General features: G+C 73.3%; 54 protein-coding genes (2 of these 54 only partly in view). 16 read left to right on the top strand and 38 right to left on the bottom strand.

Features of this window, described 5'->3' with window-relative positions; translation table 11 throughout:
- The 4 genes in view from BM223_RS21780 to BM223_RS21765 are tightly spaced (at most 19 nt apart) and all read right to left on the bottom strand, a layout consistent with a single transcriptional unit that may run on beyond the window.
- On the bottom strand, nucleotides 1–516 hold the start of the coding sequence (locus BM223_RS21780) for a DUF7982 domain-containing protein (protein WP_038676701.1). Its footprint begins 981 nt before the window's first position; 516 of the gene's 1497 nt are visible here — the first part of the coding sequence; its start codon is at nucleotides 514–516; the stop codon falls past the left edge of the window.
- Nucleotides 513–1076 carry a hypothetical protein gene (locus BM223_RS21775; protein WP_141267153.1) on the bottom strand — a complete coding sequence of 188 codons (564 nt, stop codon included), beginning with the start codon at nucleotides 1074–1076 and terminating at the stop codon, nucleotides 513–515. Before BM223_RS21775 ends, BM223_RS21780 begins: the two co-directional genes overlap by 4 nt.
- 19 nt (nucleotides 1077–1095) lie before the next feature.
- On the bottom strand, nucleotides 1096–1344 hold the full coding sequence (locus BM223_RS21770; protein WP_038676697.1) for a glutaredoxin family protein: 249 nt from the start codon (nucleotides 1342–1344) through the stop codon (nucleotides 1096–1098).
- Nucleotides 1341–2945, bottom strand: a complete 1605-nt coding sequence (locus BM223_RS21765; RefSeq protein WP_038676695.1) for a class I adenylate-forming enzyme family protein — start codon at nucleotides 2943–2945, stop codon at nucleotides 1341–1343. The genes BM223_RS21770 and BM223_RS21765 overlap by 4 nt, the downstream gene beginning before the upstream one ends.
- Nucleotides 2946–3009: 64 nt before the next feature.
- On the opposite strand from BM223_RS21765, the gene BM223_RS21760 reads away from it, so the two are divergent.
- From BM223_RS21760 to BM223_RS21750, 3 genes are all read left to right on the top strand, one after another.
- Complete coding sequence (locus tag BM223_RS21760) at nucleotides 3010–3894, top strand: HAD family hydrolase (RefSeq protein WP_052138200.1); 885 nt, start codon at nucleotides 3010–3012, stop codon at nucleotides 3892–3894.
- Nucleotides 3895–3999: 105 nt separating this feature from the next.
- Entirely contained in the window at nucleotides 4000–4791 is a 792-nt protein-coding gene (locus BM223_RS21755) for a sigma-70 family RNA polymerase sigma factor (RefSeq protein ID WP_038676694.1), read from the top strand.
- 121 nt (nucleotides 4792–4912) lie between these two features.
- Nucleotides 4913–6067, top strand: coding sequence for a DUF5667 domain-containing protein (locus tag BM223_RS21750; RefSeq protein WP_052138199.1), 1155 nt, complete (start codon nucleotides 4913–4915; stop codon nucleotides 6065–6067).
- Nucleotides 6068–6085: 18 nt separating this feature from the next.
- Here BM223_RS21750 and BM223_RS21745 read toward each other — a convergent pair whose 3' ends face one another.
- From BM223_RS21745 to BM223_RS21730, 4 genes are all read right to left on the bottom strand, one after another.
- A complete protein-coding gene (locus BM223_RS21745; RefSeq protein WP_038676692.1) occupies nucleotides 6086–7264 on the bottom strand; it encodes a lysophospholipid acyltransferase family protein in 1179 nt (392 codons plus the stop codon).
- Complete coding sequence (locus BM223_RS21740; protein ID WP_038676690.1) at nucleotides 7257–8318, bottom strand: NAD-dependent epimerase/dehydratase family protein; 1062 nt, start codon at nucleotides 8316–8318, stop codon at nucleotides 7257–7259. Before BM223_RS21740 ends, BM223_RS21745 begins: the two co-directional genes overlap by 8 nt.
- Nucleotides 8319–8390: 72 nt before the next feature.
- Nucleotides 8391–8492 (bottom strand): 30S ribosomal protein bS22, encoded by a 102-nt coding sequence (locus BM223_RS21735; RefSeq protein WP_008356322.1) that lies wholly within the window; start codon nucleotides 8490–8492, stop codon nucleotides 8391–8393.
- 176 nt (nucleotides 8493–8668) lie between these two features.
- Entirely contained in the window at nucleotides 8669–8884 is a 216-nt protein-coding gene (locus BM223_RS21730; RefSeq protein ID WP_038676689.1) for a helix-turn-helix domain-containing protein, read from the bottom strand.
- Nucleotides 8885–9180: 296 nt separating this feature from the next.
- Here BM223_RS21730 and BM223_RS21725 point away from each other — a divergent pair, with 296 nt between their 5' ends.
- The 5 genes from BM223_RS21725 (at nucleotide 9181) to BM223_RS21705 (ending at nucleotide 13483) form a co-directional block, all read left to right on the top strand.
- Nucleotides 9181–10602 (top strand): MFS transporter, encoded by a 1422-nt coding sequence (locus tag BM223_RS21725; protein ID WP_038676686.1) that lies wholly within the window; start codon nucleotides 9181–9183, stop codon nucleotides 10600–10602.
- Nucleotides 10599–11018 (top strand): hypothetical protein, encoded by a 420-nt coding sequence (locus BM223_RS21720; protein WP_038676683.1) that lies wholly within the window; start codon nucleotides 10599–10601, stop codon nucleotides 11016–11018. Before BM223_RS21725 ends, BM223_RS21720 begins: the two co-directional genes overlap by 4 nt.
- Complete coding sequence (locus tag BM223_RS21715; RefSeq protein ID WP_038676681.1) at nucleotides 11015–11626, top strand: TetR/AcrR family transcriptional regulator; 612 nt, start codon at nucleotides 11015–11017, stop codon at nucleotides 11624–11626. Before BM223_RS21720 ends, BM223_RS21715 begins: the two co-directional genes overlap by 4 nt.
- Nucleotides 11627–11787: 161 nt before the next feature.
- Entirely contained in the window at nucleotides 11788–12744 is a 957-nt protein-coding gene (gene trpS / locus BM223_RS21710; protein ID WP_038676679.1) for a tryptophan--tRNA ligase, read from the top strand.
- A 49-nt stretch (nucleotides 12745–12793) separates the two neighbouring features.
- Nucleotides 12794–13483 (top strand): HAD family hydrolase, encoded by a 690-nt coding sequence (locus tag BM223_RS21705; protein ID WP_038676677.1) that lies wholly within the window; start codon nucleotides 12794–12796, stop codon nucleotides 13481–13483.
- 11 nt (nucleotides 13484–13494) lie between these two features.
- Here the strand turns inward: BM223_RS21705 and proC are convergent, their stop codons facing one another.
- From proC to BM223_RS21675, 6 genes are read right to left on the bottom strand one after another with little or no spacing between them, the layout of a single operon-like run.
- A complete protein-coding gene (proC, locus tag BM223_RS21700; protein ID WP_255319118.1) occupies nucleotides 13495–14313 on the bottom strand; it encodes a pyrroline-5-carboxylate reductase in 819 nt (272 codons plus the stop codon).
- A complete protein-coding gene (locus BM223_RS21695; protein ID WP_038676675.1) occupies nucleotides 14310–15137 on the bottom strand; it encodes a proline dehydrogenase family protein in 828 nt (275 codons plus the stop codon). The genes proC and BM223_RS21695 overlap by 4 nt, the downstream gene beginning before the upstream one ends.
- A 34-nt stretch (nucleotides 15138–15171) precedes the next feature.
- Nucleotides 15172–15906 (bottom strand): ABC transporter permease, encoded by a 735-nt coding sequence (locus BM223_RS21690; RefSeq protein WP_038676673.1) that lies wholly within the window; start codon nucleotides 15904–15906, stop codon nucleotides 15172–15174.
- A complete protein-coding gene (locus BM223_RS21685; RefSeq protein ID WP_038676672.1) occupies nucleotides 15903–16607 on the bottom strand; it encodes an ABC transporter ATP-binding protein in 705 nt (234 codons plus the stop codon). The genes BM223_RS21690 and BM223_RS21685 overlap by 4 nt, the downstream gene beginning before the upstream one ends.
- On the bottom strand, nucleotides 16604–17452 hold the full coding sequence (locus BM223_RS21680; protein WP_052138198.1) for a sugar phosphate isomerase/epimerase family protein: 849 nt from the start codon (nucleotides 17450–17452) through the stop codon (nucleotides 16604–16606). Before BM223_RS21680 ends, BM223_RS21685 begins: the two co-directional genes overlap by 4 nt.
- Nucleotides 17449–18387, bottom strand: a complete 939-nt coding sequence (locus BM223_RS21675) for a Ppx/GppA family phosphatase (protein ID WP_038676669.1) — start codon at nucleotides 18385–18387, stop codon at nucleotides 17449–17451. Before BM223_RS21675 ends, BM223_RS21680 begins: the two co-directional genes overlap by 4 nt.
- 220 nt (nucleotides 18388–18607) lie before the next feature.
- Between BM223_RS21675 and BM223_RS21670 the strand changes: the two genes are divergently transcribed.
- The 3 genes from BM223_RS21670 to BM223_RS21660 all read left to right on the top strand — a co-directional run bounded on the left by BM223_RS21670 (nucleotide 18608) and on the right by BM223_RS21660 (nucleotide 20836).
- Nucleotides 18608–19369, top strand: a complete 762-nt coding sequence (locus BM223_RS21670; protein ID WP_038676668.1) for a DUF3109 family protein — start codon at nucleotides 18608–18610, stop codon at nucleotides 19367–19369.
- A 127-nt stretch (nucleotides 19370–19496) separates the two neighbouring features.
- Nucleotides 19497–20135 carry a VOC family protein gene (locus BM223_RS21665; RefSeq protein ID WP_075018709.1) on the top strand — a complete coding sequence of 213 codons (639 nt, stop codon included), beginning with the start codon at nucleotides 19497–19499 and terminating at the stop codon, nucleotides 20133–20135.
- A gap of 104 nt (nucleotides 20136–20239) precedes the next feature.
- Nucleotides 20240–20836, top strand: a complete 597-nt coding sequence (locus BM223_RS21660) for a class I SAM-dependent methyltransferase (RefSeq protein ID WP_235319109.1) — start codon at nucleotides 20240–20242, stop codon at nucleotides 20834–20836.
- Between the two features lie 5 nt (nucleotides 20837–20841).
- Here BM223_RS21660 and BM223_RS21655 read toward each other — a convergent pair whose 3' ends face one another.
- Nucleotides 20842–21918 (bottom strand): phospholipase D-like domain-containing protein, encoded by a 1077-nt coding sequence (locus BM223_RS21655; RefSeq protein WP_075018708.1) that lies wholly within the window; start codon nucleotides 21916–21918, stop codon nucleotides 20842–20844.
- A gap of 249 nt (nucleotides 21919–22167) precedes the next feature.
- Nucleotides 22168–23208 (bottom strand): LacI family DNA-binding transcriptional regulator, encoded by a 1041-nt coding sequence (locus BM223_RS21650; protein ID WP_235319107.1) that lies wholly within the window; start codon nucleotides 23206–23208, stop codon nucleotides 22168–22170.
- An 82-nt stretch (nucleotides 23209–23290) separates the two neighbouring features.
- On the opposite strand from BM223_RS21650, the gene radA reads away from it, so the two are divergent.
- A complete protein-coding gene (radA, locus tag BM223_RS21645) occupies nucleotides 23291–24730 on the top strand; it encodes a DNA repair protein RadA (RefSeq protein WP_038676664.1) in 1440 nt (479 codons plus the stop codon).
- Between the two features lie 126 nt (nucleotides 24731–24856).
- Nucleotides 24857–25930 (top strand): DNA integrity scanning diadenylate cyclase DisA, encoded by a 1074-nt coding sequence (disA, locus tag BM223_RS21640; protein ID WP_038676663.1) that lies wholly within the window; start codon nucleotides 24857–24859, stop codon nucleotides 25928–25930.
- 15 nt (nucleotides 25931–25945) lie between these two features.
- On the opposite strand, the gene BM223_RS21635 is transcribed toward disA, so the two are convergent.
- Nucleotides 25946–26809 (bottom strand): hypothetical protein, encoded by an 864-nt coding sequence (locus BM223_RS21635; protein WP_141267154.1) that lies wholly within the window; start codon nucleotides 26807–26809, stop codon nucleotides 25946–25948.
- An 89-nt stretch (nucleotides 26810–26898) separates the two neighbouring features.
- Between BM223_RS21635 and BM223_RS21630 the strand changes: the two genes are divergently transcribed.
- Entirely contained in the window at nucleotides 26899–27768 is an 870-nt protein-coding gene (locus tag BM223_RS21630) for an HhH-GPD family protein (RefSeq protein ID WP_038683382.1), read from the top strand.
- A gap of 140 nt (nucleotides 27769–27908) precedes the next feature.
- Here BM223_RS21630 and BM223_RS21625 read toward each other — a convergent pair whose 3' ends face one another.
- The 8 genes from BM223_RS21625 to BM223_RS21590 form a co-directional block, all read right to left on the bottom strand.
- Entirely contained in the window at nucleotides 27909–30488 is a 2580-nt protein-coding gene (locus BM223_RS21625; RefSeq protein WP_038676660.1) for an ATP-dependent Clp protease ATP-binding subunit, read from the bottom strand.
- A gap of 163 nt (nucleotides 30489–30651) precedes the next feature.
- Nucleotides 30652–30996 (bottom strand): histone-like nucleoid-structuring protein Lsr2, encoded by a 345-nt coding sequence (locus BM223_RS21620; RefSeq protein WP_038676659.1) that lies wholly within the window; start codon nucleotides 30994–30996, stop codon nucleotides 30652–30654.
- A 200-nt stretch (nucleotides 30997–31196) separates the two neighbouring features.
- Nucleotides 31197–31982: a type III pantothenate kinase gene (locus BM223_RS21615; RefSeq protein ID WP_038676656.1), complete on the bottom strand. Its 786-nt coding sequence runs from the start codon at nucleotides 31980–31982 to the stop codon at nucleotides 31197–31199.
- A 2-nt stretch (nucleotides 31983–31984) separates the two neighbouring features.
- Nucleotides 31985–32899: a carboxylating nicotinate-nucleotide diphosphorylase gene (gene nadC, locus BM223_RS21610; RefSeq protein ID WP_075018707.1), complete on the bottom strand. Its 915-nt coding sequence runs from the start codon at nucleotides 32897–32899 to the stop codon at nucleotides 31985–31987.
- Nucleotides 32896–34566, bottom strand: a complete 1671-nt coding sequence (locus BM223_RS21605; protein ID WP_038676654.1) for an L-aspartate oxidase — start codon at nucleotides 34564–34566, stop codon at nucleotides 32896–32898. The genes nadC and BM223_RS21605 overlap by 4 nt, the downstream gene beginning before the upstream one ends.
- Before the next feature lie 25 nt (nucleotides 34567–34591).
- Nucleotides 34592–35011 carry an aspartate 1-decarboxylase gene (panD, locus tag BM223_RS21600; protein ID WP_038676652.1) on the bottom strand — a complete coding sequence of 140 codons (420 nt, stop codon included), beginning with the start codon at nucleotides 35009–35011 and terminating at the stop codon, nucleotides 34592–34594.
- Nucleotides 35012–35029: 18 nt separating this feature from the next.
- The gene (gene panC, locus BM223_RS21595) at nucleotides 35030–35908 is read right to left on the bottom strand and encodes a pantoate--beta-alanine ligase (RefSeq protein ID WP_307723152.1); all 879 of its coding nucleotides are present in this window, start codon (nucleotides 35906–35908) and stop codon (nucleotides 35030–35032) included.
- Entirely contained in the window at nucleotides 35905–36816 is a 912-nt protein-coding gene (locus BM223_RS21590) for a Rossmann-like and DUF2520 domain-containing protein (RefSeq protein WP_038676650.1), read from the bottom strand. The genes panC and BM223_RS21590 overlap by 4 nt, the downstream gene beginning before the upstream one ends.
- Nucleotides 36817–37039: 223 nt before the next feature.
- Between BM223_RS21590 and BM223_RS21585 the strand changes: the two genes are divergently transcribed.
- Nucleotides 37040–37660, top strand: a complete 621-nt coding sequence (locus tag BM223_RS21585) for a sulfotransferase family 2 domain-containing protein (RefSeq protein WP_038676647.1) — start codon at nucleotides 37040–37042, stop codon at nucleotides 37658–37660.
- On the opposite strand, the gene BM223_RS28095 is transcribed toward BM223_RS21585, so the two are convergent.
- The 6 genes from BM223_RS28095 to BM223_RS21555 are packed head-to-tail and all read right to left on the bottom strand — an operon-like array spanning nucleotide 37654 to nucleotide 47201.
- Nucleotides 37654–39288 carry a glycosyltransferase family 61 protein gene (locus BM223_RS28095; RefSeq protein WP_141267155.1) on the bottom strand — a complete coding sequence of 545 codons (1635 nt, stop codon included), beginning with the start codon at nucleotides 39286–39288 and terminating at the stop codon, nucleotides 37654–37656. The genes BM223_RS21585 and BM223_RS28095 overlap by 7 nt on opposite strands.
- A 35-nt stretch (nucleotides 39289–39323) precedes the next feature.
- Nucleotides 39324–40532, bottom strand: coding sequence for a hypothetical protein (locus BM223_RS28640; protein ID WP_141267156.1), 1209 nt, complete (start codon nucleotides 40530–40532; stop codon nucleotides 39324–39326).
- Complete coding sequence (locus BM223_RS21570) at nucleotides 40529–41296, bottom strand: hypothetical protein (protein ID WP_038676643.1); 768 nt, start codon at nucleotides 41294–41296, stop codon at nucleotides 40529–40531. Before BM223_RS21570 ends, BM223_RS28640 begins: the two co-directional genes overlap by 4 nt.
- Nucleotides 41293–42474 carry a hypothetical protein gene (locus BM223_RS21565; RefSeq protein ID WP_038676641.1) on the bottom strand — a complete coding sequence of 394 codons (1182 nt, stop codon included), beginning with the start codon at nucleotides 42472–42474 and terminating at the stop codon, nucleotides 41293–41295. Before BM223_RS21565 ends, BM223_RS21570 begins: the two co-directional genes overlap by 4 nt.
- Before the next feature lie 5 nt (nucleotides 42475–42479).
- A complete protein-coding gene (locus tag BM223_RS21560) occupies nucleotides 42480–46052 on the bottom strand; it encodes a bifunctional glycosyltransferase/CDP-glycerol:glycerophosphate glycerophosphotransferase (protein WP_038676640.1) in 3573 nt (1190 codons plus the stop codon).
- A 48-nt stretch (nucleotides 46053–46100) separates the two neighbouring features.
- The gene (locus tag BM223_RS21555) at nucleotides 46101–47201 is read right to left on the bottom strand and encodes a glycosyltransferase family 2 protein (RefSeq protein ID WP_038676638.1); all 1101 of its coding nucleotides are present in this window, start codon (nucleotides 47199–47201) and stop codon (nucleotides 46101–46103) included.
- 217 nt (nucleotides 47202–47418) lie between these two features.
- Between BM223_RS21555 and BM223_RS21550 the strand changes: the two genes are divergently transcribed.
- Nucleotides 47419–50820, top strand: coding sequence for a CDP-glycerol glycerophosphotransferase family protein (locus BM223_RS21550; protein ID WP_038676636.1), 3402 nt, complete (start codon nucleotides 47419–47421; stop codon nucleotides 50818–50820).
- Here BM223_RS21550 and BM223_RS21545 read toward each other — a convergent pair.
- The 7 genes from BM223_RS21545 to folP all read right to left on the bottom strand — a co-directional run.
- On the bottom strand, nucleotides 50804–52213 hold the full coding sequence (locus BM223_RS21545; RefSeq protein WP_038676635.1) for a bifunctional cytidylyltransferase/SDR family oxidoreductase: 1410 nt from the start codon (nucleotides 52211–52213) through the stop codon (nucleotides 50804–50806). The genes BM223_RS21550 and BM223_RS21545 overlap by 17 nt on opposite strands.
- A 55-nt stretch (nucleotides 52214–52268) precedes the next feature.
- Nucleotides 52269–53444: a hypothetical protein gene (locus BM223_RS21540; RefSeq protein ID WP_141267157.1), complete on the bottom strand. Its 1176-nt coding sequence runs from the start codon at nucleotides 53442–53444 to the stop codon at nucleotides 52269–52271.
- A gap of 53 nt (nucleotides 53445–53497) precedes the next feature.
- Nucleotides 53498–54103, bottom strand: coding sequence for a hypothetical protein (locus BM223_RS21535; protein WP_038676631.1), 606 nt, complete (start codon nucleotides 54101–54103; stop codon nucleotides 53498–53500).
- 212 nt (nucleotides 54104–54315) lie between these two features.
- Nucleotides 54316–54816 (bottom strand): DUF3180 domain-containing protein, encoded by a 501-nt coding sequence (locus BM223_RS21530; protein WP_038676629.1) that lies wholly within the window; start codon nucleotides 54814–54816, stop codon nucleotides 54316–54318.
- A 34-nt stretch (nucleotides 54817–54850) separates the two neighbouring features.
- Nucleotides 54851–55420 (bottom strand): 2-amino-4-hydroxy-6-hydroxymethyldihydropteridine diphosphokinase, encoded by a 570-nt coding sequence (folK, locus tag BM223_RS21525; RefSeq protein WP_038676627.1) that lies wholly within the window; start codon nucleotides 55418–55420, stop codon nucleotides 54851–54853.
- The gene (folB, locus tag BM223_RS21520; protein ID WP_052138195.1) at nucleotides 55417–55824 is read right to left on the bottom strand and encodes a dihydroneopterin aldolase; all 408 of its coding nucleotides are present in this window, start codon (nucleotides 55822–55824) and stop codon (nucleotides 55417–55419) included. The genes folK and folB overlap by 4 nt, the downstream gene beginning before the upstream one ends.
- Nucleotides 55821–56254, bottom strand: the 3' end of a protein-coding gene (folP, locus tag BM223_RS21515) for a dihydropteroate synthase (protein WP_038676625.1). 442 nt of this gene lie beyond the right edge of the window; the window shows 434 of its 876 coding nt (coding positions 443–876); its start codon lies beyond the right edge, outside the window; it ends in the stop codon at nucleotides 55821–55823. Before folP ends, folB begins: the two co-directional genes overlap by 4 nt.

Here is a 56254-nt window from a genome sequence, read left to right as displayed (position 1 = left end):
GAGGTGCGCGACGAGCAGCACGAGGAGCAGCCCGGCGCACAGGTCGCCCCACGAGGCGTAGGTGAACACGATCCAGCTGGGGATCAGGCCCGGGAAGACGGCGATCACGCAGGCCCAGCCGGGACCGATCCGCCGGGCGACCACGCGCAGCACCGTGATGAAGAGGGCGAGCGTGACCAGGCCGAGGTAGCCGCGCACGAGCCACATCGGTGCGTCGGGGAAGAGCAGGTAGACCGGAGCCACCAGGATCGGCATGCCCGGCATGAACCACCCGGAGGCGACCACGTTGCGCTCGAGCTCGGCACTGTCGGGCGAGGTGAACCCGAAGAGGTCGCGCACGGCGTTGGACAGCGCCATGCCGCCGTTGAGGTAGGCCTGCTCGTCGCCGTGGGGTGCGGCATCCATGACGAGCGGGAAGATGACGATCTTGGCGACCACGTGGGCGACGACCAGCCACCCGAGGAGGACGTCGTAGCGAGGTAGCCAGGTGGGTCGGGCGGCGAGCAGGCGGGTCACCGGGTTGCCTCCCCCTTCTCGGGCCAGCGCTTCGTCGACTTGGGATCGCTGCAGACCGGGTCGTCCTGGGCCGCCGCGACGACCGGCAGGTCGAGCACGAACTCGCCGCGCACGAGCGTGTCGGCGCTCGTGTCGGGCAGCTCGGTGACCAGTGCCCGGACGCTCTGGTCGCCCTTGGTCAGCACCACGGCGACCCCGTCGCCGTCGTCCTCGCGCGGGCCCTCGGTGAAGCCGACCGCGGTGAACGCACCGACGATCCGGGCGAGCGCCTCGTCGCGGTCGACCAGGTCGTACTGGCCGCGCAGCTCGCGCCGCTCGCCGTCGGGCGTGGCGTGGTCGCCGTCGCGGCGGATCTGGTGGGGCAGGTCGAGCTGCGCCCCGTCGGGCAGCGGGAAGCAGCCGGTCGCGAGCGCGTCGGGCGGCAGCAGCGGCCGGTAGTTGTTCGTGGGCTCCGCGCGCCCGAACTCGTGGCTCAGCAGCAGGAGCACGAGGACGACGACGGTCGCGACGCCGCCCACGACCCAGCGGGCACGAGCAGGCAGGAGAGGAGACACACCCATGGTGCGCCCGAGGATACGTTCACCCCTGCAGCGCGCGGCGGAGCCGGTCCGGGCTCACCCTCCAGAAGTCGTGCTGGCGGCCGTCGACGAAGGTCACCGGGATCTCGTGGGCGAACCGGTCGGCGAGCGCGGGGTCGTCGTCGATGGAGACCTCGGTGTAGCTCTCCCCCAGCTCGGCGCAGACCGCCTCGATCACCGCACGGGCGTCGTCGCACAGGTGGCAGCCCGGCCGCCCGTAGAGGGTGACCCGGGGCACGGGGGCGCTCACTCGAGGATCCCCAGCGCCTTGCGCCGCTCCTGGCCGCGCAGCTGACCCTTGCGGATCTTGCCGGTGACCGTGCGCGGCAGCGTCTCGACGACCTCGACCCGCACCGGCCGCTTGTACGGCGCCAGGTGCTCCTCGGCCCGCGCCCGGACCGCCGCGGCGACGGACTCCGGGTCGGCAGCCGGATCGTCCGGGACGACGTAGGCGACGACCGCCTCGCCGGTGTGCTCGTCGGGCGTGCCGAGCACGGCCGCCTGGCGGACCTCGGCGACCTCGCCGAGCACCGCCTCGACCTCGCTCGGGTAGACGTTGAAGCCGGAGACGATGATGAGCTCCTTGACCCGGTCGACGAGGAAGAGGTCGCCGTCGGCGTCGAGGAAGCCGACGTCGCCGGTCGACCACCAGCCGTCGGCCCCCGGGCCGTCGGCCCCCTCGGGCCAGTAGCCGCTGAACAGGTTGCGTCCCCGGATCTGGATCTCGCCGGGATCGTCGGCGGCGGAGCCGTCGACGGGCACGCCCTCGTCGTCGACCAGGCGCAGCTCGATCCCGTCGAGCGCGGCGCCCACCGAGCCGGGCTTGACCGTGGCCGAGCGCAGCGTGCTGGTGACCACCGGCGAGGCCTCGGTGAGCCCGTAGCCCTGGTGCACCGGCACCCGGACGGCGGCGCTGAACTCCTCGACCGTCTCGGCCGGCAGCGGCGCCGAGCCGGACAGGATCATCCGCACCGGGCCGAGCCGCTCGGCGAGGGCGTCGACGTGGCGCCACGCGGCGAACACCGGCGGGGCGACGGGGACGACGCTGCACGCCTCGTCCTCGATCAGGTCGAGCGTGCCCTCGGGGTCGAAGCGGTCGGTCAGCACGAGCTTGGCCCGGTGCCGGATCACGCCACCGAGAACGGCGCCGAGGCCGTAGACGTGGAAGAGCGGCAGCACGCCCAGCACCACGTCGTCGGAGTGGATCATCGGCGGCTCGACGGTGGCGACCTGGTCGACGTTGGCGAGCAGGGCGCGGTGGGTCAGCATCGCGGCGCGCGGCAGGCCCGACGTGCCGCTCGTGTAGAGCAGGACGGCGAGCTTCTCGGGGTCGAGCAGCGGCGGGACCGGGCGGGGCTCCTCGGCCCGCAGGTCGTCGTACGCGAGCTCGTCGGGGGCGGGCTCCCCCAGCACGACGAGGCGCGGCAGCGGGCGGGACTCGTCGTGCGCGGCGGCAGCCACCTCGCTGCGGCCCACGGCGGACCGGACCGGGACCGCCGTCCGCTCGTCGACCACGACCATCCGGGAGCCGGAGTCGACCAGCATCCCGGCCAGCTCGACGACCGTCGAGCCCGGGTTGACGGGCACCGCGACGGCCTGCGCCCGCAGCACCCCGAGGTACGTCGTCACGAACTCGATCCGGTTGCCCAGCACGATCATCACCCGGTGCCCGGCGAGGACGCCGGCGGCCCCCAGGCCGGTCGCGACCCGGCTCACCTCGTCGTCCAGCTCGGCCCAGGTCAGCCCCCGCCCGCCCGCCTCGACGACGGCCAGCCGGTCGGGATGGTCGGCTGCGGCCGCCGCGACGAGGGCGGCCACGTCGGGCGTGGCGGGAGCGTCCTGCTGCGACATAGGGGGATCCTACGCGCGGCGCGCAGGCCCCTCGGCGGCACGCGATGCCCACTAGGCTGCCGCCATGGTCCCGCCCGCCGACCGCCCCCGACGGCTGAACCTCCAGCAGCGCTCGACGCTCGCCGGAGAGGCCGCGGCTGCCGCCGCCGAGGTCGAGAACGCGCTCAGCCACCCCGCCGACACCCGGGCCGCGGCCTTCTTCGACGTCGACAACACGGTGATGCAGGGCGCGAGCATCTTCCACCTCGCCCGGGGGCTCTACCGGCGCAAGTTCTTCACCACCCGCGACATCCTCGGGGCGGCGTACAAGCAGGCCTACTTCCGCATCGTCGGCGTCGAGGACCCCGAGCACGTCGCCGAGGCGCGCAACTCCGCGCTCGCGTTCATCGCCGGGCACACCGTGCAGGAGATCGAGGAGGTCGGCGAGGAGATCTTCGACGAGGCGATGGCCCACCGGATCTGGCCCGGTACCCGCGCGCTCGCCCAGATGCACCTCGACGAGGGCCAGCGGGTCTGGCTGGTCACCGCCGCGCCGATCGAGATCGCCGGCCTCATCGCCCGCCGGCTCGGCCTGACCGGCGCCCTGGGCACCGTCGCCGAGCACGTCGACGGCGTCTACACCGGCCAGCTCGTCGGCGACATGCTGCACGGGCCGGCCAAGGCGGTCGCGGTCCAGGCGCTGGCCGAGCGCGAGGGCCTCGACCTGTCGCTCTGCTCGGCCTACAGCGACTCCTACAACGACCTGCCGATGCTCAGCCTGGTCGGCGACCCCTGCGCGATCAACCCCGACGCCAGGCTGCGCGCCCACGCCCGGGCCCAGGGCTGGCGGATCCGCGACTACCGGACCGGGCGCAAGGCGGCGCGGGCCGGCCTCATCGTCGGCTCGGCCGCCACCGGGGCCGCCGTGGCCGGCGCGCTCGTCCGGCGCCAGGTGCGCCGCCACCTCTGAGAAACCCGACCGGATCCGGGTGAAACGGTTTCGTCCATTCGGGTACCACTGCGCAAGGGTCTGCCTTAGTATCCCCATTTGGGGGACAACGGGAGGGGACCGGGCATGACCTGGCAGCACAACGACGTCGCGCGCGGGCTCGAAGCCCTGCGTGCGGCTGTGCTCGCTGCACTCACTCCTCCGCCTGCCCTCGCGCTCGCCGGCGGCGCCGCGCCGTCCCGGTCGGCCGGGCGGGGCGACCACTGGCTGCTGAGCGAGGCGCACGCCGAGAGCGACACCTTCGACCGGCCCACCGCCGGCGAGTACGGCGACGCCACGCTCGCCACGTCGTCCGAGGACTCCCCCGAGGCCCGCGAGCGGCTGATCGCGCTCGTCGAGCTGGCCCGGGGCGGCGACGCCGAGGCGTTCGGCCTGCTCTACGACCACTACCAGCCGTCGGTCTACCGGTTCCTCTACTACCGGACCCGCTCCGTGGTGGTCGCCGAGGACCTGTGCTCCGAGACGTTCTTCCGCGCGCTGCGCAACATGTCGTCCTTCCGCTGGCAGGGCAAGGACTTCGGCGCCTGGCTGATGACCATCGCCCGCAACCTCGCGACGGACCACTTCAAGGCGGGGCGCACCCGCCTGGAGATGACCACCGAGGACATGGGCCAGCACGACGACGCCACCGAGGGCCCCGAGAACGCGGTCCTCGCCACGCTCACCAACGAGATCCTGCTCGAGTCGCTCACCAAGCTGCCCAACGAGCAGCGGGACTGCCTCATCATGAGGTTCCTCCAGGGCATGAGCATCGCCGAGACGGCGGCCGCCCTCGGCCGCAGCGACGGCGCCATCAAGCAGCTCCAGCTGCGCGGCGTGCGCAACCTCGCCAAGCTGATGCCGGAGGGGCTGCGATGACGCCCCGCGCCGCCACGCTCGCCATGGTCACAACGGACTATGGCGCTGCGTCCGTTCGGACCGTAACCAGCGGGACCCTCGATTCGTTGGATGTTCGTAACGACCCGACTCGAGGACGGACATGGTGATGCGCGGGAATGCCGGAGCACGGGGCGCCGAGGAGTTCGACGCCCTCGTCTCCTCTGGCCGGGCAGGCGACCACGAGGCCTACGCCGACCTGCTCGAGCTCGTCGCCGCGCTGCGCGCGGTGCCGCCCGTCGAGGCCCGCCCCGAGTTCGTCTCCTCGCTGCGCACCCAGCTGGTCGCGGCCGCCGAGCGTGAGCCGGCCCGCGCCGACGAGGCGCTCGCCGTCCGGCTCACCCCGCGCCAGCGCCGCGGCGCCCGTGAGCGCCGTCTCGCCGCGCTCGTCGGCGGCTTCGCCGTCGTCGCGGCCACCGGCTCGATGGCCATGGCCGCCCAGGACGCACTGCCCGGCGACGTGCTCTACCCGGTCAAGCGCGCGATCGAGAACGCCCAGACCAACCTCCAGGGCAACGGCGCCTCCAAGGCCGAGACCCTCATCGCGCACGCCGAGGCCCGGCTCACCGAGGTCCAGGAGCTCACCGCCCGTGGCGCCGACGACGACGCCATCAGCAGCACGCTGCAAGACTTCACCGACCAGGCCAAGCAGGCCTCCGAGCTGGCGCTCGACGACTACGCCGCCACCGGCAAGCCCGCCCGCATCGCCGACCTGCGCAGCTTCGCCCGCAGCAGCATGGCCGGCCTGGCCCAGCTCGGCCCCGACGTGCCGGCCGCCAGCCGCCCGATCCTGATCACCGCCACCCAGACGATCCGGCAGATCGACGCCGCCGCCTGGGAGGCCTGTCCGACCTGTGCCGACGGCGCGGTGACCGAGGTCCCCGACTTCGCCACGCTCCCGCTGAGCGCGGTGCTGAGCGGCAACGCCCCGGGCACCGCCTCGGTCTCCAAGGTGGGCACCCCGGGCGGCCCGGCCAAGCCGGAGAAGAAGCCCGCGGGTCAGCAGCCCACGACCCCGCCGCCGAGCACCACGACACCGCCGGCGAACGTGCCGGTCGACGTCCCCACCGACGTGCCCACCACCAAGGGCCTCATCGACGGGCTCCTCGAGCCGATCACCAACGGCGGCAAGAAGCCGCCGGCCAGCGGCGGCAACGGTGGCGGTGGCGGCAGCACGCCGACCGCGCCGTCCAGCACGCTCCCGCTGCTCGACGGCGTGACGAGCCTGCTCGGCGGGCTGCTCGGCACCACCAAGTAGCACCTGCCGGCCCGCCCGTCAGCGGAAGACGGACTCCCGCTCGCGCAGCAGGCTGTAGAGCGTGTGCTGGATGGTCTCGCGGACCTGGTCGGTCACGTTGAAGACCAGCATCGGGTCCTCGGCCGCGCCGGCGTCGTACTCGTCGGTGCGGATGGGCTCGCCGAACTCGAGCAGCCACTTCGAGGGCAGCGGGACCAGGCCGAGCGGGCCGAGCCACGGGAAGAGCGGCGTGATCGGGATGTAGGGCACGCCGAGCAGGCGGGCCAGCGAGGGGATGTTGCCGACGAGCGGGTAGATCTCCTCGGCACCCACCACCGACAGCGGGATGATCGGGACGCCGGTGCGCAGGGCCGCCGAGACGAACCCGCCGCGGCCGAAGCGCTGGAGCTTGTAGCGGTCCGAGAACGGCTTGCCGATGCCCTTGAAGCCCTCGGGCCACACGCCGACGAGCTTGCCGTCGCTGAGCATCCGCTCGGCGTCCTCGTTGCAGGCCAGGGTGGCGCCGCCCTTGCGGGCCAGGCTGCCGACGACGGGGAGCCGGAAGACCAGGTCGGCGCCGAGCGGGCGGAGGTGCCGGCCGGTGTGGTCGTGGATCGAGACCATCGTCATCAGGCCGTCGACCGGGATCGTGCCGGAGTGGTTCGAGACGACGAGCGCGCCGCCCTCGGCGGGGATGTTCTCGACGCCGCGGACCTCGATCCGGAACCACTTCTGGGCGAGCGGGCGCAGCGCGGCCATGAAGAAGCGCTCGGTGACCTCGGCGTCGAAGCCGTACTCGTCGACGGCGTAGTCACCGGTGAGCCGGCGGCGCAGGAACGCCAGGAAGCGGGCCAGCTGGGGCTCCCACTGGTCGCCGAAGAGCTCCTTGCTCGCGTGCTGGAAGGCGGCGAGCCAGTCGCCGGCCGGGATGCCGGCGAGCGGACTGGTGCCGCGCTCCGCGGTGCGGGCGGGGGCCGCGGCGACCGTCGGCAGCACCGGGGTGTCGTCGGCCGGAGCGGTCGCGATCACGGGCTGGTCGGCGTCGGGCTGCTTCTCGGCGGCCGGCTTCTTCGCGGCCGGCTTGTCGGCCGCGGGCGCCTTGCGGGCGGGCGCACCCGACTTGGGCGCCAGGCCGCGGGCCGCGGCGGAGGGCCGCTTGCCGGTGCCGCGGCCGGGCTGGCCGCGGGTGCCGATCGGGATGATCTCGGCATCACCCATGAGGACCTCCGGCGACGGTGAGCGAGGCGGGACGGTCGTCGTCGACCGGGGGCAGGCGCTCGGCGAGCGCACCGAGGACGCGCTCGGCGCGGCGGCCGCCGGGCGGCAGCGCCGCGGCGAACTCGCAGAAGGCGGCGTCGGTGCCGTAGCGCGGCTCGAACCCGAGCTCGGTGCGCATCCGGGTGGTGTCGACGCCGCGACCGTAGGTCAGGAAGGCGACGAGCTCGGGCGAGAGGTCGGCGACGCGGGCCGACTTGAGCGCCGAGCCGAGGCCGCCGAAGGCGAAGCCGGGGACAGGGACGCTGGTGCGCCCGGCCCGGCGCAGCGCCTGGGAGAGCATCATCAGGCCGTCGCCGGCGACGTTGAAGGTGCCACCGCGGTCCTCGTGGACGGCGTGGCGCAGCACCCGGTTGAGGTCGCTCTCGTGGAGGAACTGCAACCGCGGGTCGAAGCCGAGCACGGTGGGGATCACCGGCAGCCGGAAGTACGACGTCAGCGGGCTGACCACCCGCGGACCGATCACGTTCGCGCAGCGCAGGAGCGTCACCGACACGTCGGGACGCCGGCGCGCGAAGCCGCGCACGTACTGCTCGACCTCGCTGACGTCCTTGGCGTACCCGGTGCGCGCGGGACGCCGCGGCTCCATGTCCTCGGTGAACATGGCGGGGTCGCGGCTGCTGGCGCCGTAGGCGATCGTCGAGGACTTCACCACGAGTGAGCGCAGGCCCTCGGCCTTCTGGCACGCCGCGAGGAGCTGCATCGTCCCGATGACGTTGAGCTCTTTCATGGTGCCGCGGGCGCCGGCGGAGCCGGGCGTCGCGATCACGCTCATGTGGACGACGGTGTCGACGTCCTCTTTCGCGATGACCTTCGCGATGACCGGGTTGCGGATGTCCGCGCGCACGAAGGTGACGTCGCCGAGGTCACCCCGCGGCGGGATGACGTCGACGCCGATCACCCGGTCGATGCCGGGGTCGGCGGCAAGGGTGCGTGCCAGGGTGCGCCCGAGGTCGCGAGAGACCCCGGTGACCAGAACCGTGCGTCCGGTGCCCATTCCACCGACTCCTCGGATCAGGCCGGTGCGCAGCTGCGCACCGGCGCGGCGAGCACGCCCCGAGCGCCCGGCTTACTTGCCGAGCTTGCGACGCTGAACGCGCGTCTTCTTCAGCAGCTTGCGGTGCTTCTTCTTCGCCATGCGCTTGCGGCGCTTCTTGATGACAGAACCCACGTGGAACCTCTCCGGATCGCCGAGCGACACGCGCTCGGCGGACGTACGTCGCACCGGGTAGACCCCGGAGCACCGGGTCAGCCTATCCGGCACCGCGTGACCGCGGTGAATCAGCGCAGGAGATGGGACGAAGATCGCACCGCTGCCACCGGCAGGGGGCGGACCCGCGCCGGCGCTCAGCCGGCCGAGTAGAAGGACTTGCGAAGGTACTCGTCGACGTCGTGCTCGGTGACCCGGAACGACCGGCCGACGCGGACCGCCGGGAGGTCCCCGTTGTGGACCAGTCGGTAGACGGTCATCTTCGACACCCTCATGACCGAGGCGACCTCGGCGATGGTGAGGAACTTCGGGTCCGGGAGGGACTCGGTGCGCTCGCGCGACGGAGGAGCCATGACCAACCAGCTTTCTGCGCGTCCGTCACCGCCTTCCCCAGCTGTGAACCCTGCGGACGCCTCGTGAGTGAGAGTAGAGCCAGATGTGACTGATGGGGAAGAGATTCATCAGTGAAACTTTTGAGGGCCCGGCGTGTCGCCTTGACCGAAGCCGGATCGCATCGGCCATCCCTCCACGGTGCCACCGCCGTCGCGCGCGGACAACCGGGCCGCTCCGGGTGACCGTCCGCGGCTCTTGTCGTACATGCATGTTCGACTTATGATCTCGAACATTACTGTTCGACTTAGGAGTCGCCATGTCCACCGCAGCCGCCCCCGCCGCCGGCCCACCCCCGGTCGCGCCCGCCGAGCCCGACCCCCGCCGGTGGGGCACCCTCGCCCTGCTGGGCACGGCCCAGCTCATGCTGATCGTCGACGTCACCGTCGTCGCGATCGCCCTCCCCCACGTCGGGGCCGACCTCGGGCTCAGCCGGGCGTCGACCACCTGGGTGGTCAGCGCCTACACGCTCGCGTTCGGCGGGCTCATGCTGCTCGGCGGACGGGTCAGCGACCTGCTCGGCTCGCGGCCGGTCGTGCTGACCGGGCTCGTCGTGTTCACCGCCGCCTCGCTCGCGGCCGGCCTGGCCGGCTCCCCGGAGGTGCTCGTCGGCAGCCGGGTCGCCCAGGGCGTCGGCGCCGCACTGCTCTCCCCCGCCGCGCTGTCCGCGCTGCTGCGCCTGTTCGACGGCGAGGAGCGGCACCGCGCGCTCGGCGTGTGGTCCGCGCTGGGCGGCGGCGGGGCCGCGCTCGGCGTCCTGCTCGGCGGGCTCCTCACCGCGGGCCCCGGCTGGCCGTGGGTCTTCTACGTCAACGTGCCCCTCGGCCTCGTCGTCGCCGTCGGGCTCGCCCGGCGTCTCCCGGCCGGCCCCGGTACCCACGCCCGCGCCGGGACGACGCCCACCTCGGCCCGTCTCGACCTGCTCGGCGCCGCGCTGGTCACCGCCGCCACCGGCACCGCGATCTACGCCCTCATCGGCGCCGGCGACCACGGCTGGACCGGCGGCCGCACGCTCGGGCTGCTCGCCGGCGCGGTCGTCCTCTACGTCCTGTTCGGGGTGCGCCAGCGCACCGCGAGCTCGCCGCTGATGGACCTGCGGCTGCTCACCCGCCGCCCGGTCGCCTCCGGCACCTTCCTCGTCGTGACCGCGACCGCGCTGATGGTGGCCGGCTTCTTCCTCGGCACCTTCTACCTGCAGCACCACGCGGGCCACGGCGCGCTCGTCACCGGGCTGCTGTTCCTCCCGGTCGCGCTCGCCACCGTCGTCGGCGCGACCGCGGGCGGGCACCTCCTCCAGCGCCTCGGCGCCCGGGCCCTCGCCACGGCCGGGTTCGTCCTCGCGGCGGGCGGCTTCGTCGTCCCGGCGCTGACCGACGGGAGCACGGCGGTCGTCGCCGGCACGACGACGGCCGCGCTCGGGCTCGGCGTCCTCTTCGTCGCCGCCTCCGCGACCGCGCTCGGCCACGTCTCCCCCCACGAGTCCGGGATCGTGTCGGGGATCGTCAGCACCTTCCACGAGCTCGGTGCCTCGCTCGGCGCCGCGGTGATCTCCAGCGTCGCCGCGGTCAGCATCGCCGGGAGCACCGCGAGCGGCTTCGTGCACGGCTTCGCCGTCGCCGCCGCGGTGGCGGGCGTCGCGGCCCTCGTCTCGCTCGCCGCCGTCCCGGGACGTGCGCGATGAGCGGCCGGCAGGTCCGCAGGTTCGCGCTCCACTACGGCGAGATGGTCGCCGCCATGCTCCTCGGCATGCTCGTCCTCTGGCCGGTCTGGATGCTCGCCACCGGCGCGGCGCCCGACGGCTCGTGGCTGCGCTCGGCCACGGTCGAGACGCTCGTCATGGCCACGACCATGGCGGTCCCCATGGCCGGCTGGATGCGGTTCCGCGGGCACCGCTGGGCGCCGGTGCTCGAGATGTGCGCCGTCATGTACGCCGGCTTCGCGGTCGCCGTCCCCCTCCACTGGACCGGCGTGGTCGACGCCGGCGGCCTGATGCTGGTCGGGCACGTGGCGATGTTCGTGCTCATGCTGGGGGCGATGGCCTGGCGGTGGGAGGAGTACGCCGGCTGCCACCGGCGCCCTACGATCACTGCATCGTGACCACCCGACCCCTCCGTGCCGACGCGCGCCGCAACGTGGAGGCGATCCTCGACGCCGCCACCACCTGCCTGGCGCGCGACCCCGACGCGAGCATCAACGACATCGCCAAGGCGGCCGGCGTCGGCCGGGTCACGCTCTACGGCCACTTCGAGTCGCGCGCGGTCCTCGTCGCCGCCGTCGTCGCGCGCGCCATGGCCGAGGCCGAGGCCTCGCTGCGCGGCGTCGACCTCACCGGCGACCCGGCCGCCGCGCTGGTCCGGCTCATCGACGCGAGCTGGCAGACCACCCTCCGGTACGGCGCCCTGGTGGTCGCCGCCGAGAAGAGCATGCCGGTCGCCGATATGGCCGCGGCCCACGACGAGCCGCGGGAGCGGGTCCGCGGGCTCCTCGAGCACGGCCGCGCGGAGGGCCGGTTCCGCACCGACCTCCCGGTCTCGTGGCTCGTCACCACCCTGCACACGGTCACCCACGCCGCCGCCACCTCCGTGTACGACGGCGAGCTCGCCCCCGACGAGGCCGCCCGGGCGATCGCGGCGACCATGCTCGGCCTGCTCACCCCGCCGGGCGAGGTGGTCCCCGACGTCGACATCCTGCGCGGCGTGGGATGATCGAGACGTGTCGACCCCGCTGATCTCCTCGCAGCTGCTGTGGTGGCGCGCCTGACGGCGGCCGCCTCCTCGACACACCTCTCACACCGGCCGCCCACGGGCGGCCGTCGTGCTCCACGGCCCGTCGCGGCCGCCCGTGGGCCCTCATCCCAGGAGCCCTCATGACCCGACGCCTCTCCCTCCTCACGCCCAGCGGACGCCTCACCCTCGGCAATCTGCTCGGCGCCCTCCGCCCCATGCGCGACGGCCAGGACACCGCCGACTGCTTCTACGGCATCTCCGACCTGCACGCCCTCACGACGCCGCGCTCCCCCGAGACCCTGCGGGCCGCGATCGCCGAGCAGAGCGCGCTGCTGCTCGCCGTCGGACTCGACCGCAGCACGCTCTTCCGCCAGAGCCGGGTGCCCGCGCACACCGAGCTCTCCTACCTCCTGGAGTGCGTCGCCACCACCGGCGAGCTCGGCCGGATGATTCAGTTCAAGGAGAAGTCCCGGCGCCACGAGACGGTCCGCTGCTCGCTCTTCACCTACCCGGTGCTGATGGCCGCCGACATCCTTCTCTACCAGCCCGAGCAGGTACCGGTGGGCGACGACCAGCGCCAGCACATCGAGCTGACCCGGGACGTCGCGCTGCGCTTCAACACCACCTACGGCGAGGTGTTCACCCTCCCCGAGATCACCGTCCCGCCCGCGGGGGCGCGGGTCATGGACCTCGCCGAGCCGACCCGCAAGATGAGCAAGTCCGGCCCGGAGGCCGGCTCGATCGCGCTGCTCGACCCGCCGGACGTCGTCCGCCGCAAGATCGCGCGCGCGGTCACCGACTCCGACCCGGGCCCGGACCCCGTCCGCGCCGACCGCGACGCCAAGCCCGGCGTGACCAACCTGCTGGAGATCCTCACCGCGTGCGGCGGCTCCGCCGACGACGTCACGACCTACGGGGCGCTCAAGTCCGCCGTCACCGACGCGGTGGTCGCCGAGCTCGCCCCGATCCAGGCCCGGTACGCCGACCTGGCGGCCGATCCGGCGTACGTCCAGGAGGTCTTCGAGCGCGGCGCCGCCCGCTGCCGCGAGGTCACCGCGCCGGTGCTCGCGGCGGCCCGGGCGGCCGTCGGGCTGTGAGTGCGGCCGAGTTCGGAGACTGTCGGCGGGCGCTGGCAGACTTCGCGGAATGACGTTCCAGGCCCTGCTCCTCGACCTGGACGACACCCTGGTCGACCACCGCGGTGCCGCCGACCGCGGTCTGCGCGCCTGGCTGACCGGCCTCGGCCTCGCCGAGACCCCGGCCGACCTCGAGGCCCACGCCGAGCGCTGGTGCGCGCTCGAGGCCCGGCACTACGAGCGCGCCCAGCGCCGCGAGATCAGCTACACCGAGCAGCGGCGGGTGCGCATCCGCGCCTTCCTGCCCTCCTGGAACCTCGCCGACGACGCCCTGGCCGACGACGTCTTCGCGGGCTTCCTCTCCTGCTACCAGGCCGCCCAGCGCGCCTTCGACGACGCCGCGGCCGCCATCGAGCGCGCCCGCGCGGCCGGGCTGCGCGTCGGCATCCTCACCAACGGCGAGCTGACCATCCAGACCGACAAGCTGCGCCGCACCGGCCTGCACCGCGACGACGTCCCGGTCTTCGCCTCGTCCGAGCTGCCCGCCGCCAAGCCCGACCCGCGCGCCTACCTCACCGCCTGCGCCGCCCTCGGCGTCGCGCCCCACGCCACGCTCATGGTCGGCGACTCGCTGCGCAACGACGTCGTCGGCGCCCAGCGGGCCGGGCTGACGGCGCTGTTGCTCGACCGGGCCGGCCGGATGGCGCGGCGGGCCGGCGAGTTCACGACCGTGCGTGGGCTCGGGGCGCTGCCGGTCTAGGGCGTGGTGGCCTAGCTGCCGAGCTCGTGCGAGCGGTCGCGCGCCGCCTCGAGCGCGGCGAGGAAGGCCGCGCGCACGCGGTGCACCTCGAGCTCGCGCAGCGCCGCGGCCGTCGTACCGCCAGGCGAGGTGACCTGCTCGCGCAGCACCGCGGGGTGCTCGCCGGTCTCGCGCAGCATGGCCGCCGAGCCGACCAGGGTCTGCACGACGAGCTCCTGGGCGACGGTGCGCGGCAGGCCGAGGTGGACGCCGGCCTCGATCATCGACTCCACGACGAAGAAGACGTAGGCCGGACCCGAGCCGCTGATCGCGGTGACCGCGTCCTGCTGCTTCTCCGGCACCCGGACCACGCGCCCGACCGAGGCCATCAGCTCCTCGGCCTCGGCCAGGTGGCTGTCGTCGCAGTGGGTGCCCGGCGAGATGGCCGCCATGCCCTCGTCGACGAGCGCGGGCGTGTTCGGCATCACCCGGACGACGGCCACGCCGTCGGGGACGCGCGACTCGACGAAGCCGGTGGTGATGCCTGCGGCGAGCGAGACGAGGAGCTTGCCGGGCGCCAGCGCCGGGCCCAGCTCGGCGAGGACGTCGGCCATGTCCTGCGGCTTGACGACGAGGAGGACCGTGTCGGCCTCGGCGGCCGCGCGCACCTCGTCGACCACGCTGACGCCGTACTTCTCGGCGAGCTCGGCGGCCCGCTCCGGTCGCTTCTCGACCACCACCAGCCGGTCGGCACTCCGGCCGGCCCGGATCAGGCCGGACAGGAGGGTCTCGCCCATCACGCCGGCGCCGATGACGGCGGTCCGCTTCTCGCTCACGGTCTGCTCGCTCACTTCCTGGGGATCAACGACGTCAGCAACAGTGACAGGTGGGCCGGACGCTCCGCCACTCGTCCCACCAGGTAGCCGTACCAGTCGGTTCCGTACGGCAGCAGCACGCGGACCTGCTCGCCGGTCCCGGCGAGGCGGCGCTGCTCGGCCGGGCGGACGCCGTACCGGAGCTGGAGCTCGTACGTCGTGGGCGCGCGCCCGTAGCGGCTCGCCAGCGCGACGGCGATCTCGAGCAGCCGCGGGTCGTGGGTGGCGACGACCGGGTGCCCGGCGCTGCCGAGCAGCACCTTGAGGCAGCGGACGTAGGCCTGGTCGACCTCGGCGTCGGCTGCGTCGGCACCCCGCTCGAGCCGCACCCGGCTCCCGGCCCGGGCCAGCGCCCGGCAGTCGTCCTCGGTGCGCGGGAGCGCCGCGTGCAGCACGACGCCGACGTCGGGGAAGTCCGCGCGCAGCGCCGTGACGAGGGCGAGCCTCGCGTCGACGTCCGTGGCGGCAGGGACGCCGCCGACCGTGATCGTCGCGTCGGCTGCCGCCGCCGTCCGGCAGATCTTGCGGGCGTCGTCGAGCGCGACCACCCCGACCGTGACGTCGGTGCCGGCCGCGAGGCCCGCGTCGGAGAGCCGGTCGAGCAGCGTGCGGTACTCGGCGACCTCGGAGCCCCCGGGCGCGCCCAGCCGCTCGACCCCGGCCCGGAAGCCGGCCCGCCGCACCTCGGCGACCGCGCGCACCGCGTCGTCGACCCGCTCGCCGGGCACGAAGGTGCGCACGACCCGCCGACCCACGGGGCTGCGCGACAGCAGCATCAAGGAGTCCCGGACCGGCCGCATGCCCCCAAAACTACGGGCCTTCCGTCGAAGTCCGTCAGTCGGTACGACGGCGCAGGGTCACCGCCCCGAGAGCGAGCGCCGCGATCGCGAACGCCGCGACGATGCCGACGTCCCGCCAGACCTGGCCGGTGCCGGACGTCGTCGCGAGCTGCTCCATCGCGTCGACGGCGTAGGTGAGCGGCAGGACGTTCGCGACCGCCTCGAGCACCGGCGGCAGGTGGTCGCGCGGCAGGATCAGCCCGCAGAGCAGGATCTGCGGCACCACGACGGCGGGCAGGAACTGCACCGCCTGGAACTCCGTGCGCGCGAACGCCGACACGAACAGCCCCAGCGCCGTGCCCAGCACGGCGTCCGCGACGCCGACCACGATCAGCAGCACCAGCGGTCCTTCGACGTCGAGGTCGAGCAGGCCGGCCGCCACCCCGGACGCCAGCGCGGCCTGCACGGCGGCGACCGCGCCGAACGCGAGCGCGTAGCCGCACAGGAAGTCGAGACGGCCCATCGGCAGCGTGAAGAGGCGTTCGAGCGTGCCGCTCGACCGCTCGCGCAGCGTGGTGATGCTCGTGACCAGGAACATCACGAAGAACGGGAAGATCGCCAGCAGGGCCGGGCCGATCCGGTCGAAGACGAGTGGCGTCGAGTCGAAGATCCACCACAGCAGCACCTGCAGCAGGCACGGCAGGACCAGCAGCATCGCCAGCGTGCGGTGGTCGCGGCGCAGCTGCGTGAGCACGCGGACGGCGACCGCCAGCGTCACCCGCGGCGTCACTCCGCGCCCTCCACCAGCGCCAGGAACGCCGTCTCGATGTCGGGAGCCCCCTGCCGCTGCTTGATCGCGGAGGGCGCGCCCTGCGCGATGATCCGCCCCTCGCGCATGAGCAGCAGGTCGTCGCACCGCTCGGCCTCGTCCATGACGTGGCTCGACACGAGCACGGCCGTCCCGGCGGTCGCGATCCGGTGGAAGAGTGCCCAGAGGTCGCGCCGCAGCACGGGATCGAGGCCCACGGTGGGCTCGTCGAGCACGAGCAGCTCGGGGCTCCCCAGCAGCGCCACGGCGAGACCGACGCGCGAGCGCTGGCCGCCGCTGAGCCGGCCGACGACCGCGTCGCGGTGACCACCCAGGTCGACGGAGGCGGCGGCCTCGTCGGCCGCGGCGGGGCCGATCCCCAGCACCCGCGCGAAGAAGCGGAGGTTCTCGAGGACCGTCAGGTCGTCGTACACGCTGGAGGACTGGGTCTGGTAGCCCACCCGGTCGCGCAGCGCCGCGCTCCCGGCGGGCGCGCCCAGCACGGTGACCGTGCCGCCCGCGACCCGCTGCACGCCGACGATGCTGCGCAGCAGCGTGGACTTCCCGCACCCCGACGGGCCCAGGAGGCCCGTCACCCCGGGGCCGATCGTCAGGTCGAGGCCGTCGAGCACCACCCGTCCGCCACGGACGACGCGCAGGCCGGCGACCTCGACCGTGCTCACGCGGGTTCGCCGCCGGGCTCGGCCGGGACGACGGTGAGGTGCTCGATCGCGAACTCGAGCGACTCGCGCAGGTCGGCCTCCCGCTCCTCGCGCGTCGTGCAGCGCCGGGTGTTGATCTCGAGCACCACCTCGCCACCGAAGCCGGTCGCCGCCAGGTGCCGCAGGAAGCCCGCCGCCCCCATGTCGCCGCGGCCCGGGACGAGGTGCTCGTCCTTGGCCGAGTCGGTGCCGTCGGTGAGGTGGATGTGCCGCAGCCGCGGGCCCAGCCGCTCGGCCATCGCGACCGGGTCGGACTGCGCGATGGCCGCGTGGGACAGGTCGATCGTCGTGTTGGCGTAGTCCTCGGCCGACGGGTCCCAGCTCGGGAGGTACATCTCCATCCGGCGCTTGGACGCCCGCCACGGGTACATGTTCTCGACCGCGAACGCGATGCCCGACGACTCCTCGAGCGCGGCGATGCCGTTGACGAAGTCACGCGCGTACTCGCGCTGCCAGCGGAACGGCGGGTGCACCACGACCACCTCGGCCCCCACCGCCTTCGCCATCGCGGCGGAGCGCTCGAGCTTCCCCCACGGCTCCACCCCCCACACCCGCTGCGTGAACAGCAGGCAGGGCGCGTGGATCGCGCTGATCGGCAGGTCGTGGTGCTCGGCCAGCTGGCGCACCGCGTCGATCTGCTGCGAGAGCGCGTCGATGCCGACCATCACCTCGACGGCCTCGTAGCCCACGGACGCCGCATAGGCGAACGCGTGCGCGGTCGACTCCGGGTAGACCGAGCTGGTGGACAGGCCGATCCTCGGCCGACCCCCCGGTCCGCCCGCCGATCGCCCCGCCCCGGAGGTCATGGCTCGTCGGTGACGCTGAGCTTGTCGAGACGCTCGAGGATGACGCCCTCCCGCAGCGCCCAGGGACAGATCTCGAGCTCGGACAGGTCGAAGATGTCCATGCAGGCCTCGGCGACGAGCGCCCCCGGCACGATCTGGTGCGTGCGGCTCGGCGAGACCCCCGGCAGCGCGGCGAGCTCCTCGGACGTCATCGCCACCAGCTTGGGGATCCACTGCCGCAGCTCGGTCAGCGGCAGCGTCCGCGGCACGAGCGGCCCGTCCGCCGACGGCGCGGCCCCGCAGATGCGGGCCAGCGAGCGGAACGTCTTGGAGGTGGCCGACGCGCGGTGCGTCGTACCGGCGCGCAGGAGGTGGCCCGCGTCGCGGGCGATGTCGGCCCGGATCCGCCGCCGGATCTGGCGCAGCGCCTCGTCGTCGGGCTGGTGCGCGAACTCGGCCCGCGCCAGCCGCGCCGCCCCCAGCGGCAGCGACCACGCGACGTCCGGCCGCTCGTCGGAGCCCGCCGCGATCTCGAGCGAGCCGCCCCCGATGTCGAACACCGCCAGCCGCCCGGCCGACCAGCCGAACCAGCGTCGTACGGCCAGGAAGGTGAGGCGCGCCTCGTCCTCGCCCGGGAGCACCTCGATCCGGACCCCCGTCTCGGCCTCGACGTGCGCCAGCACGTCCTCGGAGTTGCCCGCGTCGCGCACCGCCGAGGTCGCGAACGAGAGCATCTCCTCGCAGCCCTTCTCCTCCGCGACCACCAGCGCCTGCGCGGTGAACGCGGTCAGCGCCGCGATCCCCGTCGGGGACACGTCACCCGCGTCGTCGAGGTGCTCGGCCAGCCGCAGCGGCTCCTTGTAGGAGTACGCCGGCAGCGGCGCGGCCCCGCCGTGGGCGTCGACCACGAGCAGGTGACCGGTGTTCGAACCGATGTCGAGCACGCCCAGACGCATGCCACCAACGGTACTAGTCCGATGGCGCGAGCACGTCGTCGCTCCGCTCCGCCGCGCTGCCGCGCGCGCCGTCGAGGTCGCGTGGCGAGCGACCGGCCGGCGGCAAGACAGCGGCGCGGCCACAACCCCGCTCCCGTCGGCTCCGGTCGCTCCTTCGTCGCTCCCTCCGCCTCCTCGCCCGGCGTTCCGGCCGCAGCCGGCCCGCCACTACAGTTGTCCAGTGCCCGAGGTCTCGCTCGACTTCCCCCGTGCGTGGGTGGAGTTCACCAATCCCGCCGACGAGGGCGAGGTCCTTCGCTGCGACCTCACCTGGCTCACGTCGTCGTACACCTGCATCTTCGGCCAGGGCTGTGCCGGCATCTACGCCGACTCCCCCGACGTCGGCTGCTGCACCCTCGGCGCCCACTTCGCCGACAAGGACGACGAGAAGCGGGTCGCCGGCTTCGTCGACCAGCTCACCCCGGCGCACTGGCAGTTCCACCCCGGACGCCCGGTCAAGCGCAAGGACTGGGTCGAGAAGGACGAGGACGGCGAGCGCAAGACCCGCATGCACGAGGTGAACGGCCAGCGCTCGTGCGTGTTCGCGAACCGGCCCGACTTCGCCGGAGGCTCCGGCTGCGCCCTGCACGGGCTCGCGCTCGAGCTCGGCCGCAACCCGCTCGAGACCAAGCCCGACGTGTGCTGGCAGCTGCCGATCCGGCGCACCTTCCGCGAGGTCGAGCGGATGGACGGCACCGAGTACGTCGAGGTCACGATCACCGAGTACGACCGCCGCGGCTGGGGTCCCGGCGGCCACGACCTCGACTGGTACTGCTCGGGCAACACCGAGGCCCATGTGGCCGTCGAGCCGCTCTACATCACCAACGAGGCCGAGCTCGTGGCACTCATGGGCCAGGAGGCCTACGACGAGCTGGTGGTCCACTGCGAGGCCCACCTGCGCTCGCGGTCCGCCCTCGCCCTGCACCCCGCAGACCCGCGCTGACGGGCGGTTCGCACCTCGCCGCGTGGTCGGTGGTCGCGCCTGTCGGTTCCGCTCCCGCACCTCTCGACATCAAGAGACAACGACCCCGATTCGTCGGAGGTCTGCCGGCATGCTCAGAATGTCTGGCATGCGCCTCGACCATCTCTCCTACGCGGCAGGTCCCGACGGACTCGCGAGCACCGCGGCCCGCCTGGGCACAGCGATCGGCCGTGAATTCGTCGACGGCGGCGTGCACCCCCGCTTCGGCACGCGCAACATGATCCTGCCGCTCACCGACGGCACGTACCTCGAGGTCGTCGAGGCACTCGACCACCCGGCGTCCGACAAGGCCCCCTTCGGCCAGGCCGTGAAGGCCCGCTCCGCCCTTGGCGGCGGCTGGCTCGGCTGGGCCGTCGCGGTCCCCGACATCGCGGTCGTCGAGGAGCGCCTCGGCCGCCCCGCCGTCCCGGGCTCGCGGCACCGCCCCGACGGCACCGAGCTGCGCTGGAAGCAGATCGGCATCAACGGCCTCATCGCCGACCCCCAGCTGCCGTTCTTCCTGCAGTGGGACATCCCGTCCGACCTGCACCCCTCGACCGGCGCCGACGGCACCGTCTCGCTCGCCGGCATCGAGATCGCCGGCGACCCGCAGCGGGTCAGCGAGTGGCTCGGCGAGACCGTCGAGGCCCCGCTCGAGGACGTCAAGGTCGAGTGGGTCGCCCCCCACGGCACGCCCGGCATCCTCGCCGCGCAGGTGCTGACGCCCAACGGCATCGTCCGCATCTGAAGCCGGTCCCCGGGGCCATCCCGAGCCCCAACATCTGGCACCACACGGCGACGTACGAGCTCGAGAACCGCGCCGCCGACCCCGACGACCGTCTCTGGACGGCGATGCGGTCGCGCGCCGACTGGACCGGCCGGACCGTCCTCGACCTCGGCTGCGGCACCGGCTTCCACCTGCCCCGTTTCGCCGAGACCGCCGCGCGCGTGATCGGTGTCGAGCCCCACCCCGGCCTCGCGAGGCTCGCCGCCCGCCGGCTCCGCACCCGCGGCGTCACCGGCGCCGAGGTGCTCCCCGGCACCGCCCAGGAGATCCCCCTCCCCGACGCCTCGGTCGATGTCGTCCACGCCCGCTGGGCCTACTTCTTCGGCCCCGGCTGCGAGCCGGGGCTCGTCGAGCTCGACCGCGTCGTACGCCGGGGCGGGGTCGCGATGATCATCGACAACGACGCCTCCCGCTCGACCTTCGGCGGCTGGTTCCGCCACGGCTACCCTCACCTCGAGCCGCCCGAGACCGTCGAGCGCTTCTGGAGCATCCGCGGCTGGACCCTCGACCGCGTCGACATGGGCTGGCGCTTCGAGACCCGCGCCGACCTCGAGGCCGTGGTGCGGATCGAGTTCGCTCCGGAGGTCGCGGACGAGTTCTTGGGCCGCCACCACGGCCTCGAGGTCGACTATGCGGTCAACCTGTGGTCACGAGGTTGGTAGCCGACTCAGCACGCAGTGCCCTTGGCGAACAGAGTCTGGAACCGCGCGACGTACATGTCGGCCACCGCATCGTCCTCGATCCGCAGCATCATCTCGTCGCTGCCGCGGATGGCGTTGTAGACGATGTTCGCGCTACCGGTCCAGGTCGTCTTGTAGGGCTGCCCGTTGAGGAGCGCGTCGACGACGAGCACCTTGTCGTGGGCCGGAACCCGAACCGTCCGGTTCTGCTCGATGTATGAGCTCATCCCCGCACACGGATTGTCGTTGTCGATCGCGATGACCCGGACGTTGCAGTCCATGTTCCGCAGTCGCTTGAGCGCAGCACCGACAGCCGTGCGCGTTCCGATCTTGAGTGTCGAGGCCATCAGGAAGATCCGACGGTGATCGGGACTGCAGCCCGTGATGGCGTTGAGCCACTTGGCGACGGGGTCACCGTCCTGGGGCATCAGGATCGCGTTCCAGCCCGTCTGGTTGATCACCCGGTTGGCCGGGATGCCGGCACCCCAGGCACCGGCGTTGAGGCTGTTCCAATAGGCGTTCAGGCCGTTGTACATGTCGACGTCGCCGCGCCGGATCACCAGGTTCTGGTAGTAGGTGCGGTGCTGGTTCGGCACGAAGTTCATCGACGTCACCACCGACGTGTAGGACGTCACGCCGTTCACGGTGGACTTGAAGGTCGCGAACTTCGAGTGATCGATGAAGCCGTTGCCGGCACTGTTGTCGCTGGGAATGCACGACACATCAGGGGCGCAGTACTTGACCGGGATGCCGCTGCTGATGAGACCGCTGCCCACCGTGCCGCTCCTCGCCGAGTCATCGAGGACGAGCCGGACGTCGACGCCACGGGTCTTCGCGTCCTTGAGCGCCGTGGCGAGGGCGAGGACGGGAGCGGTGCCTCCCGTGAAGTTGTAGGTGTTGAGCCGGATCTGGTCTCCAGCCCCCTGCGTCGCATTCACCAAGCCGACGATCTTGTCGATGATGATCGACTCGGTGTCGCTCAGATCTTGGAAGCAGATCTCCCAGGAGCCGGAGGTCTGGCAGGAGCCGGGTGCGGCGAGGGCCGCAGCCGTGGCCGCTTGCACGGTCGGAGCCTCAGTCGCCGCCGACGCAGGACTGCTGGAGGTCGGCATGGCCAGCGAGGCGGCCAGCGCCAACCCCGCGGCAAGGGGGGCGACAAGGAGCCTCCGGAGCCGATGCGGACGGCGAGTCAGGGGTGGAGTCATCGAGATCTTCTTTCCGATAGGGGGACGGAAAGAAGACGTTAAGCCGGGACCTGTCTCCAACAAAAGGCATTTCGCGCCCGTTCTTGCCAGAGGATCAGAAAGTCGAGGTCAGTACTCACCGGTCGTGGAGCGCCGCACCTCGAGCCGCGGCTCGAGCAGCACCCCCGGCGCCGTCACGTGCCCCGGCGAGAGCAGCGCCTGCAGCGCCGCGACCAGCTGCACCGCGACCTCCTCGAGCGGCTGGCGCACCGACGTCAGGCCCATCACCTGCGCCACCTGCGAGTCGTCGAAGCCGACGACCGCCACGTCGCGCCCCGGCGCCAGCCCCCGCTCCCCCAGCGCATGCAGGACGCCGACCGCCAGCGTGTCCGACGCGCACACGAACGCCGTCGGACCGCTCGCGGCGAGCAGCGCCGCGGCGGCCTCGCGGCCGGCGTCGACGGTGTCGTCGACCGCCGCCTCCAGGCCGGTGGTCGAGAGCCCGTGGGTCGCCATGGTGCGGTGCCAGCCGGCACGGCGGTCCTCGCCGATCCGCGAGCCGGGCTGCCAGCCGATCCACGCGATCCGCTCGTGGCCGCGCTCGCGCAGGTGCTCGGTGGCGGCCTGGACGCCGGCCGCGCCGTCGACGTCGACCCAGGGGTGGGCCGCGCCGGCGTCGTCCCAGGGGCGGCCGAAGGCCACGAACGGCGCGCGGCGCAAGGTCAGCCCGACCGTCTGCGGGTTGCCGAGGTAGGTGTCGGTGACGACGAAGGCGTCGACCGAGGTCGAGCGGAGCAGGTCGTCGTACCCGCCGAGGGGGTCGGGCCGCTCCCCCTCGGCCACGCGCCCGCCCGAGAACAGCAGGACGTGGTAGCCGGCCTCGCGCGAGGCCTCGACGAGCGCGTGCACGAACCGGTCGGTGGTCGCGCTCGCGGTGAACTCCTGGACCGGCGCAAGGCGCATCCCGATCAGGTGCGACGAGCGGGTTCGCAGGTGGCGAGCGGCCTGGTTGGGCGTGTAGTCGAGGACCTCGATCGCGTCGCGCACCCGGGCCAGGGTGTCCGCGCGCAGCAGGTCGGGGTTGTTGATCGCGTTGGACACGGTCTGCCGGGACACACCCGCCCGCTCCGCGACGTCAGCGAGGGTCGCCGGGGTCCGCGAGCTGTCCACAGGCGCGATTCTCCCATGCCGTTCTCCACAGCCACCGCGCGCCAGGAGGGTTCCGTCGGCCCCCTGCTCTACTGTCGTGCCCATGGCTGGTTCGAAAACACGTTCGACTTACCGCTGCGGCGAGTGCGGCTGGACGACGGCGAAGTGGGTGGGGCGCTGCGGCGAGTGCCAGGCCTGGGGCTCGGTGTCCGAGGTCGCCGTCGCCGCGGCCGGCGTCTCGAGCCGTACGGCGGCCGCTCCGGTCACCACGGCCGCGGTGCCGATCGCGCAGGTCTCCGCCGACCGCGCGGTGCACCATCCCTCCGGCGTGGCCGAGCTCGACCGGGTGCTCGGCGGCGGGCTGGTGCCCGGCGCCGCGGTGCTGCTGGCCGGTGAGCCGGGCGTCGGCAAGTCGACGCTGCTGCTCGAGGTGGCCGCGCGCACGGCGGCCGGGTCCCGGCGCACGCTCTACGTCACCGGCGAGGAGTCGGCGGCCCAGGTCCGGCTGCGGGCCGACCGGACCAACGCGCTCGAGGACCAGCTCTACCTCGCGGCCGAGACCGACCTGGGCGCCGTGCTGACCCACATCGAGGAGGTGCGCCCCGCGACGGTCGTCATCGACTCGGTCCAGACGATCAGTGCCTCCGGCGTCGAGGGCGTCCCCGGCGGCGTCACCCAGGTCAAGGAGGTCGCCCAGGCGCTGGTGCGCATGGCCAAGAGCCGCGACATCACCATCGTGATGATCGGCCACGTCACCAAGGACGGCGGCATCGCCGGCCCCCGCGTGCTGGAGCACCTCGTCGACGTCGTCCTCCACTTCGAGGGCGACCGCAACTCGCGCTTCCGCATGCTCCGCGCGGTCAAGAACCGCTTCGGGCCGGTCGACGAGGTCGGCTGCTTCGACCTGGGCCCCGACGGCATCCGGGCCGTCGACGACCCGACCGGCATCTTCGTCGAGCGGCACCACGGCCGGGTGCCCGGCACCTGCATCGCGGTCTCGATGGAGGGGCGCCGGCCGCTGCTGGCCGAGGTCCAGGGCCTGGTCACCATCTCCCCCAACGAGCGGCCGCGGCGGACGACGTCGGGCATCGACAGCTCCCGGCTCGCCATGGTGCTCGCCGTGCTCCAGCAGCACTGCGACGTGCGGCTCCACCAGCACGACGTCTTCGCCTCGACGGTCGGTGGCGCCCGCCTCACCGACCCCGCCGCCGACCTCGCGCTGGCGGTCGCCGTCGCCTCGGCCCACTTCGTGTCCGCGCCGCCAGCCGGCGTGGTCGCGATGGGCGAGATCGGGCTGTCCGGCGAGCTGCGCCGGGTCCGCGACCTGCCCCAGCGGCTGGCCGAGGCCGCCCGGCTCGGGTTCGCCCTGGCCATCGTGCCGGCCGACCCCGGCACCGCCCAGGGCGTCCGCCGTCCCTCGAGCGACCGCATGATCGACGGCATGCGGGTGATCGAGGCGCCGGACGTCATCAGCGCCCTGCGGCTGCTCAACCTCGACCGCCGCACGAAGCACGCCCTGGAGGTGATCGACGGGAGCGAATGAGCGCAATTCCGCACCGACAACTGAATATCGGGCGCGTGATCGACCCCGGTCGCGGATAAGGTACGAGCCAAGACGCCCACCAGGGCGCGCGCCGCCACCGGCGGCCAACGATGAGGAGGAGCGCGCGTGGTCACGTCGGCCGACCCCCGACTCCGCGAGGCTCTCGCGTCGATCGCCCCGGGCACGCCCCTGCGCGACGGACTCGAACGGATCCTCCGCGGCCGCACCGGAGCGCTGATCGTGCTCGGCCGGGACAAGCTGGTCGACAGCCTCTGCACCGGCGGTTTCGAGCTCGACGTCCCCTTCACCGCCACCGGGCTGCGCGAGCTGGCCAAGATGGACGGCGCGATCATCGTCGATGCAGGCGTCGGCCGGATCGTCCGGGCCGCGGTCCACCTGATGCCCGACCAGAGCATCCCCTCCGAGGAGACCGGCACCCGGCACCGCACCGCGGACCGCGTCGCCAAACAGACCGGCCACCCGGTCATCTCGGTCTCGCAGTCGATGCAGATCATCGCGGCGTACGTCGGGGACACCCGTCACGTCCTCGAGGACTCCGGCCAGATCCTCTCCCGCGCCAACCAGGCGCTGGCCACCCTGGAGCGCTACAAGCTGCGCCTCGACGAGGTCTCCAGCACGCTCTCAGCCCTGGAGATCGAGGACCTGGTCACCGTCCGCGACGTCGCCGTGGTCGCCCAGCGCCTCGAGATGGTCACCCGGATCGCCCGCGAGATCGAGGACTACGTCCTCGAGCTCGGCACCGACGGCCGCCTGCTCGCCCTGCAGCTGGAGGAGCTCGTCACCGGCGTCGACACCGAGCGTGAGCTGGTCATCCGCGACTACGTCCCGTCCCGCCGCCGCAGCCGCGACCCGCTCGAGCTGCTCGGCAAGCTCGAGCTGCTCTCGGCCACCGACCTGGTCGACCCCTCCGCCGTCGCGAAGGTCCTCGGCATCGGGACCGGAGAGCACCTCGACGGCGCCGTGGCGCCCCGCGGGTACCGCCTGCTGACCAAGGTCCCGCGCCTGCCCGGCAACGTCGTCGAGGGACTCGTCGACCACTTCGGCACCTTGCAGAAGCTGCTCTCCGCCGGGATCGACGACCTCCAGGCCGTCGAGGGCGTCGGCGAGCTCCGCGCCCGCAGCGTCCGCGAGGGGCTCAGCCGGCTCGCCGAGTCGACCATCCTCGAGCGCTACGTCTGACCGGCCCGGCCGGGCTCAGTTGACCGGCGTCTTGGACTTCTTGGGCTTGCGGGTGGCGTCCGGGTCCGGCGGCGTCGGCGTCACCCGGATCGTCTCGGCGGTCGGCTTCCCGAGCCGGAACTCGGCCTCGGCCGGCTCCCCGCCGAGCGCGGCGGCGGCGATCGAGAACTCCCCGGGGCCGACCCAGTCGCCGCGGTTGGTGCAGCCGTCGGTGGACTCGCGGGCCTCCTTCCAGGTCAGCTGGACGACGGTCGCCACCTGGCGCCGGACGACGACCGACTGACGGGTCACCGCACGCGGGCACTGACGGGTGGTCCACACGCTGGTGCCGTCCTGGGCGATCCGGACGGTCAGGGTCGAGGGGGCGATCTTCCAGGTGCAGGCCTCGGAGGTCCGGGTCTGGAGCGAGAGGCGCAGGGGGACGTCGCGGCCAGCGACGGCGCCCTCGGCGACCGACGGCGTGACGATGACGTCCGACGCCTCGCAGGTCCCCTGGGGCGCGGCGAGCGTGGGCGTGGTGGGGCCGACGGGTCCGGTCGGCGTACCGCCGGTGCCGTCGGTGCCGTCGGTGCTGCCCTTGCCGCCCTTGCCATCGGCGTCGCCGGTCGCCGACGTGCCGTCGGTCCCGGCCTTCCCGTCGGCCCCCTCACCCGCGGTCACCGTCTGCGTCGCGGACACCCCGCTGCCCGCCTGTGCGGCGGTGTCGGTGTCGTCGGACGATCCGTCGCTGCCGGCGGTGAGCCAGCGCGCGATGATGAACACGAGCGCGAAGGCCACGCCGAGCACGAACACCCGGCGCCGCCAGTAGACCGACGGCGGGAGCGGTCCGCGCGGGGCGCTCCCGCGCCCGGCGGGGCTCGGAGGGCGCGGGGAGGACATGCCTCAGACGGTAGTCAGCCGGCCGCCGTGCGCCGGGCTGACCCGCCGGGGTGGGCCGCAGTGAACCGCAGGTCACAATGGGTCCCACGATGACGAGCCCCCTGGTCGACCCGATCCTGCACTGGTACGACGAGCACGCCCGCGACCTTCCGTGGCGCCGCCCCGAGGCGTCGCCCTGGTCGGTGCTCGTCAGCGAGTTCATGCTGCAGCAGACGCCGGTGGTCCGCGTCCTGCCGATCCACGAGGCCTGGCTGACCCGCTGGCCCACGCCGGCCGCGCTGGCCGCGGAGGCCTCGGGCGAGGCGGTCCGGGCGTGGGGGCGGCTGGGCTACCCACGCCGCGCCCTGCGCCTCCACGCCGCGGCCACCGCGATCACCGAGGAGCACGGCGGCGAGGTCCCCAGCGAGTACGACGACCTGCTGGCGCTGCCCGGCGTCGGGGACTACACGGCGGCCGCGGTGGCGGCGTTCGCGTACGGACGGCGCCAGGTGGTGCTCGACACCAACGTCCGCCGGGTGCTGGCGCGGACGGTGAGCGGCGTGGAGTTCCCGTCCCGCTCGGTCACCCGCGCCGAGCGCGACCTCGCCGCGGACCTCCTCCCCGCGGACCCGCCGACGGCGGCGACCTGGTCCGTCGCGGTGATGGAGCTCGGCGCGCTGGTGTGCACCGCCGACCGGCCCCGGTGCGGAGGCTGCCCGGTCGCCGCGGCGTGCGCCTGGCAGGCGGCCGGTGCCCCGGCGTACGACGGACCGCCGCGCCCCGTGCAGACCTACGCGGGCACCGACCGGCAGTGCCGGGGACGCCTCCTCGCCGTCCTGCGGGACACGCCCGGCGCGGTCACCCGGGACCGCCTCGACGCCGCCTGGGACGACGTCCCCCAGCGGGAGCGGGCGCTCGCCTCCCTGCTCGCGGACGGCCTCGTCGTGCGCCACGACGACGGTCGCTACGCGCTCCCCTGACCCCACGGCGCGCGGCGCCCTCGCCCGCCGGCGACCAGCCCTGCCCTGAGATGCCCTGAGATGCGACGAGCCCGGCGCCCCCAGGGGGACGCCGGGCTCGCTACCGCAGCAGCCGGTCAGCCAGTGAGGCCGTCAGCCGGTCAGGCCGACTCGGAGGACGGGTCCTCCGGCAGCTCACCCGGGGCTGCGGCCCCGGTGCCGGAGCCGGGAGCCTCGGCGACCGTCTCGAGCGGCGGCATGTCGGGGAGCTCCCCGACCTTCTGCCCCTCGAAGGTGAAGGTCGCGTTGGGGCCCTCGCCGTCGACGTCCACGAGCACGATCTGGCCGGGGCCGACCTCTCCGTAGAGCATCTTCTCGGCCAGGATGTCCTCGATCTCGCGCTGGACCGTGCGGCGCAGCGGCCGGGCGCCCAGGACCGGGTCGAAGCCCCGCTCGGCGAGCAGGTTCTTCGCAGCCTGGGTGAGCTCGAGCTTCATGTCGCGGTCCTTGAGCCGGGTCTCGACGGCGCCGATCATGTTGTCGACCATCGCGACGACCTGCTCGCGCGAGAGCGGCGGGAAGACGATGATCTCGTCGACGCGGTTGAGGAACTCGGGGCGGAAGTGCTGCTTGAGCTCCTCGGAGACCTTGCTCTTCATCCGCTCGTAGGAGCCCGCCGCGTCACCGGCCTGGTTGAAGCCCAGGTTGATGCCCTTGGCGATGTCGCGGGTACCGAGGTTGGTCGTCATGATGATGACGGTGTTCTTGAAGTCGACGACCCGACCCTGAGAATCGGTCAGGCGACCTTCCTCGAGGATCTGCAGCAGGCTGTTGAAGATGTCGGGGTGGGCCTTCTCGACCTCGTCGAAGAGAACCACGGAGAACGGCTTGCGGCGCACCTTCTCGGTGAGCTGGCCGCCCTCCTCGTAACCGACATAGCCCGGAGGCGAGCCGAAGAGGCGCGAGACGGTGTGCTTCTCGCCGAACTCCGACATGTCGAGCTGGATCAGCGCGTCCTCGTCGCCGAAGAGGAACTCGGCGAGCGTCTTGGACAGCCACGTCTTGCCGACACCGGAGGGACCGGCGAAGATGAACGAGCCACCGGGACGCTTCGGGTCCTTGAGGCCGGCGCGGGTACGGCGGATCGCCCGGGAGAGCGCCTTGACGGCCTCGTCCTGGCCGATGACCCGCTTGTGGAGCTCGTCCTCCATCTTGAGCAGCCGGGTCGACTCCTCCTCGGAGAGCTTCACGATCGGGATGCCGGTCGCGACGGCGAGGACCTCGGCGATGAGCTCCTCGTCGACCTCGGCGACCTCGTCCATGTCACCGGCACGCCACTGCTTCTCGCGCTCGGACTTGGCCAGGATCAGCTGCTTCTCCTCGTCGCGCAGGCGCGCGGCGGCCTCGAAGTCCTGACCGTCGATGGCCGCCTCCTTGCGCTGGCGGACGTCGGCGATCTTGTCGTCGTACTCGCGCAGGTCGGCGGGGGCGGTCATCCGGCGGATGCGCAGCCGCGAGCCGGCCTCGTCGATGAGGTCGATCGCCTTGTCCGGCAGGAACCGGTCGGAGATGTAGCGGTCGGCGAGCGTGGCCGCGGAGACCAGCGCGTCGTCGGTGATGGTCACCCGGTGGTGCGCCTCGTAGCGGTCACGGATGCCCTTGAGCATCTCGATCGTGTCGGCGATCGACGGCTCGGGGACCTGGATCGGCTGGAAGCGGCGCTCGAGCGCGGCGTCCTTCTCGAGGTACTTGCGGTACTCGTCGAGGGTGGTGGCGCCGATGGTCTGCAGCTCGCCGCGGGCCAGCATGGGCTTGAGGATCGACGCGGCGTCGATCGCGCCCTCGGCCGCGCCGGCACCGACGAGGGTGTGGATCTCGTCGATGAACAGCACGATGTCGCCGCGGGTGCGGATCTCCTTGAGCACCTTCTTGAGGCGCTCCTCGAAGTCACCGCGGTAGCGCGAGCCGGCGACGAGCGCACCCAGGTCGAGGGTGTAGATCTGCTTGTCCTTGAGCGTCTCGGGGACGTTGCCCTTGACGATGTCCTGGGCCAGGCCCTCGACGATCGAGGTCTTGCCGACGCCGGGCTCGCCGATGAGGACCGGGTTGTTCTTGGTCCGCCGCGAGAGCACCTGCATCACGCGCTCGATCTGCTGGCCGCGGCCGATGATCGGGTCGAGCTTGCCCTCGCGGGCGTCCTGGGTCAGGTTCCGGCCGAACTGGTCGAGCACCAGCGAGGACGACGGCGCGTCGCCGCCGCTCGTGGCGCCGGAGGCCGACGCGGTGGAGCTGCTCTCCTTGCCCTGGAAGCCGGACAGCAGCTGGATGACCTGCTGGCGGACCCGGTTGAGGTCGGCGCCGAGCTTCTGCAGCACCTGGGCGGCGACGCCCTCGCCCTCACGGATCAGGCCGAGCAGGATGTGCTCGGTGCCGATGTAGGAGTGACCGAGCTGCAGCGCCTCGCGCAGGGAGAGCTCGAGCACCTTCTTGGCACGGGGGGTGAAGGGGATGTGGCCGGACGGAGCCTGCTGCCCCTGGCCGATGATCTCCTCGACCTGGGCGCGGACCGCCTCGAGGGAGATGTCGAGCGACTCCAGCGCCTTGGCGGCGACGCCCTCTCCCTCATGGATGAGCCCGAGCAGGATGTGCTCTGTCCCGATGTAGTTGTGGGAGAGCATGCGGGCCTCCTCCTGGGCCAGCACGACCACCCGGCGGGCTCGGTCAGTGAACCGCTCGAACATTGCACGCTCCTCACACGTCACAGGGCTGTTCGTAGGGATACAACCCCGCTCACACCCTACGCGTTCCAGGTGAGCGCCTGTTCTCTGTGCGCTCTCAGCGAACGCGCTGCCCGCACCGCCCGCCGGGAGAGCGGCCGACGCCGCCCTCCCGCGGGCTCAGCACTCAGTGCGCGGCGTCGTACGCCTCGCGCACGTCGGAGGGGATCCGGCCGCGCTCGGGGACGTCGTGACCGTTGGCCCGGGCCCACTCCCGGACCTCCTTGGCCGAGACGCCGCCGTTGGCCGAGGCCGCCGCGCGACCGCGCTTGGCGCCACCGCCACCGCCTGCGCCACGGCCGACCTTGCGGGCGTGACCGACATAGGCGGCGAGCGCCTCGCGCAGCGCATTCGCATTCTTGTCGTTGAGGTCGATCTCGTAATTGGAGCCGTCGAGACCGAAGGCGACCGTCTGCGAAGCGTCGCTCCCGTCGATGTCGTCGACCAGGATGATGTTGACCTTCTGCGCCATGCTTTCCCCAACTCTCGCATTATGGACGGGCGGATAATCTCCGAAATGAAAATAGCGGACTTATCGCCTGACACGCACGGCGGCGTGTTTATCGTGCGCAATCTGTCGATATCTGCCGCCAGCGCCTGTCTTCGCCGGGCGACTTTCTGCGCCACCAACACCTGATAATCGGCGGAAATACCGCGGCGCGCGTCCGACATTCAGCGCTGGTTGCGCGCGAACACCTTCTCGAGCCCGCGCAACGTCAGCGCCGGCGCCAGGTCGGTGAAGCAGCGGCACTCGTCGACGACGAGCGGCGCGAGGTAGCCGGTCGCGATCACCGAGGCCGCGCGCTCGTCCCCGGCCGGGCAGCCGAGCGCGTCGAGGAGGCGCTCGACCATGCCCTCGACCTGGCTGGCCACGCCGAAGACCATCCCGGACTGGAGTGCCTCGACGGTGTTCTTGCCGATGACGCCGCGGGGGCGGACCAGCTCGACCATCCGCAGCTGGGCGCCGCCGCGGCTGAGCGCGTCGAGGGAGATCTCGATGCCGGGGGTGATGGCGCCGCCGACGTAGCGGCCCTGCTCGTCCACGACGTCGTACGTCGTCGCGGTGCCGCCGAAGTCGACGACGATCGCCGGGACGGGGTAGTCCGCCGCGGCGGCGAGCGCGTTGATGATCCGGTCGGTGCCGACCTCGCGCGGGTTGTCGACGAGGATCGGGACGCCGGTGCGGATGCCCGGCTCGACGATGACCCGCGGCACGTCAGGGAAGTGCGCGGGCAGCATGTCGCGCCAGGCGTTGAGGACGGCCGGCACGGTCGCGCAGACGGCGATGCCCGTGACCTCGGAGGCGCGGGCGCCGAGCAGTCCGCGGATCAGGACCGCCCACTCGTCGGCGGTGCGGTGCTCGTTGGTCGACACGCGCCAGTCGGCCAGCACCTCGCCGTCGGCGACGAGGCCGAGGACGGTGTGGGCGTTGCCGATGTCGGCCGCGAGCAGGGGCACGGTCAGGCCGTCCGGAAGTCCAGGCCCAGGTCGAAGACGACGACCGAGTGGGTCAGGGCGCCGACGGAGATGAAGTCGACGCCGGTCTCGGCGACCTCGCGGGCGCGCTCGAGGGTGAGCCCCCCGGACGCCTCGAGCGTCGCGCGCGAGCCGGCGGCCTCGTTGATCCGGACCGCCTCGGCCATGTCGGCCGTGCTCATGTTGTCGAGCAGCACCTCGGTGCAGCCGGCGGCGAGGACGGCGCGCAGCTCGTCGAGGTCCATCACCTCGACCTCGACGCGCAGGCCGGGGTGCTTCGCGACGACGGCCTCGTAGGCCGCGACGACGCCACCCGCGGCCACCGCGTGGTTGTCCTTGACCATCGCCCGGTCGACCAGGCTGAACCGGTGGTTGACTCCCCCGCCGCAGCGCACGGCGTACTTCTGCAGCGCGCGCCAGCCCGGCAGCGTCTTGCGGGTGTCGAGGACGCGCGCACGGGTGCCGGCCAGGGCGTCGACCCAGCGCGAGGTCGCCGTGGCGACGCCGGAGAGGTGGGAGGCGAAGTTGAGCGCGGTCCGCTCGGCGGTGAGGACGCCGCGGACCGGTCCGGAGACCGTCAGCACGACGTCGCCCGGCGCGACCCGGGTGCCGTCGGGCACCCGTCCGGTGATCTTCACCGTGTCGCCCAGGGCGTAGGCGAAGGCCAGCTCGGCGATCGCGAGCCCGGCGACGACGCCGGGCTCGCGCGCGGCGAAGTCGGCGACGGCCTCGCCCATGTCGGGCATCGCGTCGCTGGTGACGTCGTCGACGCCGCCGGGCAGGTCCTCCTCGAAGGCGAGCACGACGTGGTCGTAGACCGCACGCGGGTCGAGCCCGGCGTCGGCGATCTCGGCGAGGAGCGCGTCCGGCAGGTCGTCGTACGGCGTCCGGGCGATCACGCGAGACCTCCGTCGGTGGCGGGCGCGGGCGCGAAGGTGACGGTGGTGGCGCCGTCGTCCATCCGGACGTCGAAGTGCCCGGCCCAGTGGGCGTCGTCGCGCTCGGGGAAGTCCTCGCGCCAGTGCGAGCCGCGGGTCTCCTGGCGCAGCGCGGCGGCGTCGGCGAGGGCGGCGCTGATGGTGAGCAGGTTGGTCGCCTCCCACGAGGCCTGGTCGACGGTCTCGGCGGCGTGCCCGGCGAGCTTGTCGAGGACGACGCCGGCCTCGGCCAGCCCGGGCGCCGAGCGCAGCACGCCGACCCGCGAGCTCATCGTCTCCTGCAGCTCGCGACGCACGTCACCCGCCACCAGCCCCGCCGTACGACGGTCGGCGCCGGGCTCGCGCCAGGCCGGGAGCTCGGCGGGCAGCACCTCGGCGATCCGCCGCGAGAACACCAGGCCCTCGAGCAGCGAGTTGGAGGCGAGCCGGTTCGCGCCGTGGACGCCGGAGCAGGCGACCTCGCCGGTGGCGTAGAGCCCGGGCAGGTCGGTGCGGCCGAGCAGGTCGGTGCGCACGCCGCCGGAGGCGTAGTGGCAGGCCGGCGCGACCGGGATCAGCTGGGTGACCGGGTCGATGCCGTAGGAGCGGGCGGTGGCGAGGATCGTCGGGAAACGGCGCTCCCAGAACTCCGCCCCGAGGTGCCGCGCGTCGAGCCACATGTGGGGGCGCCCGGTCTCGAGCATCCGCTTCATGATCGTCTTGGCGACGACGTCGCGCGGCGCCAGGTCGGCGAGCTCGTGAACGCCCTGCATGATCCGGTTGCCGTCGTCGTCGACGAGGAAGGCGCCCTCGCCGCGCACCGCCTCGGAGATGAGCGGCTGCTGGCCGCGCGACTCCGGGCCGAGGTACATCACGGTCGGGTGGAACTGCACGAACTCGAGGTCGCGCAGGGTGGCGCCGGCACGCAGCGCGAGCGCCATGCCGTCGCCGGTGGTGACGGCGGGGTTGGTGGTCTGGGAGAACACCTGGCCGAGGCCGCCGCTGGCCAGCACGACCGCCCGGCAGCGGACGGCGCCGACGCCGTCGCGCTCGCCCTCGCCGATCACGTGCAGGGTCAGCCCGGCCACGCCCGTCGTCCCGGTCTCGTCGGGGCCGAGCAGCAGGTCGACGGCCAGCGCGTGCTGGATGACCTCGATGTCGGGGGCCGCCTCGATGGCGGCGATGAGCGCCCGCTGGATCTCGGCGCCGGTGGCGTCACCGCCGGCGTGCGCGATCCGGTCGCGGTGGTGGCCACCCTCGCGGGTCAGCGACAGCTCGCCGTCGGCGGTGTGGTCGAAGTTGGTGCCGAGCGCGATCAGCTCGCGCACCGCCTCGGGGCCCTCGTTGACGAGCACCCGGACGGCGTCCCGATCGCAGGCCCCCGCGCCGGCGACGAGCGTGTCGGCCTCGTGCTGCTCGGGGGTGTCCCCGGGACCGAGTGCCGCCGCAATGCCGCCCTGGGCCCACTGGGTGGAGCCGGCGTTGAGGACGTCCTTGGTGACGACCAGGATCTTGTCGACCTGGCCGCGCAGCCGGAGCGCGGCGGTCAGTCCGGCGATGCCGGAGCCGACGATGACGACGTCGGCGCGCGTGGTCCAACCCGGGTCCGGCGCGGTGAGGCGCCCGGGGAGGCGCAGCTGTTCAGGCATCCCAGCAGGCTACTGCTCGCCGGGCTCAGTGCGTCGCGGTGACGTCGCCGCGGGACAGGCTCGGGTCGCCGAAGGTCTCGGCGGGGTCGAAGCCGGTCGCCATGATCTTGTTGCCGGCGTCGACGAAGACGACGTGCGGCTGGAAGGCCTTGGCCTCCTCGGTCGTCATCTGGCCGTAGCCGATCAGGATGACCAGGTCGCCGGGGTGGACGAGCCGGGCGGCGGCGCCGTTGATGCCGATCACGCCGCTGCCGCGCTCGCCGGCGATGGTGTAGGTCTCGATCCGGGCGCCGTTGGTGATGTCGACGATGTGCACGAGCTCGCCGGCCAGCAGGTCGGCGGCGTCGAGCAGGTCCTCGTCGACGGTGACCGAGCCGACGTAGTGCAGGTCCGCCTGGGTCACGGTGGCCCGGTGGATCTTGCTCTTCATCATGGTGCGCAGCATGGTGATCTCCCTAGGGGTTCAGAACTGCAGAGGCATGTTGTCGATGAGGCGGGTGGAGCCGACCCGCGCGGCGACGAGGACCCGGCCCTCGGAGCCGGCCTCGGGGTAGTCCGGCAGCTCGCCGAGCCCGGTCGTGGTCAGCGCCAGGTAGTCGAGCTCGACGCCGGGCTCGCTCTTGATGACCGACATCGCGGCCCACCGCGCCGCCGGGACGCCGTACGACGCCCGCTCCTGCGCGGCCCGCAGCGCCCGGCTGAGCACGACGGCCTGCTGCCGCTGCTCGGCGTCGAGGTAGCGGTTGCGGCTCGACCGGGCGAGCCCGTCGGGCTCGCGGTCGGTCGGGGCGCCGACGACGTCGATGCCCAGGCACAGGTCGGCGACCATCCGGCGGATGAGCGCGAGCTGCTGGTAGTCCTTCTCGCCGAAGACCGCGACGTCGGGGCGGACCAGGCCGAACAGCTTGGCGACGACGGTCAGCACGCCCCGGAAGTGACCGGGTCGGCTCGCTCCTTCGAACAGGTCGGCGAGCGGCCCGGGCTGGACCGTGACCGCCTCGGAGACGACGCCCTCGTGGGGGACGCCGTCGGGGTACATCTCGGCCACCGTCGGCGCGAACACCACGTCGACGCCCTCGGTGGCGGCGATCGCGACGTCGGCGTCGAAGGTGCGCGGGTAGCGGTCGAGGTCCTCGCCGGGCCCGAACTGCAGCGGGTTGACGAAGATCGAGAGCACCACGGTGCCGTCGGCGCCGGCCCGCTCGCGGGCGATCCGGAGCAGCGACGCATGGCCCTCGTGGAGCGCGCCCATGGTCGGCACGAAGACGACCGGGCCGGTCCCGCGCAGGCCGGCGAGATCGCCCCGGCTGCGCACGACGTCCGGGGTGGTCAGCGTGGTCACGCGCTCTCCACCCGCGGGTGGTGCACGAAGCGGCGCTCGCCGTAGGCGTTGAGGACGGTGGCGATCGACTGCGCGCGGATCGGCAGCAGCCGGCCGTCGGTGACCGCGCGGTCGAGCGTGGCCCACGCCAGGGCGACGTACGACGGGACGGTGTCGGGTGCCTTCGCCGCGATGTCCGCGAGGTGCGCCGCGACGGTCTGGACGTCGCCGCGCACGATCGGCCCGGTGAGCGCGGCGTCGCCGTGGTCGAGCGCGTTGTCGAGGGCGGCGTCGAGCAGGGGGCGCAGCGTCCCGGCCGGGTCGTCGACACCGGCCGCCGCGAGCAGGCCCATCGCCTCGCTGACCAGCGTCACCAGGTGGTTCGCGCCGTGCGCGAGACCTGCGTGGTAGAGCGTGCGCATCTCCTCGGGCACCCACGTGGGGCGGCCGCCGAGGTCGGCGACGAGCGCCTCCGCGACCTCGCGCTCGGCCGGACCGGCGGTGAGGCCGAACACGCAGCCGTGCAGCCGCTCGAGGTCGACCGCCGTCCCGGTGAAGGTCATGGCGGGGTGCAGCGCGATCACCCGGGCGCCCACGGCGGCAGCCGGCGCGAGGACGGCCAGGCCGTGGCGGCCGGAGGTGTGCGCGACGTACTGGCCGGCGTGGAGGGCACCGCTGTCGGCGAGCACCTTCACGACGTTGGGGAGCATGTCGTCCGGCACGGTCAGGAGCAGGAGCTCGGACTCGCGCGCGACGTCGCTCGGCTTGCGGAGCGGGACGCCCGGCAGCAGGTCGGCAGCGCGACGCCGGGAGGCGTCGGACTCGCCCGCGGCGGCGACGACGGTGTGGCCGGCCGCCTGGAGACCGGCAGCCAGGACGGCGCCGACGCGACCCGCGCCGACCACGCCCACCCGAAGAGTGAGGGACATTCGTGAACCTTTCGTTCCCGTCCCTCCGACCACTCCCGCCCGTGCGGTGGGAGCCGGTGTGGGTACCGGACGTTGTGCTCAGTGCTGTCGTCCCGGGGTTCCGGGACGGGGTCAACGGTACGCCGGGGCCGGGGCACCGGGAAACGGGTGCGACAGGTGGGCTGGATCACACGCGTTCGGCTGCCACTGCGGGGCGCGGTGAGCGCACCCGTAGGGTGCGGCCATGCCTGTCTTCTTCAAGGACGACAAGAAGGTCCTCTTCATCCACGTGCCCAAGGTCGGCGGGACCACGATGGAGCGGATGTTCCGGGCATCGGGATGGCAGATGCGCTTCCATGCGACGAGCACCACCGAGCCGAACGTGCGTCCCCTCCGGCGCTGCACGCCGCAGCACTACCACGGGGCGCTTCTCCGCGAGGTCTTCAACCTCCAGCGGATCGATCTGACCTTCATGCTCGTGCGCGAGCCGCTCGCTCGCTTTCGCTCCGAGTACGTGATGCGCAATGCCGACAACCCGCGCGTGGACGCGGCCTCGGTCGAGGCGTGGGCCGACCGCGTGCTCAAGGTGTACGAGGTCAATCCCTACGTGCGCGACAACCACATCCGACCCCAGCACGAGTTCGCTGTCGAAGGCACCGTCGTCCATCGCCTCGAGGACGGCTTGGACGTCGCCGCGGACGACATCGCGCGGCGGCTGGGCACGCCCCTGCGGCGCGACGTCGAGCGCGGTCAGGTCAGCCACGACAAGGCCGGCGTGCCGAGCAGCGCGGTGGAGATCTCGCCCGCGCTGGAGGAGCGACTCCGCGAGTTCTACGCCGAGGACTTCCGCACGTTCGGCTACTGAGCCGCCCCGTCGAGGCCGGCGAGGACACCCCGCAGGGCAGCTCCCTCACGCTCCTCGTCGTACCACCAGTCGGCGCGGATGCCGCGGCCCTCGTCTGACTGGCACACGATGCTGTCGATCCGGTGCCGGCGAATCGCCGCCATGAGGAATTCGTTGCGGGGGCCGTAGGCCATCGAACCGACTTGGATCACCCGCTTGGGCTCGGCCACGAAGGCGATCTGGAACATACCGCTGCCGGAGAACCCCGCGATCACCTCGGCCGCACGGAACATCTCGACCTGCTCGCCGAGCGAGTAGTCCTCCGGGTAGACGATCTCGAAGTCGTGCTCGGCGAACACGGCCTCGACATCGGCTCCGTTGAGACAGGCACGCTTGACCTCACGCCGGGAGACGAAGATCCGCTCCGGCCAGTCCCGGGGAGCCACCTGCGCAGCGAGCCGGTCTCCGACCTGTTGCCAGATCTCGGCGATCTGCGAGTGCACGTACTGCGGGTTGCTGAACATCGGCGTGCCGGTGATCAACCGGTCGACCAGGACCGGCCCGTCGATGACCACGATGCGCTCCCGCGGGATGCCGCAGGCCTCGTAGAGCGCGAGCTCGTACTCGAGCGGCCTCGGCCGTTTCCTGTTGGCGCCCAGGAGCACTCGGGCATCCGGGTCGAGCGCCAGCACCTCGGGCCAGGCCCACACGCGGGAGAGAGACTCCGTCATCAGGTGGCCGAAGTGACCGCGAGCCTCGTTGTCGAGGTGGAAGTAGGTGCCCTCCAGGCGCGGCGGATCGGGGGGCACCGGACGCACCGGCACGGCGAAGTCGCGGGCGAGGTCGACCGTGAGCTTGTTGCGGAGGACCTCGTTGCGATGGTGTCGGTAGGTGTCGGGCAGGATCAGGTGACCGTCGAGCACGACCTGGTACGGCTCGACGACGACGTCGCGGTAGTCGCGCAGGCTGAGCTCGACAGCATCGATCGGACGGCCCTCGTGGTGAGGGCGCGGCTCAGGCAGCTCGACGAACTCGGGTGGCTCCGGCGCCATACCGGGCCGTACGGAGAGCAGCCGGTGGCGCGTGGACGCCCGCCGGAGGTAGTCGTCGAAGTCGGCCTCACGCATCTTGACGTGGACGTCGGGCAGGTCGTGGCGCACCACCAGGTGACCATCAACGGCCTCGGTCCGCACGTGGGACCGGATCGCTCGCAGTCGCGCTTCGGCGAGAGGGAGGTCGACGACTCGCAGCTCGGCCTCGGGTCGGGCGGCGGCGTCCTGGAGGAGCCTGCCGAGCGGCCCCGGCGTGGCACCGAGCTCCGGTGCGCCCCCCGGGACGACGTACGCACCGCCTGCACGCAGGTGGTAGAAGGTCGCTCCGAAGCGGCGCTTCCGGTTCGGGACCTCGTCCTCGTCGACGATGAAGTCGAAGGGACCCTGGGCCGTCAGGGTGAACCGGCGCTCGGCACGATCGAGCGGCGCCTCGACCAGGTCGAGGCCGGGGATCAGCCGGTGGAGCTCGGAGGCGAGCCCATCGGCCGCTGGCAGCAGCACGGCGCCTCGCACGTTCGCCTTGCCGGTGACCGAGCGGGCCACCACAGTGGCGAGCGCCGTGACCTGACGTCGTCGTCTCGCCCTGATCCACCGCACCGGACGGATGATAGCCGGGCGAGTCCGAACGGCATTCAACGATCGCGCCCGAGGCGACGGCGGAGGCGACCAGCAAGATTCCGCACTCCCGAGCGCTGGCGCGCCGGCTCTGTCGCCGGCACGGACTCCCACTGCTCGACGACGGCGTGGTGGCGCGACCAGAGCGCCTTCTCGATCGGTCCTCCGTCGACGCGCGGCTTCGGACCACCCCGAACTCCGCTCAGCTTGCTGACCACGCCGGCCACCAGTGCCGCGGCGACGGCCGGGTCGATCGTGGTGACGGGAGTGTTGTCGCCCGTCGGCGGCGCGAGCGCCGGATCGGACAGCAGTCCCAGGTCCCCCACGATCGTCGCCCCCGACGCTGCGATCCGGTCGGCCATCGAAGCCCCGATGGCGAGCGCCTGATCGACCGCCCACGCCGGGGTGAGGACGCGCTCCGCGTCCGGTTCCGGCGGGACGGCTTGAAGACCACGTGCCGCTCCGAAGCGAACGAACCGCGTGTGATCGGCCAGGTCGAACTGCGGGCCGGTCGTTCGCCGTACGAGCGCCTGGACGAGCTGCGTCTCGGGGAACGTGAGCGAACGGTTGGAGCGGTCCGCAGGCGTCTGGAGCAGGCCGGCCGGCACACCGATCAGCTGTTCGAAGACTCGCGGCAGCCCGTCGTGGTCCCGGTCGTCGACGACGACGACCGTCACGCGCTCGGGTCCGACAAGGTCGACCCAGCGCTCGACCAGGCGGTCGTGCCGGTGCCGTCGCCAGAAGGTCGGGGTGAGCCGGCCACCCTCCGGATGGTCGAGGATGTCGCGCAGCCACTCGTCGTAGGGCGGGATGCTGATGTTCTGGCTGAACTGCTGCCACTGGGACCCGAGCAGCCGGGCGATCGGCCGGAGCGTGATGAGGACCTGGGTCGCGGGACCGAGTGCGTCCAGCACGGCACGCGCACCCTCGTCGGTCGCCTCGCAGTAGACCTCGCTGCTGACGATGCCGATCCGCGGCCGGACGCTGCGCAGCTCGGCGACGATCGCCTCCCAGACCGCTTGCTGCTCGGCGAAGTCCTGGCCGGGCTCGACCCGACCGACCGCGATCGCCATCGCGGCGCCCATCTCGTGCGCTCGCTCGCCGGGATAGCGCACCCCGTGTCGGGCGAGTGCCTCGCGTGCCTCCCACAGGGCTCCCTGCATGGCCGTCGTGCCGGTCTTGTAGGGACCGATATGGAGCAGCGTCGTGCCGTCGGCAAGCCTCACCGGACCACCTCGGCAGGTCGTTCGCGCTGCCCGATCATGGCCTCGACCGCAGCATCGGCGATGACGTCGATGGGGATCCGTCCCTGCACGGCCGACACCGGCCAGAGCAGGGCGTCGCGTGGGCCGCTGAGGGTCAGCCCGGCATCCTCGAAGGTGGTGAGTGCCGCGCGGCCCGCGGCACGGAGTGCGAGGGCGAGGTCGTCGGAGACGTCAGGATCGGCATCGAGCGATCGGGAGAGGCACGCGGTCGCGTCTGCGGTCGCATCGGCAGCGGTCGCCCAGCCCGAGACGGCCTGCACCTCGACCTGCTCGAGCAGCGCATCGACGAAGGCGCTGACTGCGCGCTGCCCGCCCGGAGTCGGTGGGACCGGCACCGGGTCCGCACGGCGATAGCGGGCGGCGGCACCGGCATCGAACGGCGGCCAGCGGTGTCCACGAGCAAGTGTGACCAGCTCGGCCAACGCGCGGGGCGTGCTCAGCGACAACGCGAGATGGACACTGCCCGGCTGCTGTGCGGCGAGGGCGCGCACCTCGGCCGCCCAGGCCTCGATCGCGGCGACGGTCGGCTCCGCGAGCAGCTCGGTGATCTGGCCCAGCACCAGGAGGGTGCGCTGCCCATCCCAGGGGAGGTCGTCGCGCCGCACCTCGACCACCCCCGGCTCGCGCACGACGCCGGGCTCGTCCGACGCGACGTCGTCCCACCAGGCGTCGGTCGCGAAGACGTTGGCACCCGCACGGGGCGCGGGGATCAGCAGCGTGCTCATCGTCGTCCTCCTCCAGGCAGTCGGCGCCGGAGCCGCGTGCCGAGCTCACGGACGAGGCGCCGGCCGTCGTACGTCGTCAGGTCGGCCGGCCGGGTGGCTGCCGGAACACGCGCAGCCTCGCGGAGCCCGGCGTCGAAGACGAGGTCCATCAGCCGGCCGGCGGACTCGGTGCTGACGCGCTCCGGCGGCGCCACCTCCTCGGCGAAGGCCGCAGGGTCGACGAGAAGCCCTCCCAGGTCACCGACCACGGTCGCAGCGGTCGCGGAGACAGCATCGATCCACCGTGCGGCGTACTCGTTGGCGCGTTCGGCGATCCAACGCGGGGCACGGATCGGATACGGCGTGGTGTGCCGGGCGAGCTGGCGCAGCGGTTCGCGCGCGCCGGTGTTGATCGCGCGCATCCAGGTCGGATGATCGCCGTCACGCTCGGTGTAGGTGCGATTGAAGGCGCGCAGGGTCTCCGCTTCGGGGTAGGGCAGCGACTCGTTGCCCTCCTCGGTCGGGCGCAGCAGGCCGTTCGGGACGCCCATCAGCGCCTCGAACGCGCGCAGGTTGCGCGAGCGGTCGGCAACCGGGGCGAGGAGCACGACCCGGTGCTCGCCGAACACGTCGCCCCACTCACGAACGATTCGCTCGACGTTGAACCGCTGCAGCGGTGCCATCACCCGGCGCGGAGGGCCGGTGAGCTCTCCCGACGCGGACACCTCGGCGAACTGCGCGGCCGCCCACTCCTCCAGCGAACGGATGCCGCGGCGCCGCAGCGCCTGCTGCCACTGCGAGACCAGGAGCGGGGCGAGCGGGCGGAGCGTGACCACCACGTGCGCGTCGCCGCCCAGCTGCTCGGCGAGGTAGGCGATCCGGTCGTCGGGCGCCTGGCAGAGCGACTCGCTCGACCAGAAGGTGCACCGGGCCGCCGACGTCCGGAAATCGGCGGCCAGCTCGGTCCAGCGGCCCTGCCAGTGGTCGCCCCAGAACTCGGCGAGGCTGCCGGCGGCGACCTGGCCGACGCGCATCTCGTGAGCGTCCCGGCTCACGTTGTGGGCACCGAGCCGCTCGAGCTCGGGACGCGCCCGGTCGAGGGCCTGCTGGAGTGCCGTCGTCCCGGTCTTGGGGAGACCGATGTGCAGGAACCGCCCCCCGTCCGGGAGCGGGTCGGGGAGGTCGACGACGCGGGTCACGCAGGTCAGCTCCTTCGCGTCTCGGGGTCGTTCGGATCGTAGTCCGCGCCCGGTCCGAAGAACGCCGCGACCACCCGCTCGGCGGCGTGACCGTCCTGCCAGCGGTTGAACCTCGCGTTGAACGCCTCGATCTCGTCCGCGTGCCGCGCCTGCAGGCCGGGGACGTCGCGGAGCAGGGCGACGACCTCGTCGGCGGTGTCGACGAGGGGGCCGGGTGCCGAGGAGGGGAAGTCGTAGAGGAAGCCCCGCACCCCGCCGACGTACGACGCGAGGTCGGGCACCAGGAAGACCATCGGGCGCCCGGTGAGGGCGAAGTCGAAGCGCATCGACGAGTAGTCGAGGACGGCGACGTCGGAGGCGAGGAGCAGGTCGTTGATCTCCGGGTAGTCGGTGACGTCGAGGACCCGGGCGTCCGCGCCGTCGGCCGAGCGGCCGGCGGCGTGGAAGCGGTGGCCGCGCATGAGGAGGACGTAGTCGGGGCCGAGGGCGCGGGCGGCCGACTCGAGGTCGAGGTGCTGGACGAGCTCGGCGTTGCCCCACGCGCTCGCCATGTCGTCGCGCCACGTCGGGGCGTAGAGGACGGCGGTCTGGCCGGGCCGGATGCCGAGGCGGCGGCGGGTGTCGTCGCGGATCGCGTCAGCACGGTCGGACACGAGGACGTCGTCGCGCGGGTAGCCCTTGCTGTGGATCGGCCCGTCGTAGGCGTACTCCTCGCGGTAGTGCACGTCCATCTCGGGCGAGGGGGTGAGGATCAGGTCCCACTCCCCCGACGTGCGCTCGAGCTCCAGCGCGATCCGGCTCGGCGGCCAGTGCTTGGCGCGCCACATCCGCAGGCCCATCGACTTGGCCGGGTAGCCGTGGAAGGTCTGCAGCAGCCGCTGGCCCGGGCGGCGGTCGTACCAGCGCGGCGGGTCGACGTTCATGCACAGGTCGGCCGCAGCGGCCATCACGCGGTGGTACTCGCGGCTCATCACGACCACGGGGATCGTGCCCTCGGGGGCGGTCGCGGGCGCGCCGAGGACGCCCCAGTAGACGGTCGCGTCGGGGCGGACCCGGCGCAGCTCGTGGTAGATCGCGAGCTGGCTGTCGGTGGCCGACGAGCCGCCGTACACCTGGAAGTAGACCGAGCCGGGCTCCAGGGGGATGTCGCCCTCGCGGGCCCAGGTCTCGAGCTGGGTCTGGACGTACGGCGTCCGGTCGCCGGGCTCGAGCGGACGGGTGAGCTCGATGTCGAAGCCGCGGCCGACGCGGAGCAGCTCGACGGCGTACGACGCACCGGGGCCCGATGTGAACGTGTGCAGCCGCTCGACGGTGCCCTCGGCGAGGAAGGCGCGCTGCTCGGCCGGCCGGCCCGGCGTCCGGACGACGAGGCGGTAGCGGCCGTGCGGGATCGGGGTGGCGCCGAGGCCCCACGGGTCGTGGCGCAGGTCGAAGGCGACGGTGAGCGCGCCGGGGGTGCCGCCGATCTCGCCGGCGAGCGTGACCTTGGGCCCGGCCAGCTCGATGGTCGCGCCGGCCGGGGCGCTCGCGGCGAGCCAGTGCGCGCGGACGGTGAGCGTGAGCGCGTCGAGCTCGACGGCGTCGACGGCGAGGGCGCGCTCGGCCTCCCAGAGCTCGACCCGCCCGGCGGAGCCGCGCGTGACGACCAGCTCGCCCTCGCCGGCAGCGAGCCAGAGCGCGTCGGGTGCCGCGGCGGGCCAGGCGACGGGGCGCTCGCTGCCGTCGGGGCCGAGCGCGTGAAGGACCCAGCGGCGGCGACCGGGGACGGGCGCCGGCAGGGTGAGCGCGAACGAGCCGTCGGGCGCGACGTCGGCGCGGGCCTCGGCCCCGTCGAGGGTCGCCCGGACGGCGGCCGCGCCGGCGACGGTGCCGGTGACCGTCCGGCCGGCGACCGCGAGGTCGCCCAGCCGCGGCTGCTCGTCGACGGCGACGACGACCGTGGCCGGGGTCGCGCGCGGGTCGACCCGGACGGTGGTGCCCGCGGCCACGGCGGGGCGCGGGGCGAACCGGTGGTCGTCATCGCGGTCGGCCGCGATGTGGTCGGCAGCGAGGACGGCGAGCCCGGTGCGGGTCACGCCCGCGACGGTCATCGTGAGCTCGAGGTTCCAGGAGCCGGTCGCCAGGGCCGAGGCGTCGACCGTCGCGAGCACACCGCCCCACGAGTAGTCCTGGTGGCGGCGCCCGGCGAGGTTGCCCCGCCAGTCGCGGACCTGCTCGACGGCGAGGTCGACCCGCGCGCCGTCGGGGCCGACCAGCGCGCACGCCACCTCGGGGAAGCCGTCCAGGTGGACGTTGTCGATCGCGCCGCAGACCAGGAGCGTGAGCGTCTCGGGGCCGGCCCAGCGCACCTCGCGGACGACCGCCCGCAGCAGCGTCTCGTCGGGGGCGAGCGCGAGCAGCTCGGGCGGGAGGTCCAGGTCGCCGAGCAGCGGCAGACGCGCCCAGACCCGGCCGTCGCGGACCTCGGTCGGGTGGTCGCCGTACGCGAAGAGGCGGGCGGTGACGAACCGCTCCAGGACGGCGCGCTCGTCGTTGCGGGTGAGCCAGAGCTTGACCCGGGACTCGACCGACAGCGAGGCGACGACCTCCGGGCCGGCGTCGTCGAGCCAGCGGCGGACGTGGTCGCGCAGCGTCGTCCACTGCCGCTCGTCGGCGCGCTCGGCGCTGGCCAGCAGCGGCTGCACGGCGGCGTCGAGGACACCCCACAGCCACCAGTCCCGGACGGCCGGGAGGCCGAGCGCCTCGACCTCGCGCCAGGTGCCCTCCTGGACCTCGATCCAGCCGTCGAGCCGGCTGAGCACGTCCGGGGTGGCGCCGACGGCGGCGCCGTCGCGGCGCCCGGTCGGGAGATAGGTGACGTGGGTGAGCAGGTCGAAGGCCTCCGCCGAGCGCAGCAGCCCGAGCGCGACGTCGGCGCCGCTGGGGAGCCGGTCGGTGAACCCGGCGCCCGCGGTGCGCCACAGCGCGCGGGTGAAGAGCTTGTTGCCGAGGCCGAGGTCGGTGACCGCGATCGGCGTCGCGCCCAGCGTGGTGCCGCGGACCTCCGCGCGGTGCGCGGCGGCGAACGGCGAGTCCGCGATCCAGCCGATCACGTCGGGCTCGCCCATCAGCCCGACGACGAGCGGCGAGCCGGAGGCCTCGTGCGCCGCGACGAGCCTCTCGACGGCGGGCAGCGGGAGGTCGTCCCCGGCACCCACGACCAGCACCAGCTCGGCGCGCGCGGAGCGGACGCCGTCGTTGCGCGCGGCGGCCAGCCCGGTCGCCGTACGGCGCCGGACCCGGATCCGCCAGTCCGCCGCGGCCTCCTGCCGCACGATCGCGCGCACCCGGTCGCTGCGGCCGTAGGGCAGCACGAGCACGTCGAGGTTGCGGTGGGTCTGGGCCCGCAGCGCCGCGAAGAAGGGGGCGATCCGGGTCGTCTCGTCGTCGCTGACCGGGACGACGACCGTCACCATCGGCCCGGAGTAGTCGCGGCGCAGCCGGCGGGTGAGCCGGCCGACGGGTCCGCGCATCCGCTGGGGGCCGGACTTGGCGATGCGGACCAGCGCCTGCTGGGCCCGGACGCGGGCGTGGGCCACGGATGGTTCCTTCGGTCGGCGGACGGACCTGCCGATCGTATCGGGGCGCTAGGCCTCGTGCGGACGCAGCGCGAGCGCCGCGGGGTCGATGCTCGTCGTGTCGAGCCCCGGGACGTCGAGCCGCCCGTCGGCCCGCGCGATCGGCCGCCCCCCGAGGCTCGCGAGGTGGCTCATCACCAGCGCCGCGTCGGCCCGCCGGTCGTGCGTGACCAGCCACCCGGTGAGCCGGTGCGCGGGACCGAGCCCGCTGCGCACGAGCGCGTCGTCCCCCCACAGGCCCTGGACCATCGCGACGAGCAGTGCCCACCACTCGTCGGTGGCGCCGGGGACGAGGAGGAAATAGCGCCACATGTCGCCAGGCAGCACCTGGGTGCGGAAGACCTCCTGGAGCGCCGGCGAGCCGAGCGCACGGGTGCTGTCGAGCGCCATCTGCTTGGTGCGCCAGCGGTCGCGCAGGTCGGCGACCGTCGCGCGCTGCTCGGTGATCGCGCTGCCGTCGCCGCGGATCCGCCAGTGGTAGACGATGTCGTCGAGGACGGCGACCCGCTCGGCCCGCAGGTACGCCTCCGTCGTGGCCGGCTGGTCCTCGTACCGGATCCGCTCCGGCCAGGTCAGCCGCGCGGCGTCCCAGAACTCCCGGCGGAACAGCTTGTTCCACGCGAAGACATCGCCGAGCAGCTCGGGACGCTCCTCGATCGAGCCGACATAGGGGGCGTGCATGCCGTCCATCCACGGCAGCCGGATCTCCCGCTCGGCGCCGAGGTCGCCCTCGAGCCGCAGGATGTTGCCGACAGCGAAGTCGGCGTCCCCCTTGCGGACGGCGGCGACGAGCCGGGCGTAGGCGTCGGGCGGGATGGTGTCGTCGGAGTCGGCGAAGGTCAGGTAGTCGCCCCGGGCCTCGGCGACACCCACGTTGCGCGCCGCGCCGAGCCCGCCGTTGGCGACGTGCAGGACCCGCACCCGGTCGTCGCGCTCGGCGTACCGGTCGGCGATCGCGCCGGACTCGTCGGTCGAGCCGTCGTCCACGACGACGACGTCGAGCGCGCGGTGGCGCTGGGCGAGGATGCTGTCGAGGCAGGCAGGCAGGTAGGCCGCGACGTCGTACACGGGGACGACGACGCTGACGAGCGGCCGGCGACGCGAGAACATCGCGCCGAACCTACCGGACAGCGCCCGCCGCCGAGGCGGGGTAACACGCTGTCCACCGCACTGGTCGGCGGTTGTCGTCGCAAAACCCCCGCTGCAACGGCGTGGAAGCAATGACAACCGGCGCGAAGCGCGGTGGACAGCGTGTTACAGCGGCGGACGTCGCGGACCCCTGCAGGCGGTCGCACCGGCCCCCGGCCCGGACAAGTAGCCTCCTGCCATGACCGGCGGCGCTTCCACCCTGGCCGCCGCGGTGCGCCGCCGCGCGGCGCGGCTCAAGCAGGCCTCGGGCCTGGCCCGGCCGACGCTGAGCGTGGTCGTGGCCGCCCTCGACTCCGCCGAGCACATCGCCGCCTGCCTCGAGTCGCTGCGCCGCCAGGAGGTGCCCGACACCGAGATCCTCGTCGTCGACCTCGGCAGCAGCGACCGGACGCGCGAGATCGTCGCCGAGCACCGGGCCGAGGACGGCCGGGTCCGGCTGCTCACCACGACCGGTGACCGCGGCCGGGCGCGTGACCACGGGGCGAGCGCGGCGCGCGGGCGCTACCTGGCGTTCGTCGACGCCGACGACGCGGTGACCCGGCACGGGCTGCGGTTCGCGGTCGAGGCGCTGCGGGAGTCGGGGGCGTCGTACGCGGTGGCGGCGGAGCGTCCGCAGCGGCGCGGACGGGTGCTGCCGGTGAGCGACGACATGCGGCGGCTGCACGACGCGCGCCGCCGGCTGTCCGGCGACGCCCGGGTCGAGGCGGCGCTGCACGGCTCGGCGACGCGGTCCGTCTTCGACCGCGAGTGGTACGCCCCCGCCGGGCTCGCGTTCGGTGCCGGGCGCGCCGTCGACGCGGCCCACGCGGCACGCGCGGCGTACGCCGCCGAAGCGGTCGAGTGGCTCCCCCACGTGCTCGCCCTGCGGCGGACCGACGACGACCGGAGCGTGCTCACCCGCGCCTCGGTGACCGAGGTCGCGGCCGACGTCGCGACGGCGGTCACCCTGCTCGGCACCGACGGGCCGCGGCGCGCGGCGGTCGCGCTGGGCCACGACCTGCTCGGGTTCCTGCCGGGGCTGTGGCCCGCCGATCCGGCGGTGTGGACGGCGGTCCGGGCCGCGGTGGCCCCGCTGGTCGCCGAGGCGGGTGCGGCCGCGGAGCCCGAGGTGCCGTCGTGGGCGAAGGTCCTGCACGGGCTGCTCGTCGCCGGCGACGCCGCCGGCGCGAACCGCTTCCTCGAGGGCGTCCGGCGGAGCGCGCGGCAGTACCCGGTCACCGACGGCACGGTCGACTTCGGTGCCGGCGGCGGCGCCGCACCCGTCCGGCTGGGCGCGGTCGAGACGCTCGTGCGCGCCGAGCTGACCTCCGTCCGGAGCACCGACGGGAGCATCGAGCTCACCGGCTGGGCGTTCGTCGACAACACCGACCTCTCCGGCCCGGACGACGCGCCCGGCATCGAGCTCACGCTCGTCGCGCGCGACGGCCGGCAGGTCACCCTCCCCACCCACCGCCGCGACGAGCCCGAGGCGGACGTCGCGAGCGGGCTGCACCACGCCGACGTCACCCCGTCCGGCTTCGCGGCGCGAGCCGAGATCGGCGAGCTGACCGACGGCACCTGGGACCTCTGGGCGAGCGTCACCCACGGCGCGACCGCCCACCGCGGCCGGGTCGTCGTCCGGCCGCGCACGATGGCCGGCGTCGCCGCGGCGGCGGCGGGTCCGCGCCTCCTCGTCCTCGACCACGACGACCTCGAGCGCGCCGAGCTGCGGGTCAGCACCCCGGCGGCCTGGCTCGGTCCGGCCGCGGTCGACGCCAGCGACGACGGACGGCTGCTCCTCGACCTCGACGCGCGGCTGGCCTGGCTGCGCCGGGCCGGGAGCGACGAGCGGGTCCGGCTGAGCCGGGTCGACGGGCGGTTCGCGGTGCCGCTCGACGAGCTCGGCGGTCCCGGCCGGTTCGAGCTGGTCGTCGCGCACGGCACGCAGGTCCGCCACGTCCACCACCACCCGGACGCGCCGGTCACCGCGCACCTGCGGCCCGACCGGCGCGGGCGGGTGTGCGTCGTCCCGCCGGCGCGGGGGGCGCTCGTGACCGCCGTCCGGCTCAGCGACGACGCGGTCGAGGCCGACCTGCTGATCGACGACCGCCCGCCGGACTGGCGGGTCGCGCTCGTCGACGGCGGCCTCGTCGTCCCCGGCACGCTCACCCCCACCGGCCGCGGGACGGCGACCGTCCGGGTCCCGCTGACCGCGTCCGTCTGGGGCCAGCCGGCGACCTGCCTGCGCGCGGGCCACTACACGCTCTCGCTGGCCAACGCCCGGCATCCCGACTGGTTCGGCGCCGCGCCCTCCCCGGCGACGACCGCCGCGCTCCCCCTGGCCGAGCTGCGCGCGGACTACCGGGTCCGCATCGACGTCGCCCACCCCGACGGCCCCGTCGTCGGCGTCGTCGTCGAGCCGCCCCTGGCCGACGACGAGCGCGGCGAGCGCCGGCAGCGGCTGCTGCGCGAGGCGTGCCGGGTCGAGCGCGCCGAGCAGGACAGCGTGTTCCTGCGCGCGATGTTCGGCGAGCACGCCCACGGCAACGGGCTGGGGCTGCACGACGAGCTGGTCCGCCGCGGCTCGGACCTCACCGTCTACTGGTCGATCGCCGACCGCTCCGTGGTCGTGCCCGAGGGCGGGATCGGCGTCGTCGAGCGCACGAGGGCGTGGCACGAGGCGATCGCGACCTCGCGCTTCCACATGGTCGACGTCCACCAGGTGCGCTGGTTCGAGCGGCCCGCCGGCCAGACGCTGATCCAGACCTTCCACGGCTACCCGTACAAGCTGATGGGCCACGACTGGTGGGAGAAGATGGGCAACGACCCGGCCGAGGTGGGCAGCCTCGACCGTCGTACCCGCGACTGGAGCGTGCTCGTCTCGCCCGCCCGGTATGCCTCACCGCTGCTGAAGAAGGCGTTCCTCGACCCGGCCGGCGCGGACGACGTACCGGTCGACGAGATCGGCTACCCCCGCAACGACGTCCTGCTGCGGCCCGAGGGCGCCGACCTGCGGGCCCGGACCCGCGCGCTGCTCGGCCTCGACGACGACACGGTCGCGGTGCTCTACGCGCCGACCTTCCGCGACTACCTGTCCGCCGACGACCTGACCGCGCGGCGGGTGACCTTCTTCGACCCCGACGAGGCGCTGGCGGCGCTGCCCGACAACCACGTGATCCTGATGCGCGGGCACGCGTTCAACGCGCGGGTGCGCGACGACCGGGTGGCGACCAGTGGGCGGGTGATCGACGTGACCGACCACCCCGACGTCAACCACCTGATCCTGGCCTCGGACGCGGGCGTGCTCGACTACTCGTCGCTGCGCTTCGACTACGCGCTCACCGACAAGCCGATGGTCTTCCTGGTCCCGGACCTCGCGACCTACGACCGCTTCCGCGGCGGGGTCATCCCCTACGCGCCCACCGCGCCCGGCCCGCACGTCGACACGACCGCCGAGGTGGTCGCGTGGCTGCGCGACCTGCCCCGGCTCTCGGCCGAGTTCGCGGAGGCGCGGGCGAGCTTCCGGCGCGACTACGCCGAGCTGGACGACGGGTACGCCGCGGCGCGCCTCGTCGACCGGTGGCTCACTCCCCCGAGCTGAACGGGTCGTCGCGGCGTACGTCGTAGACGTGGCCGGACTGCTCGGAGAGCAGCACGTCGACCGACGTGTGCGCGACCGTGAGCGAGTCGAGCAGGGTGCCCGGGGGCTCGTCGCCGAACGCCTTGGTGCGCATCGGCGTCGCCGTCCGCTCGGGGTTGATGCAGTTGACCCGGACGCCGGCCTCGGCCCACTCGTCGGCCAGCGCCTGGGTGAGGTTGACCGTCGCCGCCTTCGCGGACGAGTAGAGGCTGTAGCCGCCGCGACCGCGGGTGTAGGAGCTCGACGTGAAGAGCAGCAGCGAGCCCTGGGTGGCCGCGAGGTGCGGGTAGAACTCCTGGGCGATGAAGATCGGGCCCAGGTAGTTGATCTCGGTGGCGGCGTAGACCGTCTCCTCGGACGTGGTCAGCAGCTCGCCGCGCGGCAGCACCCCGGCCGTGTTGACGACGAAGTCGATCGTGCCGGCCTCGGCGACCGCCGCCTTCGCGGCAGCGGCGACGTCGGCGCGCTTGCCGACGTCGGTGCCGGTGGTGGAGCGGCTGAACGTGAGCACCGTGGCGCCGTACGAGCGGGCGAGCTCGGCGATGTCGGCGCCGATGCCGTAGCTGCCGCCGAAGACCACCATCGTCTTGCCGGCCAGCGCGGCGCGGTAGCCGGCGTCGTCCTTGGCCCGGGGCAGGTCGATGCCGGTGAGCTGGAAGAGCTTGTCGGCGATGAAGACGTCGATCGGCTCGGTGACCTTCATGTTCCGGTCGTCGCCGTGCACCACGATGATCGGCTCACCGGGCAGGTAGCGCAGGACCACGGAGCAGTCGTCGGTCGCCGTGAAGTCCGGGTCGGCCGCGGCCTTCTCGTAGGCCCGGGCCAGGACGTCGAGCCGGAACGCCTGCGGCGTCTGGCCGCGGCGCAGCGAGGCGCGCGGCGGGATGCTGGAGATGGTGTCGTCGGCGGCGACCTCGATGATCGTGTCGGCCGACGGGATGGCGACGTCGACGGCCGGGTGCGTGTCGAGCGCGGTGAAGCACTCGCCGATGATCCGCGGCGTCACGAGCGGGCGGACGGCGTCGTGGAGCAGGATCCGGACCTCGGCGGCGTCGTCGCTGCCGGCGAGGAGGTGGTCGATCGCGCGCTGCGTCGTCGCGTTGCGGGTGTCGCCGCCCTCGAGGATCGCGGTCACCTTCGGGTAGGCGTCACCACGGGTGATGTCGCGGACCGCGTCGGTGTGCCCCGGCGTCATCATGACGAGCACCTCGTCGACGTCCGGGTGGTCGTGCAGCGCGACGAGGGTGTGCTCGAGCAGGGTCTTGCCGGCGACCTTGATGAGCTGCTTGGGGATGTCGAGCCCGACCCGGCTCCCGACACCGCCGGCGAGAAGGACCGCGACGTTCCTGGTCATGGGGCGCAGTCTCCCACGGGGGTACGTCGTGGGCGGAACCGGCGGGCTCCGGGACTCAGCGGCGCGTCACCCGGCGACGGACCCGGCGGGCCACCTCACGGGCGAGGTCACGGCTGCCGTGGGCGGAGAGGTCATCACTCGGCGCGGCGTCGCGCTGTCGGCGTCCCTGGTCGAGCGCGGCTGCGAAGGCGATGTCGATCAGCTGACCTGCGGTCTCGACGCTCACGTTGCCCGGCACCTCGACGCGCTCGGGGAACGCGTCGGGGTCGACGAGCAGGTGGTCGAGGTCGCCGACCACGGTGGCATCCGACTCCCGGACTGCGGTGATCCAGTCGGCCGTGTAGTCGTTGCCGCGCTCAGCCGCCCAGCGTGGCGCGGTGATGCCGTACGGCGTCGCGCGTCCGGCGAGCTCACGCAGCCGGGGGCGGGCGATCGTGCCCATGGCGAACATCCAGGTCGGGTGGTCGCCGCCGCGCGCGGTGTAGGCGTTGTTGAAGGCACGCAGCATCTCCGCCTCCGGGAAGGGCAGCGATGCGTTGTCCATCGCCGGCGGTGCGAGGACCTCCGGAACCCCCATCAACGCCTCGAAGACCCGGAAGTTCCCCCGTCGATCTCCGGGTGCGGGGACGACGAGCACGAGGTTCTCCTCACCGAACGCCGCGCCCCACTCGGCGATGACGCGGCGCAGGCTGAATCGGTGGATCTGCGGCATCGGAAGCGGTGGATCGACGACCACGGTGCCGTCGGGACGGACGGCGTCGAAGTGGCCGGCGAGCCACTCTTCGAGCGGCACCGTGCCTCGGCGGCGCAACACCTCCTGCCACTGCGAGACGAGCAGCGGTGCGAGAGGCCGAAGGGTGAGGACGATTCGGGTGTCGGCACCCAGTCGGTCGGCGAGGTACTGGATCCGCGCGGGACCGGCCTGACTCAGCGACTCGCTCGACCAGAAGGTGCAGCGGGCCTCGGACCCGGCGAAGTCGGCGGCCAGCTCGTCCCACCGGGCAGCATGACGATCGCGGTCCGGCCAGAAGGCCGGCAGCGTACCGGCCGCCGTGAGTGCGGTCTTCATCTCATGCCGACCACGGCCGGCGTTGTGGACACCGAGCTCTTGGAGCCTCCCGCGCGCCTCGTCGAGCGCGGCCTGGAGCGCAGTCGTTCCGGTTTTCGGCATGCCGATGTGGAGGAAGCGCGAACCGTCGGGCAACGCAGTGGGCAGGTCCACCTGGCGCATGCGGGGCTACTCCTTGGCTCGCCGGTCCGGCGAGCCGATGCTACCTGTCGTGCTCAGGCGGGACGACGCGCCTGGGTGCGCGCCTGCGCCTCCAGGGCGTGGATCTGCGAGGTGAGGACGTCGACCTCGGCCTCGAGCTCGGCGACCCGGACGACGGCCTGCCCGGCGCGCTCGTCGGCGTCGGCGAGCCGCTGGGTGAGCCGGTCGGCGGCCCGCTGGGCCTCGTCGGTCAGGTCGCGCTGGTCGGCCAGCTCGCGACGGGCCTCGGCGAGCTCGGAGGCGGCGTCGCCGAGGCGCTTCTCGAGGCGGGCGATGGTGGCGTCGCGCTTGGCGACCTTGCCGGTCATGTCGGCCGCGAACTCGACGTTCTCGGCGGTGCGGGCCTCGGTCAGCTCGGCGTACGCCTGGGCCTGGGCGGCCCGGTCGCGCGCCGCCTCCTGGCGCGAGTCGAGGAGCTCGGAGTGGGAGATCTTGAGGGCGGCCGCGCCGAGCACGACGGCTCCGGCGCCGGCGATCGTGACGAGCACCCAGGAGCCGGTCACGGCAGTGCCCGCGACGGCGAGGGCCGCGAGCGCGATCAGGAGCGCGGCGACCACGATCCGGGTCGACCGCTGACGGCGGCGGTTTCCGGCGGCGCTGGACCTGACAGGGGAAGTCATGACAGCACGCTATGCCGCCGACCGCCCCAGACGTGGTAGACACGCACGTCACATCCGCCCCAACTGCCCCAGCGCCCGCTCGTTCCCGGCGAAGTGGGGAGGTTGCGGGGTCGAGGTGTGCCCAACCGACGCACCTCGTGCCCGCAACCGGCGCACTTCGTCCCCGCAACCCGCGCACCTCGTGCCCGCAACCGGCGCACTTCGGGGAGGGGTCAGGCGGGGGTGGCGTCGTCGTCGTCGCGGACCCGGCAGGCGCGCTCGAGCAGGATGCCGGCGACCATGGCGAGCACGGCGCAGGCGGCGGCGACGAGGGAGCGGACGAGGCGCTCGTCGGCGAGCTCGGCGGGGTCGCCGATCCAGGTGAGGGCGTAGCCGATGTAGCCGCCGCCGACGAGGGCGCCGACGAGGGCGCTGGCCCGGCCGAGCACGAAGCGGTTGACGGCCTGGTGGGCGTCGAGCCGCTCGCGGCGGACGTGGACGGCGCGGTGGGTCACCCACGCGACGTACCCGAGGATGCCGGCCAGGAGGAGCAGCGCGAGGGGCTGCGGCAACGACACCAGCGGCGGTACGACGCCGAGCCGGTCGCAGAGCGGATGGATCGCCGAGCCGAGGGCGAGCCCGATCGCGCCCCACACCACGAGGGTGCGGACGGCGGTGGGCCGCATCTCGCCCGAGGGCTCCGGAGGGCGGTCGTCCTCCTGGTCCCCGCTCACGCGGAACCGGAACCGGAACCGATGCCGCTACCGGTCACTCGAACTCGAGCACCAGGTCGTCGCGCAGCTTGAGGCCGCTGGTGCCGACGGCGTCGACGAGCGCGGCGACGGGACCGCGGTCGAGCAGCTCGGCGTCCGGCTCGAGGTCGAGCCAGGGCTGGAGCACGAAGGCGCGCTGGTGGGCGCGCGGGTGCGGCAGCTGGAGCTCGTCGGTGTCGCTGCGCCGGTCGCCGACGACGACCAGGTCGACGTCGAGCGTGCGCGGCGCGTTCTTGACGGCGCCCCGGGTGCGGTCGAAGGCGTCCTCGATGGCGAGCGCGCGGTCGATCAGCCGGTGCACCGACAGCGTGGTGTCGGCGAGCACGACGGCGTTGAGGAAGCTCTTGGCGTCGGGCGGGCAGTCGACCGGGTCGCTCTCGTAGACCGGGGAGACGCCGGTGACCCACACGTCGGGGGTGTCGGCGAGGGCGTCGACGGCACCCTGAAGGTTCGCGAACCGTTCACCCAGGTTGGAGCCGAGTGCCACCACCATGCGCCGGATCGGTCGCATCTCGCCGGTCAGGGTGTCCGCGTCGATGATGTTCGGATTGGGGGTCTCGGTCATGCTGGGCCCTCTGCCTTCCCGGTTCTGTCTCCCTCGCCCGCTGCCTCGCGACGGCGGGTGATGGTGAGCTGTACGTCGGCGAACGTCGCCTGGATCGGCGCATCCGGCTTGTGGACGGTCACACGCACCCATTCAACACGACTGTCCAACAGGCAGGTGTCCGCGATGCGCTGGGCGAGGGTCTCGATCAGGTCGACCGGGTCCCTCGTCACTGCTGCCGCGACCTGGTCCACGAGGCTTCCGTAGTCGACGGTGTCTTGCAAGTCGTCCGAGGCCGCCGCGGGGGCGGTGTCGACGCCCAGCGTGAGGTCGATCTTGAAGATCTGCCCGTCGCGGCGCTCGTGGTCGAAGACGCCGTGGTGGGCGTAGCACTCGATGCCGAGGATGCTCAGCTCGTCGGTCATTTCCCTCTGCTCTCGTCCGCGGCCCGATCCGCGTCGGGCCCCCACTCTGCCGCAACCGCGAGGGCGTCGCGATGGGCACGCACATCGTGGACGCGCAGGCACCACACCGGGGTTCCCCCCAGGCCGGCCGCCAGCAGCGTCGTCACGGCGATCCCGGCGGCCTCGCGCTCCGCCACGGGACGCGGCCGCCCGCCGGCGTCGGCGAGGAGCCGCCCGAGGAAGGTCTTGCGGCTCGCGCCCACCAGCAGCGGGAAGCCGAGCCCCGCCAGGACGTCGAGCCGGCGCACCAGCTCCCAGTTGTGGTGCGGCTGCTTGGCGAAGCCCAGGCCGGGGTCGAGCACGATCTGCTCGTCGCGCACGCCCGCGGCGCGGATCGCGGCGACCCGCTCGGCCAGCTCGGCGCGCACGCCCGGCACCACGCCGCCGTGCT

This window comes from Pimelobacter simplex (genome assembly GCF_900114845.1).
GTDB classification, from domain to species: domain Bacteria; phylum Actinomycetota; class Actinomycetes; order Propionibacteriales; family Nocardioidaceae; genus Nocardioides; species Nocardioides simplex.
The sequence above is the reverse complement of the archived record's forward strand: the minus strand, read 5'-3'. Positions and strand labels throughout refer to the sequence as shown.

Bases quoted from the DNA above. Each gene is read 5' to 3' on its own strand.
- BM223_RS21540 (WP_141267157.1), bottom strand. From the start codon at position 53,444: ATGCGCCAGGTGGACCTGCCCACTGCGTTGCCCGACGGTTCGCGCTTC.
- BM223_RS21720 (WP_038676683.1), top strand. From the start codon at position 10,599: ATGAGCGGCCGGCAGGTCCGCAGGTTCGCGCTCCACTACGGCGAGATG.
- BM223_RS21730 (WP_038676689.1), bottom strand. From the start codon at position 8,884: ATGGCTCCTCCGTCGCGCGAGCGCACCGAGTCCCTCCCGGACCCGAAG.
- radA (WP_038676664.1), top strand. From the start codon at position 23,291: ATGGCTGGTTCGAAAACACGTTCGACTTACCGCTGCGGCGAGTGCGGC.
- BM223_RS21675 (WP_038676669.1), bottom strand. From the start codon at position 18,387: ATGCGTCTGGGCGTGCTCGACATCGGTTCGAACACCGGTCACCTGCTC.
- BM223_RS21660 (WP_235319109.1), top strand. From the start codon at position 20,240: ATGCGGTCGCGCGCCGACTGGACCGGCCGGACCGTCCTCGACCTCGGC.
- BM223_RS21545 (WP_038676635.1), bottom strand. From the start codon at position 52,213: ATGACCAGGAACGTCGCGGTCCTTCTCGCCGGCGGTGTCGGGAGCCGG.
- BM223_RS21665 (WP_075018709.1), top strand. From the start codon at position 19,497: ATGCGCCTCGACCATCTCTCCTACGCGGCAGGTCCCGACGGACTCGCG.
- BM223_RS21625 (WP_038676660.1), bottom strand. From the start codon at position 30,488: ATGTTCGAGCGGTTCACTGACCGAGCCCGCCGGGTGGTCGTGCTGGCC.
- BM223_RS21755 (WP_038676694.1), top strand. From the start codon at position 4,000: ATGACCTGGCAGCACAACGACGTCGCGCGCGGGCTCGAAGCCCTGCGT.
- BM223_RS21680 (WP_052138198.1), bottom strand. From the start codon at position 17,452: ATGACCTCCGGGGCGGGGCGATCGGCGGGCGGACCGGGGGGTCGGCCG.
- BM223_RS21765 (WP_038676695.1), bottom strand. From the start codon at position 2,945: ATGTCGCAGCAGGACGCTCCCGCCACGCCCGACGTGGCCGCCCTCGTC.
- folK (WP_038676627.1), bottom strand. From the start codon at position 55,420: ATGACCGAGACCCCCAATCCGAACATCATCGACGCGGACACCCTGACC.
- BM223_RS21725 (WP_038676686.1), top strand. From the start codon at position 9,181: ATGTCCACCGCAGCCGCCCCCGCCGCCGGCCCACCCCCGGTCGCGCCC.
- BM223_RS21585 (WP_038676647.1), top strand. From the start codon at position 37,040: ATGCCTGTCTTCTTCAAGGACGACAAGAAGGTCCTCTTCATCCACGTG.
- BM223_RS21590 (WP_038676650.1), bottom strand. From the start codon at position 36,816: ATGTCCCTCACTCTTCGGGTGGGCGTGGTCGGCGCGGGTCGCGTCGGC.
- BM223_RS21775 (WP_141267153.1), bottom strand. From the start codon at position 1,076: ATGGGTGTGTCTCCTCTCCTGCCTGCTCGTGCCCGCTGGGTCGTGGGC.
- BM223_RS21635 (WP_141267154.1), bottom strand. From the start codon at position 26,809: ATGTCCTCCCCGCGCCCTCCGAGCCCCGCCGGGCGCGGGAGCGCCCCG.
- BM223_RS21740 (WP_038676690.1), bottom strand. From the start codon at position 8,318: ATGGGCACCGGACGCACGGTTCTGGTCACCGGGGTCTCTCGCGACCTC.
- BM223_RS21605 (WP_038676654.1), bottom strand. From the start codon at position 34,566: ATGCCTGAACAGCTGCGCCTCCCCGGGCGCCTCACCGCGCCGGACCCG.
- BM223_RS21630 (WP_038683382.1), top strand. From the start codon at position 26,899: ATGACGAGCCCCCTGGTCGACCCGATCCTGCACTGGTACGACGAGCAC.
- folB (WP_052138195.1), bottom strand. From the start codon at position 55,824: ATGACCGACGAGCTGAGCATCCTCGGCATCGAGTGCTACGCCCACCAC.
- panD (WP_038676652.1), bottom strand. From the start codon at position 35,011: ATGCTGCGCACCATGATGAAGAGCAAGATCCACCGGGCCACCGTGACC.
- BM223_RS21550 (WP_038676636.1), top strand. From the start codon at position 47,419: ATGACCGGCGGCGCTTCCACCCTGGCCGCCGCGGTGCGCCGCCGCGCG.
- BM223_RS21620 (WP_038676659.1), bottom strand. From the start codon at position 30,996: ATGGCGCAGAAGGTCAACATCATCCTGGTCGACGACATCGACGGGAGC.
- BM223_RS21555 (WP_038676638.1), bottom strand. From the start codon at position 47,201: ATGTTCTCGCGTCGCCGGCCGCTCGTCAGCGTCGTCGTCCCCGTGTAC.
- BM223_RS21750 (WP_052138199.1), top strand. From the start codon at position 4,913: ATGGTGATGCGCGGGAATGCCGGAGCACGGGGCGCCGAGGAGTTCGAC.
- trpS (WP_038676679.1), top strand. From the start codon at position 11,788: ATGACCCGACGCCTCTCCCTCCTCACGCCCAGCGGACGCCTCACCCTC.
- BM223_RS21760 (WP_052138200.1), top strand. From the start codon at position 3,010: ATGGTCCCGCCCGCCGACCGCCCCCGACGGCTGAACCTCCAGCAGCGC.
- BM223_RS21535 (WP_038676631.1), bottom strand. From the start codon at position 54,103: ATGACTTCCCCTGTCAGGTCCAGCGCCGCCGGAAACCGCCGCCGTCAG.
- BM223_RS21745 (WP_038676692.1), bottom strand. From the start codon at position 7,264: ATGGGTGATGCCGAGATCATCCCGATCGGCACCCGCGGCCAGCCCGGC.
- BM223_RS21705 (WP_038676677.1), top strand. From the start codon at position 12,794: ATGACGTTCCAGGCCCTGCTCCTCGACCTGGACGACACCCTGGTCGAC.
- BM223_RS21695 (WP_038676675.1), bottom strand. From the start codon at position 15,137: ATGCGGCCGGTCCGGGACTCCTTGATGCTGCTGTCGCGCAGCCCCGTG.
- BM223_RS21570 (WP_038676643.1), bottom strand. From the start codon at position 41,296: ATGAGCACGCTGCTGATCCCCGCGCCCCGTGCGGGTGCCAACGTCTTC.